This window comes from Pedobacter sp. UC225_61 (assembly GCF_044452285.1).
GTDB lineage: Bacteria > Bacteroidota > Bacteroidia > Sphingobacteriales > Sphingobacteriaceae > Pedobacter.
On sequence record NZ_JBIOAL010000001.1, the window covers coordinates 3,287,275 to 3,344,945 of the forward strand.

Here is a 57,671-nt window from a genome sequence, read left to right on the forward strand (position 1 = left end):
TTGTTTTACTTGCGGCACAAAAGCTGCTACTTGCGGACTTTGTTTATGAAAAAAATCGGTTAAATCTATAAAAGGATAAATGGTTCCAAAAAGAATACCGAAAGCCAAAAACAAACGATTAATTACATAAAATGTTAAACGGCGAAGAATAAGATAATAAGCTGCTGCAAATAAAATGAGCACTAAATTTATCTTAAGCAGAATGATAAAAAAATGTGGCATAACCTTATTTCTTTGGGTTCTCGATTAGATTGATTATTTCTTTCAATTCATCTGCACTTATCTTGTTATCCTTTGCAAAAAAGGCAACTAATTCTTTATAAGAACTTTGGAAATAATTATTTACAAAGCCATTCATGAAACGTTTTTTATACTCTGCTTCTTTAACTTTTGCGCTATAACGATTAGCATTTGCATAACGCTCACTTTTAAGGAAACCTTTACGTTCTAGGTTTTTTACTGTTGATGCTAAAGTTGTATAGGGTGGCTTTGGCTCTGGCATTACATCCATAAAATCTTTGATAAAACCTGCCCCAACTTGCCAAACTGCAAGCATTGCTTCTTCTTCCTGTAGTGTTAACTTCTCCATATTTACGATTATATCGTAAACTTACGACAATGGCGTTAAAAAAGCAAATTTGCAATGATTTAAAGATTAGTTATTATATCGGCTTTCTGCCTCATCTATAGCCTTTTGAACTATATTTTTGATTTGCATTGCAGAATCTAGCAATTGTGGATTACCGTCAAAATCACTGTAAATAAGTATTCTTTTTGATTTTTCTTTATAGATAAATTGCAGATCGTAAACTGGTGATTTTGAGTTCTCTACTTTCTTTCCAATAATTTCTGGCAAACTCCATAATCCCAATTCATTAATTTTATTGTGAATAAAAATTATATCGTTAGCTCGTAATTTAACATGAGACTTAATTAACGAATCTCTATTGTTTACATACTCATAGCTTCCATTTTTTGAAGAATAAGAATTTAATAAACTATCGCCAACACCCCATTTATAGGTAAACGATTCGAAATTAGTAACTGAATAAGGCGCCTTTTTTAAACTGATTACATAATAACCTACCAGAGCAATAATTAAAATTACAGCAAGTGTAGCAATTAGAGATAAGTTTTTTTTAAAGTTAAAAGCCATTTGTATTAATTAGTTATTACTTTTTAGCCCTTTCTTCAGCGTCTATAATACTTTGCTCGATGATTTTTTGCATTTGCACAGCTGCATTTTTCATTCGGATATTACCTTCAAAATCTGACAGATATGTAACCTCTTTTGATTTTTTTTGGTAATTGAATTTCATGAAATAACGTGGTGCCTTTGAATTTTTTATATCATTTTCATTATTGGCTACAATATCTGGCAAATTCCAAAAACCTTGTTCATCAGCATTGCTATCTAAATATTTTTTATCTCTAGCATTAAGTTCCACATGTTTAACAATTAGGGAGTCCTTATCGTTTAAATATTTGTATTCGCCCGTGGCAGAATTATAAGAGTTTTCTAAATTAGTTCCAACTCCCCATTTGTACTCTAACGATACAAACTCCTTCGCCTTAAAAGGTGCATTGCGGATAATTGGTGCATAATACACAATGCAATAAATTAAAAATGGAACTACAATTGATAAAAATAAAAATATCTTTTTCCCTCTACTCGTCATGTATATAACTATATTTTCAAATTAATCTAATGGACCAGTCAATTCACCTTCCCATTTACTTACTACCGCAGTTGCAATACTATTTCCAACAACATTAGTTGCCGATCTACCCATATCCAATAAAGGATCTATTCCAATTAATAAAGCTAAACCTGCCTCTGGAATATTAAATGTGGCAATTGTACCTGCAATTACAACTAATGATGCACGAGGAACACCTGCTATTCCTTTACTAGTCAACATTAAAATAAGTAACATTGTCAACTGTTTATCTAATGGCAAATGTATACCGTAACATTGTGCAATAAATATAGATGCAAATGTCATATATAACATCGAACCATCAAGATTGAATGAATATCCTAATGGTAAAACGAAGCTCACTATTTTGTCTTTACAACCAAAACGCTCTAATTGCAACATTGTTCTAGGATAAGCAGCTTCACTACTTGCAGTACTAAAAGCTAACATTATTGGCTCTTTCATCCTATTCATCAAGTTAAATATTCTCTTTTTCAAGATGAGATAACCGATTAAAATAAGTAATACCCATAAAATGAGCATTCCAGAATAAAATTCTCCAATAAATAAAGCATAAGTAGATAAAACACTAATTCCTTGTTTAGCTACGATGGCCGCCATTGCACCAAATACTGCAAATGGTGCGAAATTCATTACATAACCTGTAACTTTTAAAATAATATGTGCTACTGAATCAAAAAACTCAATTACTACTTTACCTTTTTCGCCAATAGCAGCTGTTGCAACACCAAAAAATAAAGAGAAAATTACAATTTGTAAAATCTCATTTGTAGCCATTGATTCTGCAAAACTTTTAGGCACAATATGAGCAATAAAATCTTTTACAGATAATGCCGTCGCCTTAATACCGGTTTCAGTATGGCTACTTGGCAATGGGAGATTCATGGCTTCGCCTGGTTTCCAAATATTTACCAAAAGCATCCCTAGTAGTAACGACATTAGTGACGCACTTATGAACCATAACATAGTTTTTCCGCCTATGCGGCCAACAGCTTTTATATCACCTACTTTAGCTACACCTACAACCAAAGTTGTAAACACTAAAGGCGCTACAATCATTTTTATCAAACGAAGAAAAATATCACTTAATAAAGTAAATGGCTCCAGTTTTTTCTCTCTTACCGTTTCATTTTCCTTGCGAATTTTAACTTGATCTGCTTTTTGGGCTTTCAATACTGCGTATTGACTTACTGTTGTATCAGTAAGATTACCCATCTGAACTTCAATTTTTTTCACTTGTGCATCTGCACCAACAATTGCATTATTATTTCCACTGAAATTATTTACATTTAAGTAATAACCTACAACCACACCTAATATAAGTGCGATAAAAATAAAGAGCGTAAGTTTGTTTTTATTAGACATTGGTTAGATTTAGCTATTTTTCAAACCGTAAAACTACAATAATAAAATTATTCTCTAAACATTGTTGATAAAGCATTAGTTATTTTACATATTTGAACCGTAACAAAACTATATTCGGAACATCTAACCATAGATTATCAAAAGCAAATAAGTGAGCCAAAAAGACGTATTATTTAAAGAAATTTTCGACAAGAACTCTAAGAAGATTTTTCACTTATGCTATGGTTATACAGGCGATAAAGATTCTGCTAACGACCTTTTACAAGAAACTTTTTTAAAAGTTTGGCAAAATCTTGATAAGTTTAGAAACAAATCACTAATCTCTACTTGGATTTATCGTATAGCCGTTAACACTTGTTTGACCTATTTGCGATCAGAAAAAAGACAAGCTAAGGATGAACTTACCGAGAATATTATAGAGAACAGGGTTGAAGAGTTTTCTGAGAAGAATGAACAAGTCGCCTTACTTTATAAATCAATTTCAAAATTAGAAGAAAATGACCGCTTAATTATTACTATGGTATTGGATGAATTACCATACAATGAGATTGCAGATATTTCTGGGATTAGTGAAGGAAATTTAAGAGTAAAAATTCATCGTATTAAACAAAAATTGACTGAATTATACAATCAGAATGCAAGAATTTGATCATATAGAAGCGCTTTGGGCTAAGCATACGGTTGATGTAACTATATCTGCCGATGAAATGTTAAAGCAGGCTAAAAAAGAAGTAAGCAGTATGCGTACCAAATCGTTATTAAATATAGCGGGTATGATATTTTCTTTTCTAGCAGTTGCTGCACTGTGGTTATTTTTCGATTTCCAATCATGGACAACTCATGCAGGAATTAGCATTATTATTATTGCTGTTGGCGTTTATACCGTAATTTTATACAACAATTATCGCATCATTTCTAAAAGTGATTTTACCGTAAACCCTAATGAATTTATAGCAAAGCTGAAACTTTATCAATTAAATCGCTTTAGTCTTTACAACCGTTTATACTGGTTTTATGCCATTGCACTTTCCTTAGGTATGGTACTTTATTTCTTCGAAATTTTAGGTCACATGGATTTATGGGTGCAAATTTTATTTGTAGTCATCAGTTTTGGCTGGATGATTTTCTGCTCTACTTTGGTGCGAAAAGCTGTAATTAAAAAGGATAAAGAAAGAATTGACTTATTAATTGAAAAATTTGAGCGCATAATCGGACAGTTTCACGAACACGATTAATTTATTGGCACGGCTTTCGTTCTATACAATCAAATGAAGAAAGTTAACGTTACATCCATTTATTTTAAAATCATAACTATTTCAATGGTTTTGTTTTTTAGCAGTTTTAAAACGCTGCAAGATGCAGTGTATCCTGAACAAATTGATTGGGATACTCATTTTAAAGCACAGCCCGATGAACATTCCGCTTTTGCTGCAGAAACTGCCACCACTTGGCATTACAGCTATAACGCAACTGTTAGAGACAACCATCTTCACATCGATTTTAAGTTTTCTGCTGGTGTAGTTCCAGAAAAATCATGGGTAAAACCAGATCGAATTAGCAATCGAAAAGTCAGCAGACAATTATTAAATCATGAGCAAGGTCATGTTTACATTAATTTTTTATTACTAAAAGAAGGCGATATTCAAATTCGAAATCAAAAATATACACCTAGTAATTATAAAAGACTAATTCAGGCTACAGCAAATAAGGTTAGCGATTATTATAATCGTATGCAAAATCGTTATGATGAAGAAACCAAACATGGTTCTGATTTAGAAGCCCAAAGTAGATGGGATGATTTTATTAGATCAGAAATGAATAAATACCAATAAGTAGTTAGCAATTGGCAGTTTTGGATACAAAATGACAACTACTAACTGAAAACTCATTATTTTTCGGGTTTTACCTCACTTGTAGAAAAACCATTTCCTCTTAATTGATATTGAATTGTTTTAATTAGCGTAGTTGTTTTACCGCTATCGATAGTTACAACTGGTACAGAGCGAAATAAATCTCCATTCTTAATAAAGAATTTATCATTTCCTTGGTAACCTTTTTTAAGGTCACTATTTAATCCTGGAAAACTTATTTTATCGAAACTATTACCAGCAAATTCGTAAACATTTAAATCGTTTACATTTTTTCTAGCCACATATTGAATATAAAGTTCTGGATTTCCATCATTGTCTAGATCCATATTCCAGGCATCTGTAATAATTCCTTTTCGTTCAATTGAAATTGATTTATAGTTATTTTTAATAGAATCAGACATTAGTAATAAGTATCCACCTAGTGTATCCACACCCTTACCCCAACTTACAACTTCAAAGTGATAACCAGGCTTAATTTCTATGCTTTTATAAAATGAAAAAGGATTTACAGATTTTGGTGCAACTGCTGTTTTAGCAATGCTTGACGGTTTATCATTATTAGTACAAGCGGTAATGAATAAACTGGCTAATGCAAAAAAACCTAATTTAATAGCTTTCATGAGTTTTATATCATTCTTAATGAGTAATTAATTGTTTGTATTAACATTATGAAATTAAAGGTTTTACTTCTCTAACTTCTTAATGTTAAAATTATTTATTTAGCTTTTACTTCTGGAGCGCCGTTATTGAATGTTGTTTCGGTTACTACGCTTCTTTTTCCGCTTGGTGTAATTACAATTGTTTTAAGCGTTTTCTTCTGACCTTGTGGAACAATTACTTTAAATGAGCCAGTATATTCTTTAGCAGTCTCAGATGGACGATAATTATCTAATGTATAATATATTTTAGCCCCATTTATTGGAGCTTTTAATTCTATAGTAAAATTCTCCCCATTAACTACTTTCTCAGGCTGGCCAATTGGTGTTGGCACCCAATAATTTGTATTTGTTTTATCCAATTTGGCTAAATGAAGAGGCACTCTTTCTTCTGTAAAGTTTTTGATGTCTTTTCTAGCAACAGGACTCCAAGCAATTTCTGAAAGTGAGAAAATTTTAGGAAAAATCATGTATTCAACTTTGGCTGGTGTCTCCATATATTCTGTCCAAACATTTCCCTGAACGCCAATAATATATTTTTGTTGTTCTACGGTAAGTACTTTTGGAATTGGATCGTAATTATAAACTTTTTGAAAGCTAGAAAATCCAGAACCCAACCCACTTATCGTTAACGGTTCATCTGGAGAAGTTGAAGATTTGTGATCAAAATATAAACCAGCAGAACCTGGCGTCATAATTACATTGTGACTTTGTTTTGCAGCTTCAATTCCACCTGCTTCACCTCTCCAAGACATTACTGTAGCATTTGGAGCTAATCCTCCTTCTAAAATCTCATCCCAACCAATAATTGATCTTCCTTTTGCATTCACATGTTTTTCTATTCTCTGAATGAAATAGCTTTGCAAACCATGTTCATCTTTTAAATTATTATCCTTTATAAATTGCTGACAAAATGCTGATTGTTTCCAATATTCTTTCGGACATTCATCTCCACCTATGTGAATGTATTTTGAAGGGAATAAAGCAATTACTTCATCCAAAACGTTTTCTAAAAACTTAAATGTATTATCTGTTGGCACAAAAACATCATCAAATACACCCCAAGTTTGCTGTACTTGTTTTCCTTTTCTATCGCCAGACCAAGGGGCTTTCTCTCCTACCCATGTATCTCGCTCTGGAAAAGCACTCAATTCTGGGTAAGCAGCAATTGCTGCAGACGCATGTCCTGGCATTTCAATTTCAGGAATTACATTAATATATTTAGCGGCTGCATAAGCAATTACTTGCTTTACTTCATCTTGAGTATACACACCACCATGTTCTGTATTATCTGTACCACCTGTTCCTGGATAATTTCCTATGATTGTCCCATTTCTTTTGCCGCCAACAGTTGTTAGCTTTGGGTATTGTTTAATTTCTATTCTCCAACCTTGGTCGTCTGTTAAATGCCAGTGGAAAGTATTCAACTTATACATTGCCAATATATCTATGTACTTTTTTATAAATGATACTGGAAAGAAGTGTCGTGACACGTCTAAATGCATTCCACGATATTTGAAACGTGGATAATCGTTAATTTCCGCAGCTTGAATAGTTATTTTATCATTCTTTTTCTCTGGCATTAATTGCATTAACGATTGGACCGCGTAAAATAAACCGGCACCATTTCCAGTTACTTTGATTTGAGTTGGAGAAATGTTTATTACATACCCTTCCGCCGGTAATTTTTCAGCACCTACTGATGTTAATACAATTGATTTCTGTTCTGCAGTTGCAGACCTTGCTTCTCTTAATGCAAAACCTCCTTTAGTTACAATAAAGGCATTTAGTAAATCTGCAGTTCTAGCATTTGCAGTTTCATTACTAATTAAAGTTACTGTTTTGTCTAATTGAAAAGTTCCTGTGCTTTTCTTAATGGAAACAGGCGCTGGAATAATACCCATGTTTGCGTCGGTTTGCGCAAAACTTTGGATAGCAGTAAGTGTAGCTACTAAAAGTAAAGAAATTCGTTTCATGTTTATTTTATGTGTTTGTGTTGCCTAAGATATAAAATTTAGCGAAAAAGTGATGATGATTTTAGTTTTTAAGATTGAAAATATCACTTCTTTTCATAAAAAAGCCTCCCAATTACTTGGAAAGCTTTTATATCTTTTTATATAATAAAATCTTAAGCTACTATAGTATGTTCTTTAGCTGCTAAATAGCGTTCTGCATCTAATGCAGCCATACAACCAGAACCCGCGGCAGTAATCGCCTGACGGTAATAATGATCTTGCACATCGCCACTGGCAAATACACCTTCTATATTGGTTTTAGAAGTACCAGGAATAGTTTTTAAATAACCTGTATCGTCCATATCTAACCAACCTTTAAAAATATCTGTATTTGGTTTATGTCCAATAGCTACAAAAAATCCTTCAACATCAATAATCTTAGATTCTTTTGTTTTGTGATTAAATACACAAACACCAGTTACGTTTTTACCGTTACCCATAATCTCAGTGGTTTCTGTGTTGTAAATCACTTCAATATTTGGGGTATTTAGCACACGATGAACCATTGCTTTTGATGCACGAAACTCATCTCTACGTACTAACATGTAAACTTTTTTACACAACTTAGCTAAATAAGTAGCTTCTTCTGCAGCGGTATCTCCAGCACCAACTATAGCAACATCTTGACCTTTGAAAAAGAAACCATCGCAAACTGCACAAGCAGAAACACCAAAACCATTATATTTTTGTTCACTTGGTAAGCCTAACCATTTTGCAGTTGCACCAGTAGCAATAATTACAGTATCTGCAGTAATTGTTTTAATCTCATCAACTACTACTTTATGTGGTAATGCAGCAAAATCTACAGAACTTACATAACCAAAACGGATTTGAGTTCCGAAACGCTCTGCTTGTTTCCTAAAATCTTCCATCATTTCTGGACCCATAATCCCATTCGGATAACCTGGAAAATTATCTACATCTGTAGTTTGAGTTAACTGACCACCCATTTCCATTCCAGTGTACATTACGGGTTTCAAATCTGCACGAGCTGCATAAATTGCGGCTGTATATCCTGCTGGACCAGATCCGATAATTAAACACTTTACATGTTCTATTTCTTGTTCTTGAGACATTTTTTTATGTTAATGGTGCAAATTTAAGCTTTAAATTGGAAAGGGCAAAGCTGAATAGCAAGCCGAAAGTAAAAAGAATAAATCTACAGTAGATTGTAATTTATTTGCCTTTGTTGGCTTTAAGAATTCTTAAAAAATTACCGCCTAAAATTCTTGTAACTTCATTTGGTTTATATCCCCTTTTAAGCAAAGCTGAGGTTATTTTCGGATAATCTGCTACTCCATCTATGCCTAAAGGAAATGATTCGGCTCCATCAAAATCTGCGCCCAATCCAACATGATCAACACCGATTAGCTTAACAATGTAATCAATGTGATCAACTAACAGTTCAATAGATGGACGTGTTGCATCGGCATCTGCTTTGTGTAAAGAAATTAAAGTATCAATCGCATTACTGCGTCCATATTTCCCACTTAATTCTTTTAATTCACTATCGTATTTTTTAAAAAATGCTTTCTGTTTTGCATCGAAAGTCGAATCTAAAAATCCACTATAGAAATTAAGTGAAATTACCCCGCCATTTTTACCAACAGCTTTAATTTGTTCATCATTTAAATTTCTAGCAACTGGATTTAAAGCGTAAACACAGCTGTGTGATACCAATACAGGTTTTTTAGATTCTTTAATTGCATCGAAAAAAGTTTTAGTACCAACATGAGAAAGATCTACCAACACTCCTAATTCGTTTAATTTATGCACAACTTTTTTTCCAAAATCACTTAATCCTGCATTTTCTGGTTTCACTTTTCCTGAAGTTTCTTCTGCTGCAGAACTTGCCCAAGATGTACTATTATTCCAAGTAAGGGTTAAATAAATCATTCCTCTTTGAGCTAACTTCTCTAAATTTTCTAAGCTATTTTCAATCATGTGGCCACCTTCTACACCTATCATTGCTACCATTTTTTTAGCAGCAACAGCTTGTTCTAATTCAGTGGCATTTCTAGCTAAAGCAATCTTATCAGGATATCTTTTTACTAAACTTACTAAAGAATCTATTTCTTGATTTGCAACTGCATAACCACCCTTTTCATCACACCAAATAGAAAAAACTTGCACATCAAGTCCACCTTTTTTAGCTCTAACTAAATCAAAATTTCCAGTTTTTTGCAATTTCCCAATATCAATTCCTGATTTTATTTGATTGAACAAGATATCGCCATGTGTATCTACCACAATAGCTTGATTATGAATTGAGATTGAATTTTGTGCAATACTACTTGATCCAAAAAATAACAGGAGTAGAAAGAGATACTGTTTTTTCATTATTATTTATTAGTAGGTCGTTTTTTCTTTTTACTTTTTTCGGTTATCAATACACTTGATTTTAACTCTCCGTTTTCATATACATCTTTTCGAGTGCCATCTAAAGAAATCCATTCCCCATCTTTCTTTCCTCTCACATAATTTCCGCCTTCTTCTACATTTCCAAATTTATCGAATATTTTAAATTCTCCATCCAAATCTCCATTTACATAGTTTTGTGTACTTAAAATGTTGCCATCAGGATAAAAAAGAAGCCATTTTCCTTGTTCAACACCATGTACAAAATTTCCTTGTTGACTTAAAAACCTAGTTTTTCCTTTAATCGTAAAATTAGTTTTATGTGTATCGTTAAAAGTTTGGATGTCCATATAGAAATTAAAATATCCATGTGGTGTACTTAATGTTTCATCTTCGTATGAACCTGTCTGTATAAGATTATCATACAAGTCATATCTTTTAAAAGTCCAAACGTTCTCTGTACTTACCTTTCCATAAATTGCATAAGAATTTGCTTTATTTTTATCTGTAGTAACTTGATTACCGTAAAAATATAATGGCGCAACTTGAGCATTAACAGCTAGTGCGTTAATAAATAACAGTGGGAATAAAAAAATATTCTTTATCATATTTTGCAAAAAATAAGTACTATTTAATTACTTATATACTTGGCTCCAATTAATATACCAACTTTGTAAGCTTCAGCTAAGCCATCTTGATATAACCAAAGACCATCTTTAGAATCATTTTTAAGTTGCCCTGTAATTGAAATCTTTCCATCTATATCAAACAACCTAAATTTGCCATCCATTTTACCGTTGATATAATGTATTATGGTCCTTATTTTGCCATTAGGGTAAAATGTTAACCATTCTCCAACCTTTTTCCCATTATTAAACTCACCTTCTTCAGCAACAAATCGATTTTTATTTTTATGTGGAAAATCTGTATCGTATTTAATATTGAAAATATCTATAAAGGCATAATATGTAAATTTTCCATGCTCAATAGTCAATTGTTCATCTTTGAAATAACCAGTTTCGACAATATTATTCCACAGGTCATATTTCTTCAAAATCCAAAAATCATTCCCATTAACTTTACCTGTTAAACCATAAAAAACAGCCTTAGTCGAATCTGTTATAAGTTTATTTTGTGAACCAAAATAAATTGACTTAACCTGGGCATCTACCTTTAAGAAGGCAAAAAAACAGAATAGCGTTAAAACGTATTTCATTTATATGTTTTTATATGATCACTAAAATACAAAGTGCTAGAAAAAAGAATAGAATATAACGTTTCATCCTATCAATATTTGCTTACCAAATAAGAATTTTATGTGTTGCATTAAAATTAAGAAATTAAAAATTAAGTCTGTATAATACCGACATTAAACGCTTTTTTTATTGGCGATTGATTAGCCGCTTCTATACCCATCGAAATCACTTTTCGGGTTTCTAGTGGATCAATTATACCATCTACCCATAAACGAGAAGCTGCATAATGCGGAGTGGTTTGATTATTGTATCTATCTGTTATTTCCTTTAATAATTCTGCCTCTTTTTCTGGAGTGATAACTTTTCCTTTTGCTTTTAAAGACGCTTCTTGAATTTGTAATAATACTTTTGCAGCTTGCGAGCCACCCATTACTGCAATTTTAGCACTTGGCCAAGCGTAAATCAATCGTGGATCATATGCTTTTCCGCACATGGCATAATTACCAGCGCCATAAGAATTTCCAATAACGATAGTAAATTTTGGCACCACAGAATTAGCAACTGCGTTTACCATTTTAGCTCCATCTTTTATAATTCCACCTTGTTCAGAACGACTTCCCACCATAAAACCGGTTACATCTTGTAAAAAAACCAAAGGAATTTTCTTTTGATTGCAATTCATTATAAATCGACTGGCTTTATCTGCACTATCCGAATAAATTACACCACCAAACTGCATTTCCCCTTTCTTAGATTTTACCACTTTCCGTTGATTAGCCACAATACCAACTGCCCATCCATCAATTCTAGCTAAACCACAAATAATACTTTGTCCAAATAACGCCTTGTATTCTTCCAGTTCAGAATTATCTACCAAACGGTGGATAACATCCCTCATATCATATGGTTTTTCTCTATTTTCAGGTAGAATTCCGTATAATTCTTGCTCATCTAGTTTGGGCAAAGCAGATTTAATTCGATCAAAACCTGCATTTTCTGGAGAGCCTAACATACTCATTATCTTACGAATGCTATCTAAACAAGCTTTATCATTAGGATGTTTATAATCAGTAACGCCAGATATTTCGCAATGCGTTGTTGCACCGCCCAACGTTTCATTATCAATATCTTCGCCTATGGCCGATTTAACCAAATATGAACCTGCTAAAAACACTGAGCCAGTACCTTCAACAATCATCGCCTCATCGCTCATAATAGGCAAATATGCACCACCAGCTACGCAAGAACCCATAATTGCAGAAATTTGAACAATTCCTTCGGCAGACATTAATGCGTTGTTTCTGAACATTCTACCAAAATGTTCCTTATCCGGAAAAATCTCATCTTGCATAGGTAAATAAACACCTGCGCTATCTACCAAATAAATTACAGGCAATCTATTTTCCATTGCAATTTCTTGCGCTCTCAGGTTTTTCTTCGCTGTCATAGGGAACCAAGCCCCTGCTTTTACGGTAGCATCATTAGCAACAATTATGCATTGTCTTCCAGAAACATAACCAATTCCAGTTACCACTCCCGCACTCGGACAACCACCTTCTGCAACATACATTCCATCCGCAGCAAATGCGCCAATCTCTAAAAATTCAGTGCCTTCATCTCTTAAATAATCAATACGCTCTCTGGCTAAAAGTTTACCTTTTTCCTTTTGTTTTGCTGCATTTTTTTCTCCTCCACCAGCATAGATTTTTTTAAGTCTAGTTTTAAGTTCATAAACCAGTTGCTTATTTACATCTTCATTTTTATTGAATTCTATGTTCATGCTAGCAAGTTAAACGATAAATTTTTAAAACTAAAACCTGTAATGGTATTTAGTTTTCCATTCGTAATTAATATGCTAAATTAATTTTTTAAACGTTCTTCCTAACATGCGATATTTAATTCTACTCTTCTCTTTATTTTTTTGGCAAATTAGCGTTGCACAAACTTTCGTTTATCCAAAACTTAATTCGCAAGGAACAGATATTAACACATTAACTCCTAAAAACTGGAAAGTAATCGATACCGCATATGGAGATTTAAATAATGATAAACTAGAGGATTTAGTCCTTGTACTTGAATTTAATAATCCAATTATAGAAAAAAGGGCTTACGGAGATGGAGAAACAGAGTTGATAAAAGAATTTCAAAAACCAAGAATATTAGCTGCTTATTTTAAAGAAGCTCGTTCAAGTAATTATAAATTTGCTATGCAAAACAATAATTTCATTCTTCGTTCACAAGAAGGTGGTGAACTTGGCGAGCCTTTTAAAAATCTGACTATTGAAAACAACAGTTTAAATTTAGCTTTTGAAGGCGGTAGCACTTGGCGGTGGAAATTAAATTATCAGTTTAAATACCAAAATAAAGATTGGGTTTTAACTCAGGCTAATAACATTTATTATAATGTCATATCCGGTGAGATGACAGATAAATTATATGATTTTTCAAATAGAAAAATGAAACTGACCACTGGAAATATATTTGCAAGAAATAATGCGAATGAAGTGAGTGAAGAAACACTTTATTATGCTCAATTAAGAACATTGAATAATTTCAAAAAACCTTGGACTTGGGAAATTACAAAAGATAACTTCTTGTAAAAATCATTTAAAAAATCGCAAAAATTATTTCTCTTTAATTTGATATGTTTGGGTAAACAAATCCCTAGCATGAATTTAAGTATAAACACTCCTGCATTGCTATTCCCCGCAATTAGTTTAATTATGCTCGCTTATACCAATCGCTTTTTAGCTTTAGCTAGTTTGGTTAGAAACTTGCACGAGAAGTATACTACTGAAAATGAGAACAGAGCTTTGCATAATCAAATTAAAAATTTACGTTATAGGTTACGATTGATTAAAAACATGCAAGCTTTTGGCATTTGCAGCTTTATTTCCTGCATATTTTGCATGTTTTTTATTTATTTAGAAAAAGAAGTTGTTGCAGAAATTTTATTTGCGATTAGTTTATTGTTTTTTATCGCATCTTTATTTTTATCCTTAATAGAAATCCAATTAAGTACAAAAGCGTTAGAGTTTGCACTAAGTGATATGGAATTAAAAGATGCATCATTAGTACAATACATCAAAAATAAATTTGATAAGGATGTGAAATGATATGTACAGCAATCAGGTTAAATTTCTATCTCTAAACCAAACTTCATCTGGCGCAGCCGTAAAATTTTGCATTTTATTTACTAATACCGCAGCATCTATTTCATTAAAGACTAAATCTCTATTGGTTTGTTTTAAAAATCTATGTTCAACCATTACATCCATTTGTTTAAAAAGATGGTCGTAGAAACCATTTACATTTAGTACACCAATTGGTTTACCATGTAATCCTAATTGTAGCCAGGTTAACACTTCAAATAATTCTTCTAGTGTACCAAAACCTCCAGGTAAAATCAAAAATCCGTCGGCTAAATCAGCCATTTTTTGCTTACGTTGATGCATGTTTTCAGTAATTACCATTTCGGTCAACCCTTTATGTCCAACTTCTTTATCCATCAAAAATTGAGGAATTACACCAGTTGCTTTACCATTACGTTTTAATATCTCATCAGCAATTATTCCCATTACACCTACGCTACCACCACCAAAAACTAAGGTGATATTTTGTGAAGCCATTGTCTCGGCTAAATCTTCAATAGATTTTCTTAAAACTGGGTCGCCGTTAAAATTGGAGCCACAATAAACACAAAGTGATTTTATTTTCTGCATGTATATTTATTTTGCTCTAAAACTACAAAATAGATTGCTTTGTTCTTATGCTAAATTTTGCCAAAAGAAAGAGCGGTCAAAGACCGCTCTAACTAACCAAATATAACCCAAGACCAGGAGGATTATTTCATTAATAAGCCGCTAAATTAGACGACTTATTTTAAAATGTATAACGCAAGGTAGCTCCATATGTTCTTGGATCTCCAAGTACTCCTGCATATAAGCCTGAATTACCTGCTGCTGCTTGTAATTGCTCATAATAATTTTTATTTGTAATATTTCTACTCCACACGAATGCCGAGAATTTTTCTGATTTAAACCCTATTCTGGCATTTAATAATGAATAACCATCAACATTTAACACTTTTGAAGGTGTTGGATTTGAAGAATAATTTGAACGATAACTTGCATCACCAGCAATAAAATATCTGCCAACTTTGGTAGCTAAACTACCAGGAACACTAAATTCTGCACCTCCAGAAATATTCCATTTAGAAATTCCAGGTAATCTCCCTCCAGACGCATCTTTAAATGCAACTTGTGTAGCAGTTCCGCCAATGACTTCTGTATGTCCTGTTTCTTCTAAGGGTAGAGGAGCGTTAGTGAATTTAACATATTTACCATCAAGATAAGCCACAGCAGCATTTAAAGTTAAAAAACGTTCTAACTGATAACTTCCATCAACTTCCAATCCTTTTACTTTAACTTTTTCAGCATTCGCTAAATAACCTCTATTTACACCTAATTGGGGCGATTGCACATTAGTTTGATAATCTCTAATATCTGTTTTAAACGCTGTTACATTTACTAATAATCCTTTAACAGGCTTTGTTTTAACACCCAATTCGTAGTGTTCTACATATTCTGGTTTTACTACTGCAACAGATAAATCTGCTTGTCCTGCTGTATTTGTAGGTAAACCTCCAACATTAACACCAACCGGTTTATAAGCAGTAGAAAATGTTCCATAAGCATTTAATTTAGCATTTGGTCTATAAGACAAAGTGATATTACCTGATAAATTGTTGTTATCTGTATTTATATTGAATTGCTGGTTACTATATACAGCTGCTTTAAGTGCAAGTAATGCAGCATCTGATGTTTGTAAACCACCATAAGTGACACGATTATAATCCACATCTTTTTTATCATAAGTATATCGCAAACCTGGTAAAATGTGCAAGTGATCTAAAAACTCCCAATCAACCTGTGCAAAAACAGCAGCACTTAATGATTTAATTGTTGAATTGGTTTTAATACCAAATCCATCTAATAAACCTGGCGTTGAGTACAATGCTTGTGAACCCGTTGCACTAGTCTGAACAAATCTCCATTGATCTTTACCTACTTCTTCTGTTTGGTCTAATCCTTGCAAATTTTGGCCAAGGGCGAATAAACCAATTACACCACTTAATCTTTCTGTTATATTTCCAGAATATCTAAACTCTTGTGAATACTGATCGTGGTGAGAGTTACCTTGAGATTTAGTCAATGCTGATAATTCCGAAAAATCTCTGTCGTTTGTAGGATCCCAATTCCAAAATCTCCAAGCACTAGTAGAAGTTAATGTTCCATTACCAATTTTATAATCAATGTTTAAAGAGATACCTCCAATTGATTGATTATGTCGCCAAGGTGTATTGGTATTTATCTCTCTAGAAAATGGATCTACTTTGGGTTGTTGATAACCTAAATCAGAAACTATTTTAGCATATTGACGATACGCACTTCTTTCTGTTGTAGTAACGCCAGCAATAACTAATGGATAACCAGCTGGATGTTGAATACTGACATCGCCACTTAATAAAATTTGTAATTTATCTGATGGAGTAAAATATAGTTGACCTTTAAAACCAAGATTATTTTGTCCACTATATTTACGTTCTTCTCTCGTATTCCAAATTGTACCATCTCTTTGAGTACCAGAAATTGATAGTTTTGCCGCTAGATTTTTTGCGACACCTCCAGAAATCGATGTTTTTGCTTGTATAAAATTATAGTTTCCAACACTTAACTCTGCTTTTGCAGTTGGTATTTGAGTGGGTTTAGTTGTGGTAATGTTAAATGCCCCAGCAGTAGTGTTTTTTCCAAATAATGTTCCTTGAGGTCCACGTATAACTTCTATTTGTTCGATATCCAAAAAATCTGTAGAGGTCGCAGCTGGACGAGCATGATAAACACCATCAACATAAAAACCTACCCCAGGATCAATACCATCATTAGTTAAGCCAAAAGTTGAGCCCAATCCTCTTATATTAAGTGTTGTATTTCTAGCATTCGAAGCATATAACTGTACAGAAGGTACGAGCTCTTTTAAGCGATTCACATTAAAAGCACCTGCATTTTCTGCCGATTGTCCACCAATAACAGTAATTGGAATAGGTACATCCTGTAAAACCTCTGAACGTCTTCTTGAGGTTACCACAATCTGATCTAACAACGCATCTTCAACAAGAGTTAACTCTAAGATGGTGCTATCAACTTTTAAAATCTGAAAATCTTGAGGTTTATAACCAACCGAACTTACTTGAAGGAAAAATGGAAGTTCTTGTTTTGAGTTGATATTAAATGCACCATTTTCATCTGCACTTACGGCGAGATTGGTACCTCTTATTTTAACTGTTGCATGCGGAACTGGAGCTCCATTTGTACGTTTTACCACACCTTTTATTGGGTTTTGGGCATAAATAGTGACTGGGATTGAAAATAAAATAAAAATAAAAAATTGTAGATAATTGAGCTTCATCCTCGTTGTTTTAGCTAAAAAATAAGGTTAATTTAAATAATCTACTAAATCTATAGATTATATCGACAAATGTATTTTAAATATTTTATTTACCAAATTTTATTTGGAATTAATTTTACAAAATTCCTTGAACGGAATTTTATATGGGTTTTATCCCCCTTTTAACTATTAAGAGCAAAGAAATTAAGGTTAGTATTCTACGATTTAGTGTTGCATAGGTTGAAGTTTTTTAAACTCGATTGGCGAAAACACTTTTTGTCATGCTGAGCGAAGTCGAAGCCACAAAAGATTGCAACGAAAAACGGGGCTATCGTATCCGATGCCCCGCTGTAATTGCTTTTCAAACAAAAATTTATCTTGTATAATTTGGTGCTTCTTTAGTAATTGTAATATCGTGAGGATGACTTTCTCTCATACCTGCAGCAGTAATCTGAACAAATTGTGCCTCTTGTAATTTTTCTATAGTACCTGCACCACAGTAACCCATGCTTGCACGTAAACCACCAACATATTGATACATTACTTCTGCTAAAGTTCCTTTAAATGGCACACGACCTACAATTCCTTCGGGAACTAGTTTTTTAATATCGTCTTCTACATCTTGAAAATAACGATCTTTTGAACCTTGTTCCATCGCTTCGATAGAACCCATTCCACGATAAGATTTGAATTTACGTCCTTCGTAAATAATGGTTTCGCCAGGTGATTCTTCTACACCTGCAAATAATGAACCTGCCATTACTGTGCTTGCTCCAGAAGCAATCGCTTTGGCGATATCCCCTGTATGTTTAATTCCCCCATCAGCAATAACAGGAACTCCAGTACCCTTTAATGCTTTAGCACATTCGAAAACAGCATATAATTGAGGTACACCTACTCCGGCAATAATTCTGGTTGTACAAATAGAACCTGGACCGATACCAACTTTAACTGCATCTGCACCAGCTTCAGCTAAAAATTTTGCGGCAGCACCTGTTGCTATATTTCCAACAATTACTTGTAGATCAGGATATTTGGCTTTAACTTCTTTTAATTTATCAACAACTCCTTTAGAATGACCGTGAGCAGTATCAATGGTTATCACATCTACACCAGCTCTCACTAAGGCATCTACACGTTGCATGGTATCTGCTGTAACTCCAACTGCAGCACCTACACGTAACCGTCCTCTATCATCTTTACAAGCAGCCGGATAATTTTTTACTTTTTGAATATCCTTGAAAGTGATTAATCCGCATAAATACCCTTCTGCATTTACAACAGGCAATTTTTCTATTTTATAATTTTGAAGAATTTCTTCAGCTTGAATTAAGTTTGTGCCTTCAGGAGCGGTAATTAAATTTTCTTTTGTCATTACCTCTACAATAGGTTTTGACATATTTTTTTGAAAACGCAAATCGCGATTGGTGATAATTCCTACTAATTTATTGTCAGCACTTACTACAGGAAATCCCTCCTATTTTATGCTCTTTCATAATTTTAAAAGCATCTGCTACAGTAGAATTTTCTAATAAGGTAACAGGATCTTGAATCATACCACTTTCAGAACGTTTTACCTTACGAACTTCTTCAGCCTGTCTTTCAATCGTCATATTTTTATGAAGCATTCCTAAACCTCCATTTTGCGCAATGGCGATTGCTAATTCTGCCTCTGTAACGGTATCCATAGCTGCAGAAACTAAGGGTACATTTAATTTGATTTTTTTAGTCAAAAAAGTGCTTGTATTCACTTCACGGGGCAAAATTTCTGAATATGCAGGCACTAACAATACATCATCGTACGTTAAACCAGTAGCAATAAATTTTTGGGGATCGAGTTGCATAGCAAATAAATTAGGAGTTATTATTTGCCAGGCAAAGATACAACATAATCATCAATATAAAAATTTCATTACGTTTTGTTGCACTTAAAAAGAATTGAGCATCTTTAATGATTAATCAAATTTTATGAAAAAACTAGCTTTCTTCCTTATCGTTTCAATTTTTAGCGTTCATTCTTTTGCACAAAATTTCAAATATGCTTTTGTGAGTGATACTCATATTGGCAGCGCTAATGCGGATGAAGATTTAAGGAGAACTGTTGCAGATATCAATAGTCAGCCAGATTTAGAATTTATCATTATCACGGGAGATATTACCGAAATGGGGACTAATGAAGAATTGAAATTAGCTAAAGAAATTTTATCAGGATTAAAGAAACCGTATTACATTATACCTGGCAATCATGATACTGGTTGGTCGGAGTTTGGTGGAGTTACTTTCATTAAAGAATTTGGTTACGATAAATTTACGTTTGATTACAAAGGCTATCGGTTTATAGGTTGCGCTTCAGGTCCCTATGTACGCATGTCTGATGGTCATATCCCAAGAGATGCCACCGTTTGGTTGGACAACATTTTAAAGAAAACCCCTAAAAATATGCCCATCATTTTCGCTAATCACTACCCTATTGATAACAGTTTAGATAATTGGTACGAGGTTACCGATCGATTAAAAACTAGAAATATTCAATATATTATTTGTGGTCATGGTCATAATAATCATCAATATAACTTTGAGGGTATTCCAGGCACAATGGGGCGCTCAAATTTAAGAGCAAAAGATAGTATTGGTGGGTATAACGTGGTAAACATGACGAAAGACACTGTTTATTTTTCGCTTAAAAAACCAACCCAAGAGTTATTAGCGCCTTGGCGAAAAATCCCTTTAAAAACCTTTGTTCACCAAACTTTAAAAGCATACGAAAGACCAAACTACGATATTAATAAAAAATATAATAGTGTTAAAGAATTGTGGACTTATCATTCAAGCGCAAATGTGGTAAATACACCCGCTTATAACAATAACTTAGTTGTTTTCGGAAATAGTGTAGGTTTAGTTGAAGCTTTAAATAGAACTACAGGAAAAAAAGTATGGACTTTTAATACTAAAGGCGCTATTTATTCATCACCTGTGATTAAAAATCAACTGGTTATTTTAGGTTCTGGAGATGGAAATATATATGCATTAAATCTAACCAATGGTAAACAAGTATGGAAAGTTGAAACTCCAAATTCTGTATTAGGGTCGCCAGTAATTGATGGCGATGTAGTTTTTATAGGAGGAAGTGACCATAGTTTTAGAGCTTTAGACATTAAAACCGGAAAAGTAATTTGGAAATTTGATGGTGTGGAAGGCGCAATTGTTGGCAAACCTTTAATTTATCAAGGCAAAGTTATTTTTGGCTCTTGGGGAAGACATTTGTATGCACTTGATTCAAAAACTGGAGCATTAGGATGGAAATGGAATAATGGTAATGGAAATAGAATGTTTTCGCCAGCTATGGTAACGCCAGTTGCTACCAAAGGCATAGTTTATATCGCTGCACCAGATCGTTTTTTAACTGCAATTAATGTAAAAACAGGCGAAACTTTATGGCGAACTAAAGAAGCAATGGTAAGGGAATCAATCGGTTTATCTGCTGATAGTACAACTATATATGGCAAAACTATGCAAGACGAAATAGTTGCTTATAAAACAAATACATCGACTGCTGAATTAGCTTGGAAATTAAATGCTGGTTTTGGTTATGAACATATTCCATCAGATTTGGTTGAAAAAGATGGAGTTGTTTTTTACGGTACAAAAAATGGTGTAGTTTATACTTTCGATGCAAAAACACATCAGAATTTATGGCAACACAAAATTGATAACTCAATGATTAATAGCGTAAATGTAATTGACGGAAAAAATATTCTGGTAAGCACAATGGATGGAAAGGTAACGATTTTGCAGAGTAAAGAATAACTTACTCTGCTTCACAATGTTGTCTTAACTGCTTTGGACCCTGTGGCCAAATAAAAGCTGTAGTTTGCTTTTTCCAACCCATACTTTTATAAAAAGCATCTGCACCAGGAGCAGCGCTTAAATTCACAAAGTGATAATCAACTAATTGATTATTCAACGTAGTTACTAGATATTTTCCTAGTCCTTGTCCTTGGAAATCTGGATCAACCACAATATCTGCAAGCATTGCATAATAACGTCCATCGCCTACTACCCTACCAAAAGCTATGATTTGATCCTCTTTAAAAATAAAAAGAGTAGTTGTGCTGTTTATAAAAGCATTCTTAATTTCTTCAGCTTTGCGATGTTTCCAGTTAATTTTATAAAATAAAGAAATTACATAATCCCAATCTATTCTAGCTAGATCAGGATTAATTTCATAGGTAAATAGTGGATCTTCAACAGGGATATTCATTAAATTTGCTTTATAATTACTACAACCAGTAAAAACTTAAAAGGTTTTGGCTAATTTTAGTGTTATTTTTTGCCAACAACTACTCTTGTCATTGCATTCCAATCTAGGTAGGAATTTGCAATAGTTTTCAATTCTTCAGCACTAATAGTTTTCACAGTATTAATATATTTACTGTAATAATCGTAATCTAGACCAGCGAAATAAATATTTTTAAACTTATCTGCGTGTGAAAAAGCATTTTCTAAACTGCCCAACATAGAACCTAGCATAAAATTGCGAACTAAATCTAGCTCTTCCTCTTCTACTAATTCTGTTTTTAAGATGTTAATTTCTTTTTCAATTTCTTGCAAGGCATCTGCACAAACAGCCGTTCCAACTTCAGTAGCAATAAAAAAGTAACCGGCATTTTTTAAAGAAGCTATACCAGAACCAATTCCGTAAGTATATCCTTTATCTTCACGAATATTTGCCATTAGACGAGATCCAAAATAACCTCCCAATAAGCAATTTAATATCTGTAATGCAGGAAAATCATCATGCTTACGATTAATGCTCAAATTACCCATTCGAATTGCCGATTGAACAGCATCTGCCTTTTCTATATAAATTTCGCCACCAGCAATTGGTGTATATATAAATTCATTTATAGTTGACGGATTATTATTCTCCCATTCTTCACCAAAAAACTGATTTAGCAAATCAAATTCTTTAGCTTCAAACTTACCAGCGGCGATAATTGTACAATTTGCAGGTTTATAAGCAGCTTTAAAATAAGAAAGTAAATCGTATCTTTTTAGTGCGTCATAATCTGCTAAGGAAATATCTGAACCATAAGCCGTATCTCCAAAAATGGCATTAGCAAATGTTTTACGGGCAATAAAATCATTCTTTTGCAAATTCACTTGCAACTTTTGCTTTTGGTTTTGAATAAAAATATCCAACTCTTGTTGCGGAAAGACACTTTCATTTAAAATGGACCGAACAATTGGCAACACAGCTTTCAAATGTTTATTTAAACTAAAAAGTGTAATTGTAGTTTGATCTGCACCATACTCCGTTTGCAAAAAGGCCCCATAGTAATCTACCTTTTCAGCAATTTCTTTTGCAGATAATGTTTTAGTACCATTATTTATTAAACTATTTACGGTTACCGCCTGTAATGGTTTATTTTGATCGTAGTTTACGTTTTCAAATATAAACTCAATACGAACCAACTCTTGTTGACCGACATTTACTGTAAAAACAGGAATTCCATTTGTAAGTTGCTGTTTTATTGGAGCAATGAAATTAATATCATTCACCTGTTTTGAAGCAGGTGCTAGTGTACGATTAAGCATTGGCTAAATAATATAGAGTAGATGATTTTTCTTTTACAAAAGTTGTGGCTGCAACTTCTTTAATCTGCGCTGCAGTAACTGATAAATATTTATCGATTTCAGTATTTAAAAATGCTGCATCTCCTAAAAGCTCATAATAAGCTAAATTCATTGCTTTATCTAACAAATTCATCTCCGCAAATACCATAATAGATTCTGATTTGTTTTTCACTTTTGTCAACTCATCATCACTCACCAAATCAGTAGTTAATTTTTTTAATTCTTCCCAAATTGCTTTTTCTGCTGCATCTTTATCTATTCCATTAACTAATTTACCTTCTACAACAAATAATCCTTCATCTATACTGCTCGATAAATACGCATTAATTTCGCTGAACAATTGCTGTTCTTTTAACAAGCTGTTGTATAGACGTGATGATTGTCCTTGAGATAAGATATCAGACATTAAATCATAAGTTTGATAGGTTGAATCTGTTCTAGCTGGCATTTTAAATGTGATATAAATTGCATTCAAGGGTACATTTGCAGTAACTGTTAATGATCTTGCCTCATTTTGCGGTAATTCTTTAGGCAAATTCCTAGTATATCTTTCTCCTGCTGGGATTGGCTCAAACCATTTTTCAGCTAATCTTTTAACTTCTTCCGTTTTTACATTTCCACCAACTACTAAAATTGCATTTTGAGGGTTGTAATGCTTTTTAAAAAATGCTTTTACATCTTCCATTTTTGCATTTTCTATTTGCGCTAAATCCTGACCAATTGTAGCCCATTGATATGGATGTGTTTTATAGGCTAATGGACGTAATTTTAACCAAACATCGCCATATGGTTGATTAAGGTAACGTTGTTTAAACTCTTCCATTACCACATTCCGCTGCGTATCTAAACTCTTTTCAGAAAAAGCAAGGCTTAGCATTCTATCACTTTCTAACCAAAAAGCAGTTTCGATATTTGTTGCTGGTAATGTAATGTAATAGTTCGTGATGTCGTTGCTGGTAAAAGCATTATTTTCACCACCAACACGTTGCAAAGGCTCATCGTAACTCGGAATATTTACCGAACCCCCAAACATTAAATGCTCAAATAAATGCGCAAAGCCTGTTTTATTATGTTCTTCATCTCTTGCACCGACATCATATAAAATATTTAGAACTGCCATTGGTGTGGTTGGATCTTCATGTACCAAAACCTTTAAACCATTTGCAAGTGTAAAACGATTAAAATCTACCATATTAATTTTTAGAGTTGTAAAGATATATAAAAGTCCCAATTTGAGCATCCGAAAGTCTGGGGTTTACGTAAAAATATGAACAGAGAATTGATAACTAAAAACTGATACCTATCTTTGATACTATGAATACTGCCGAATTATTACAAAGGGCTTTAAAATTCGACTTTTTAACTAAAGAAGAGGGCGTTTTTTTTATACCATAATGCAGAAACTGCTGAATTAGCTTACGTAGCAAATGAATTACGAAAAATTCAAGTACCAAGCGGTAAAGTAACATGGCAAATAGATCGTAATGTAAATACAACGAATGTTTGTATTGCCAACTGTAAATTCTGTAATTTTTTCAGACGTCCAGGTCACGACGAAAGTTATATTACTGATATTGAAACTTATAAAGTTAAAATTGAAGAAACTTTTCGCTTAGGTGGAGATCAGCTTTTATTACAAGGAGGTCATCACCCCGATTTAGGCTTGTCATTTTATGCTAATCTTTTTAAGGAATTAAAAGAATTGTATCCTGATTTAAAATTACATGCTTTAGGCCCACCAGAAATTGCACACGTTGCTAAACTAGAAGGAATTTCGCACACTGAGGTTTTAAAAGAGTTGAAAGCAAATGGTATGGATAGCTTACCTGGAGCTGGTGCAGAAATTTTAAATGATAGAGTTAGACGTTTAATTTCTAAAGGTAAATGTGGTGGACAAGAGTGGTTAGATGTAATGAGAGCAGCGCATCAATTGGATATCACAACTTCTGCAACTATGATGTTTGGGCATGTTGAAACTATTGAAGAACGTTTTGAGCATTTAGTTTGGATTAGAGAGGTACAAAGTGAAAAACCAACACATGCAAAAGGATTTTTAGCCTTCATCCCTTGGCCTTTTCAAGATGATGGCACTTTATTAAAGCGTTTACGTGGCATTAGCAATAACGTAACTGGAGATGAATATGTAAGAATGTTGGCCTTAAGTAGAATAATGTTACCTAATGTAAAAAATATACAAGCAAGTTGGTTAACAGTAGGTAAAACTGTCGCTCAACTGTGTTTACATGCTGGTGCTAACGATTTTGGTTCTATTATGATAGAAGAAAATGTAGTTTCTGCCGCTGGTGCACCACATCGTTTTACAGCGAATGGAATTCAAACGGCAATTAGAGAAGCTGGCTTTGAGCCACAACTTCGTGGTCAACAATACAATTACCGTGATTTGCCTGCTCACTTAGAAGAACAAGTAATTACCTATTAAATTATAAATTAAACTCTCAGTTATGTTAAAAAAATCTATTTTATTCCTATTTATCGTAGTTTCAAGCATTCAGGTTAATGCTCAAAAAGACTGGTTTAAGCAAAAAATCAATGAGAAAGTAAGTGTAAACTTTCCTGTTGAACCAAAGAAACTTACGCTAAACAATTATGGCGTTAGGGCTGCAGATGATGTTATTTTCTTAGTCTCTAATGTTGATCTTCTGGCAGCAACAGGCTTGTCGTTAGAAGAATTCAATAAAGGTGTTGTTACTCAACAATTTGCAGATGAATTTATGGGTGGCTTAACGCCAAAATTACCAAAGTACACTTTTAAATCTGCTAAAATTGGTACTTTAAAAGGGAATCCTGTGTATTCTGTTTCTGGGAGAGATGATGTTAACAAAAATACAATGTACATGAACATTGTATTTGTAGATGGAACATCATATAGTATTACCAGTATTGTACCTGATGGAAAAGATCTTAAAAACACAAATATATTCTTAAACGAAATTTACATAAACGGTAAATAAACTTTATATATCTGTTAATTTAAAAGAGCACTATAGGTGCTCTTTTTTGTTGGTTACAACTTTACTAAAGTTATCGTAGTATAATAAGAGATATTTTAATTACTAATTAAAGTAGATTTCCTTAAACTGAGTTAGGTTTCTTTTTTACATAGTCAGGTTTCTTTTTTACAGACCCCGGTTTCCTTTTTACAGAGCAAGTTTTCTTTTTTACAGAGCCAGGTTTCCTTTTTACAGAGCCAGGTTTCCTTTTTACAGCGCTAGGTTTCCTTTTTACAGAGCAAGTTTTCTTTTTTTACAGAGCCAGGTTTCCTTTCAACTGAGCTAGGTTTCTTTTTTACAGAGCCAGGTTTCCTTTTTACAGCGCTAGGTTTCCTTTTTTACATAGTCAGGTTTCCTTTTTACAGCGCTAGGTTTCCTTTTTACAGCGCTAGGTTCTCTTTTTACATAGTCAAGTTTCCTTTTTACATAGTCAGATTTCTTTTTTACATCGCTAGGTTTCTTTTTGATGTAGTTTAATATAAATTAAAACCTTGTACTGGTGTTGGCAAGCTTGACATATTTGCCCATGCTTTAAGTTTATTAAACCTGATTGGAGCGAACATGAAGCGTAGCGAAGTAAAGTGGAAAGCAGGGCCAACATTAATAGTATTACAAGCTGGGCTTTTCAAAAAAAAGGGAAGAAAACAAATGCTTCCCTCCCTCTACTTAAACAAAATATAACCTATGATAGTTTCTTTCCTGGTTGAAGGAATAAGTTTGCAATTTCAATAACTGAAGCTTTATCTAACGGTTCATCGAAACATTCGACTGCTACTGCTTTGGTTACGCCAGCATTACCATTAATGCCAACAATATTAACACCTGCTTGTGAGGTAGTGTCTTCGCCTGCGTAAACTTTATCTACTTGTGATACGCCAGAATCATTTGCTTGACCTGCCGAACCGAGAACTCACCCATGGTTTATAGACTGTTGTACCACCAGAAAGTGCAGTACGCATAGCTCTAATATGAGCTGCATGTCGAGCTTCTACAGAGTGGATTTGCAAAGCAGTAGTTAATACTGTATTGCCAACTAACACCCCAGCCTGACCTTTATATGCTCTAACACCTGTATCTTCAAAGCCTTGCGCAACTGCTAAAAATGTACCGTAATCACTAAATACGGTTGGAAAAGTTCCGCCTGCTGTAAAATCGGTATCTGAATATGGTATTGGTGCTCTTGCTGCCGAACCTAATGCGCCTTTTAACAAGTTCACATGGGCTAACTCATGGTCGCGAATAAGTGTAATTGCTGCTAATGGAGCACCTGCTGGTATTGGAGTTGCTGGTGTACCTGCTAATGCATGGTTGTAAAAATTATATTCTAAATATTCTAATGCCAAAGCGAAATTTAACACATCTGTAACTGCTTGTGGCGTAGATTGTCCGTATGCTTTTTGAAATACAGAACCTAATGCTAGTGGCATTGCAGCCAACGTTATTTTTTTGCCCATGTTAAAAAAGTCTTTCATGGCGGCTCTACGTGGATTTAATCTTTCATAGATCTCACCGTCAACTTTTTCAATTTCTTCTAATATATTTACGATATTCATGATTTCTAGTTTTAAGATTAAAGATTAATTACGTTAATTTTTGTTTTGATGTATTTACCTGCCGCTGCAAGAACAGCATCTGGAGTTAAAGCCATGTCTAACCCTGTTGATGCATTTACTTGTGGAGCAGTTGCAAAAGTTCCGTTAGAAATTAAATCGCGGATATAAGCAGCATGGCGTGCTTCTACCGAAACGATTTTGCCAGCTGCTAAAAGATAAGTTGTACTTTTTAAACGTACACCTGCACCGTTGTAAGCACCAACGCCTAAATCTTCAAATGCCATAGCTGCACCTAAAACACTTGTACGATCTGTAAAATTAATACTCGAAAAATCTACTGCTAGGCTGCCAATTGCAGCTGTGCCCAATGCATTTTTAAAAAATTCTCTGTGGGCAATTTCATGAAATTGTATATCTTGAAAGTAAGCTTTTTCTGCTGCGCTAAAACTAGATGGTGGTGCAGAGGCTACTTGTATATAAAACGCAGCTTCTAATTGTTCTAAAGCATAAGCATAATTTAATACTCCAAAATCGTCTTTAAAATCTAATGTAACTCCCGACATTGGAGTAACTCTATCTTTTTTACAGCCTGCAGCTGTTAATGCTACAACTGCTGCTCCGGCTCCTGCATATTGCAAAAAAGAACGGCGTTGTAATTTAGCTTCCAAGAAGTTGCTTTCATCTTGCATTACATCTTGTTCGTTTAAATTTTCCATAAGAATGATTTTTAATTTAAGGTTTGGTTAAAAGGTTTTCTGTGTGTTACTTACGGAACTTAAATAGCTTTGGATTTTAAGCAGAAAGAAATATTTTCTATTGCTTCTATTTTTTGATAAATTGAGCCCTAATAAATGGAACCGCCGTGCTAAATGCAATTATAGTAGATGATGAAGAGTTTGCTCGTTCGTCGCTTTATTTTCTTTTACAGGAAAATTGCGATAATGTAAACATTGTGGGTATTGCAAAATCTGTAAACGAAGCTCGTAATTTACTAGTGCAGCATAAAGTAGAGCTTATTTTTTTAGATATTGCCATGCCTGGTGAAAATGGTTTTGGCTTAATACCCCAGGCACAAAACGCAAATACAACTGTGATATTTACGACTGCTTACGATCAATATGCTTTAAAAGCCATTAAGGCTAATGCGTTGGATTATCTGCTTAAACCTATAGATATTGATGAATTAAAAGAGGCAGTAGCTAAGGCTGATAAATATGTGAAGTTAAATAAAGACGAAAATAATAGGAATGAAAGTCTTAAGAATTTAGCTAATGATTTAACGGATAAAACAGGCATTAAAAAGATAACCTTACCCAGTGGACAAGGATATAGATTAGTAGATATTGATGATATTATTCATATTGCCGCCGACAGTAATTATTCTGTTTTTCATTTACTAAATCTCGAAAAAATTGCTGTTTCTAAAATTTTGAAAGACTATGAAGAGATCTTACCTGAAAATACGTTTGTTCGAATTCATAAATCTAGCATAGTTAATCTTAAATATATTAAAGAATATAACTCTAAAAACGGTCTACAAGTTGTTTTAAATAATGGCGAAACAATTAATGTTTCGCGGAGAAGGGCTAGTGATTTTTTTGAAAAAATTAAAGCATATACCAATTTTCAAGGTGAGAAGTAAATATTTATATCTGCTTTGCTATGTATTAGCATTACTTTTTGTGCCTATAGTAGAAAGTAATGCGCAAACTGCATACCTGCCTCATTACACCACAAAAGATGGTTTACCGAGCAACAATTGTTTTTATACTTTGCAAGATAAAAAAGGTTATATCTGGATTGCTACTGATGCTGGCGTGAGTAGATTTGATGGTACCATGTTCGAGAATTTTTCGGTAGATGATGGTCTACCCGATAATCAAGTTTTGCAATTAAGAGAGGATAGTAAAGGAAGAATTTGGTTTTTAACATTAAATGGTCAATTAAGTTATTTCTATAATGGTAAAATATATAATCCTGATAATGATAAACAACTTAAACAGCTAAACTTTAATGCTGTTATCGTATCGTTTTTTGAGGATAGTAAGGGCAAAATCTGGTTTGGAACCAATAAAAATATCATTGGTGTTTGGGATGGAAAATCATTAATTAAATACATTTCGCCGAATATTGAAAAGCAGTATGGCAATGCTTTTATCCATGAGGATAAACAGGGTAATATTTGGGCTTATAGTACAACTGCGGTTTTTCTTTATATCAAAAATAATTTTGTTTTAGTTGAAGATAAATCTTTGCCATTATCTTATAAAACATTGTTTGATAAACGAGATAATTCTGTTTATTTTTTAGATAAGATTGGTTTAAATAGTAAAACAGGAACATTAAATCGCTTAATATTAAAGATAAATCAGGACTTACTTAACAATAGTCCTGGTTATATTTATGTGGATGATAAATCGCTCTGGTTAAGTAATAATAGTGGTGTTTATGTAATTGATTTTAATGGAAAGACTAAACAGTTACTTAAAAATGTTGATGTAAATCAAATTATAAAGGACAGTAATCAAAACATTTGGTTTACTACAAAAAATGGCATTTATAGGTTACCTGATGCTAGAGAACGTGTATATATATTTAATAAGGAAAATGGATTAACTAGTGATATTGTTAAAAGCATTGCTAAGGATAAAAATGGACGGTTATGGATGGGTATGAATAATGCTAGTATTAATATTTTAGATAAAAAAAGTAAAACAGTACAAAAATTTAATATCCCTGATTTAAGAAGATATAGCACCATTAAACAGCTTACTTTTGATGATAAAAACAAAACGGCTTACTTCGCTTCAGATTATGGATTAGGTTCGTTATCATCTACATATCCAGCAAAAACAAATATTAGGTATTTAAAAGAAAGCAATAATTCTGTTTTTGTAGTTAAAAACTTCAGTTTAGATACTACATCAAAATTAGCTTTAGCGCTATCATCTGGTGTTGTTATTCTTAGTGATCGGAAGAATAAGTTCGAATTTTCTTCCTTAAATTATAAAGAGAATCAAGATTATTTTAAAGACCGTTCCTATCGTGTTTACTACGATGAAAGGCAAGATTTATGGTTCTCTAATGTTAGTGGCTTATCAGAATTTAATTCTAATAAATTAACTAAATATTACGAAATCTATCCCCTATTTTCTAAAAGGATAAACGATATTAAACAGCTCAAAAGCGGATTATTTGCGATGGCTACTGATGGTTATGGTATTGTGATTATGAAGGATGGGAAAATAATTAAGCTAATTAGGCAAAAAGAAGGACTTAATAATAATATTATAAATAAGCTTTTTGTTAAGAATGATTACTTGTGGGCAATTAGCAATACAGGTATAAATCGTATTTCGTTAGCAGATAGTAAATTCACTATCAATTCTTTTGATTATGCTAATGATCTTTTATCAGACGATTTAAACGATTTGTATATTGATATAGATACTGCTTATTTTGCAACAAATAATGGGTTAGTGTATTTTAGTCACAATCAAAAATCACAACAAACTAAAGCCCCAAAGACCTACATTTCCTCTGTTATTATTAACAATGAAGCTTTAGATTTAAGTTCTTCAAATTTTGTGCTTAAACCAGATGAACGTACCGTTACTTTTAATTATAGTGCTATCGATTTTAAAAATCGCAAAATAACGTATCGTTACCGCTTAAAAGAAAATGCCAATTGGTCTGAAACTAAAAATAGAAGATTAGAATTATCCTCTTTAGAGCCAGGTAATTATTGTTTTGAAGTAAGCGCAAAAAGTCAGGATAGTCAATGGAGTACACCAGCTAAAATAAGTTTTGTTTTAGAAAAGCACTTTTGGCAAACGTGGTGGTTTTTAATTATTCTATTAATTATAGGTGCATATCTTTTATACATTATTACTGTAAGGATCACAAGAAGGCAAAAAAATAAAGAACAAGAACAACTTTTAAATAAAAATAAAATATTAATGCTTGAGCAAAGGGCATTACAAGCAATGATGAATCCTCACTTTGTTTTTAATGTGATGAATTCTATCCAACATTACATCAATACTAAAAATACTCCTTCAGCAAATAAAGTATTAACAGGATTTGCCAAATTGATACGGAAGAACTTAGAAATCTGCACTAAAAGCTACATCAACTTAGAAGAAGAAATTGAGTATTTAAATCTTTATTTAAGTTTAGAGAAAAATCGTTTTGGCGATAAATTTATCTATAGTATTACGATAGATGAAAAGATTGATAAAGAAGAAACCTTAATTCCGTCCATGCTTTTACAACCTTATATTGAAAATGCAATTTGGCATGGCATTATGCCTAAAGAAGATGGTGGTGAAGTAAAAATAAATATTGACCAACAGGATGAAGATTACCTATGGATTAAAATAATAGATAATGGCATTGGTATTAAAAATTCATTGTCTACTAAAAATGGCACACATATAAGTAAGGGGATGAATTTAACACAGGAAAGAATAAACTTGTTAAATAAAATTGAACCAAAACCTATACAATTGTATATAGAGCAGAATGGAAATAGTGGAACAACAATCACAATTTTAATTCCTTTAAAATAAATTTTACCGTTTACTCAATTATTACTACCACTTACTAAATATTAATAATTCGTTTCATAATTAGCATTAAACTTGTTCTAAGATATTCAACAAACAGAAGTGTTTGTTATAAAAACGTTCTTATAGGATTGACAAAAGATATTTTTTAACCTAACCTAAAACTATATCTCAATTCAGGTTTCATTTGTGTGTTAAAAGCGTCCCAATTAAATTGAGACGCTTTTTTTTTTGCTTATAAGTACTTACAATCAAGACTAAATTTGTACTTTTTAAGATAACTAGCTGCATTTCAGGACTAGAAAAAAATTAAAAAAACTTTCAAAAAAAATCTTTTTATTTTAATTTTGAGATAAATAAATTTCTAAAAAATAGGTTTCTTTCTATTTAAAAAGATTTTATGTAATTTAGAAGTACCATTAAAACTTTCCTACTATTAATATTTTTTGTGTTATGAAAACGCCAAAAAAACCAACCCAGAAAAACCCTGTAAGCAAGCCGATGTCTAGCAAGAAAGAATCAGACGATGAGGATGATGATGATATCCAAGATAATGAGATCTTAGATGAAGAAGAGGATGACTTTGATGTGCCACTAGACGATCTAGATACATTTGAAAGTTTTGATGATGACGATGATGACGACGACGATAGATACTAATAAGATATAAAACTCTATATTCAAAAGCATCCTATTTAGGGTGCTTTTTATTTTAACCTACCTCTAAAATGAAGATTGTACCTGTTAAGGATAAAGAAAGTCAAAAAGAATTTTTAAATGTTGTAAACACTATTTATCAAGATGACTCTAACTGGATACGTCCATTAGATCAAGATATTGAAAAAATTTTTGACGAAAAAAGTAATCCTTTCTTCAAACATGGACAATGTACACGATGGATTTTAAAGGATAATAACCATAAAACTATTGGTAGAGTTGCTGCATTTATAAACGATAAAAAAGCTCATAATTACGAACAACCAACTGGTGGAATGGGTTTTTTTGAGTGTTTAAACAATAAAGAAGCTGCTTTTTTATTGTTTGATACTGCCAAAAATTGGTTGCAAGAAAGAGGTATGAAAGCAATGGAGGGTCCAATTAATTTTGGGGAAAATGATTCATTCTGGGGCTTACTAGTTGAAGGCTTTACGCCTCCTTCATATGGAATGAACTACCATCTACCCTATTATCATAAGTTCTTTATTGATTATGGTTTTGAAACAGCGTATGAACAGTTAACAAATCATATCAATCTAAAAGTTCCTTTCCCCGCCAGGTTTACAAAAATTGCAAATTGGGTGGCTGCTAAACCCGATTATACTTTCGAACATTTTAAAAAGAGTAATGCTGATAAATACATTAACGATTTAATGGATATTTATAACGATGGTTGGCAAGATTTTGAAAACTTTGTTCCTATTAAAAAGGAAACTTTAAAAGAAAGCTTTAAACAAATGGAAGTTATCATGGATGAAAAACTAATTTGGTTTGCATATGCTAATGGTGATCCTGCTTCCTTTGTTGTAATTATTCCAGATGCTAACCAAATGATTAAAGGATTAAATGGAAAGTTAGGTTTATTGGATAAGTTAAAATTTGCTTATAAACGTTGGGTTGGCGTTACCCGTATGCGTGCAATTGTAATGGGAACTAAAACTAAGTATCAAAAACTTGGTCTAGAATCTGCTTTATTTATTAAACTTGGCGAGCATGTTTTGCCTAAAAATCAATATACAGAACTAGAATTATCTTGGGTTGGTGATTTTAATGAAAAGATGATTGCTATACACCAAGCAACTGGTGCCACTTTTGGCAAACGACACTTAACGATGCGAAAAGTTTTTTGATATAGAAATCGTTCTGATCTCTTCGTAAAGTTCAATTATCTTTTTTTGAAGCTTGGTAATTTCTTGTTCCTTTAAAGCAAGTTTGTCTTTTAGCATACTAATTTCAACAAAATTGCCCAATTCCGACTTATTTTCTCCTTTAGAAATAATTTCTAAACTCGATACTTCAAATAATTTAGAAATTTGATCTAATCTAGAAATATTTATATCAGTAACACCCGTTTCTATTTTTGAAAATGCTGGGATTGAAATTTTTAAGAGCCTTGCTACATCTCCCTGGCTCCATCCATTTTTTTGGCGTAATAGTCTAATGTTTGTACCAATGATATTCATTTGATCATTTTTTGGTGTAACAGTCTGTTTCTTACGTCTAGACATTCAACTCTAGTGCCAATTTAACCAGATCCATACCGCCAAAATTACCTGAACTCATCAGCAGTAGGTTTGTATTTTCAAAATTAAGACTTCTTATATAGCTTTCCAATTGAGCAGCTTCGCTAAAAAAAATAATGTTTTTATCGTTAAAAGATGTTTGAACATCATTCTCACTTACAGGTTCGATTTTTTTATGCTTAAAGGTTTTTTCATCGATGTAAACAATGGCGACATCAGCTTTTTTCATGGTGTCACGATATTGCAGTAAAAACTCTTTTGTTAAGCTGCTAAATGTATGTAGTTCTATACAAGCCACTAGTTTTCTATTGGTAAATTGTGCTTTTACAGCATCTATAGTTGCTTTTAATTTAGATGGAGAATGGGCAAAATCCTTATAAACACTAGTTTCTTTTGTATGGTTTAATAGCTCTAATCTTTTTGCTGCTCCTGTAAAAGAAGAAATAGCTATCTTAAATTCATCTTCATTTATACCTAATTGTTCTACTACCAATCTAGCTGCATTTAGGTTCATTAAATTATGATCACCAAACACTTGTAATGGAGTATTTTGAGGCAAAAGATATGTTACACCATCTATTACTTTATGATCAGGAATAGTATATGGAATTTTATCAATAGTTGCGGTAGAATTAACAACTATTTTGCGTAATTCTAAATCATTTTCACAATAAATTAATTTTCCACCTTCAACTATCGTATCAATAAACTTATTAAACTGGGAAATATAATCCTCAAATGTTGGAAAAACGTTGATATGATCCCATGCTATGCCGCTAATTACACCAATATTTGCTTTATATAAATGGAATTTTGGTCTACGATCTATTGGCGATGCCAAATATTCATCCCCTTCAATTATAATAACAGGAGCCGAATCAGTTATCTTAACCATTGTTTCAAATCCTGCTAATTGAGCCCCTACTAAATAATCAAAATCTCTATTATAATAATTTAGCACATGCAAAATCATAGAAGTAATAGTGGTTTTACCATGGCTACCACCTATTACAACTCTCAATTTATTTTTAGATTGCTCATAAATGTATTCTGGGTATGAATATATTTTCAAACCCATTTCTTGCGCTTTTACTAATTCTGGATTATCTAAACGAGCATGCATTCCTAATATCACCGCATCTAAATCTGCAGTTATATTACTTTCGAACCAACCATTTTCTTTAGGTAAAAGACCATAATTTGCAAGTCTAGTACTTGATGGTTCAAAAATCACATCATCAGAACCTGTAACTTTAAATCCTTTTTTATGTAAAGCAATGGCTAAGTTGTGCATTGCACTTCCACCAATTGCAATAAAATGTATACGCATATTTAATAATTTTGAAGGATAGAATTTTAAAGATTGACATTAATCCATTCAAAATTCTATCCTATTTTTTATCCTTTTATGAATTTAGTAGCAACCCAATCGCCAATTTTCTTATGATCAACATAAGTAAGATTAAAGTCAGCACAATGTGCTTTAATCATATCCAAATCTGGATTTTCATAAAACCCACTAAAGAAGATAGCACCCTTTTCTTTCAAAACAGAAGCATAGCTCGAAATTTGATCAAGCAAGATATTTCTATTGATATTGGCTAAAATTATATCAAAATCAATCGCTGGTATTGTTTCCTTACTTCCACAAAGCGATGTCAAATTCGTGATAACATTTAAAGCTGAGTTTTCTATCGCACTGCGATAACAAACTTCATCATTATCTATCGCTACTATTTCTTTAGCACCTCTTTTTGCAGCTAAAATACCTAATATTCCAGTCCCAGCTCCCATATCTAATACAACTTTATCCTTCATATCATTTTCTAAGATATAAAGCATCATCATGGTAGTGGTTTGATGGTGACCAGTACCAAAAGCCATTTTTGGATCAATTACAATCTCGTATTTGTATTGAGGTTGATGTTCGTGAAAAGTGGCTCTAACGTAACAATCTTCGTTAATAATTAGCGGACTAAAATTCTTTTCCCACTCTTCGTTCCAATTTTGAGGCTCTATATCAGTTACTTCGTATGTATAATTCAGTTCATCTCCAAAACCCATTAAAACATCGTTTAATGCAGTTTTATTAAATTGATTTGCAATAATAAAGGCATCAAAACCATTTGCTTTATCCTCAAAAGTATCAAAGCCAATTTCTGCTAATTCTGCAATTAAAATATCGTGTTGATATTCTTGAATATCACTAAAACTAAAGGCTACTTTTCTATATTCCATTATGAATTGAAGGTTTTAACAATATCTACAAAATCACGAGATTTTAAAGACGCTCCACCAATTAAGCCTCCATCAATATCATGTTGTGCAAATAATTCTGCTGCATTTTTTGGATTACAGCTTCCACCATATAAAATTGATGTATTGTCTGCAACGTTCATTCCGTATTTGGCATCAATCTTTGCTCTAATAAAAGCATGAATATCTTGTGCTTGTTCTGGTGTAGCAGTTAAACCTGTACCAATTGCCCAAACTGGCTCATATGCTAAAACTATTTTAGAAAAATCTTCAGCACTTAAACCGAATACTCCATTTTCTAATTGCGTTTCTAATACATGATAATAACTACCATTATTTCTTTCGTCTAATGTTTCACCTATACAAAATAATGGTGTTAAATTATTTTGAAGGGCGATAATCGTTTTTTCAGCTAATAACGCATCTGATTCTGCAAAATATTGCCTACGTTCTGAGTGACCAATAATTACATATTCGCAACCTGTAGATTTCACCATTTTAGCAGAAATTTCGCCAGTATAAGCGCCATTTTCTTTTTGATGGCAATTTTGTGCACCAATTTTTACTACCCCAGCAGATAATTGCGATAAACTATTTAAATGGATATAAGGTGAGCAAATCACAGCAATTTGATCGCCTTTTTTCTCATCTCTAACCATGTTTACAATTTCCGAGAATAAGGATATGCCTTCGCTATAATCCAAATTCATTTTCCAGTTACCAGCAACTATTTTCTTTCTCATAATCTAAAAGTGTCTATATTTTTTTGTCAGTTCAAAAACATGCGATAAAATTGCTGTTTCTGTTGTATCTAATATTGTATCTCTTCTTTCGTAAACTTTTGTCGCTGTTTCTAGCATTTTATTCAATCCGTACACTTCAAATCCATGCGCACCACCCCAAGCAAAATCTGGTATAAAGTTACGTGGAAATCCTGCGCCAAAAATATTGGCACTTACACCCGCCACAGTTCCAGTATTAAACATAGTATTTATGGCACATTTTGAATGATCGGCCATAATTAATCCACAAAACTGCAATCCCGTTTTACGGAAACTTTCCTTTTCGTAATCCCAAAGACGAACCTCTGCATAATTATTTTTAAGGTTTGAGTTATTGCTATCTGCACCAATATTACACCATTGCCCCATAACTGCATTTCCTAAATAACCTTCATGTCCTTTTGATGAATAACCCCAAATTACAGCGTTATTTATTTCACCTCCTACTCTACTATGTGGACCAATAGTGGTTTGTCCATATATTTTCGCTCCCATTTTAACAGATGAATCTTCGCCTAATGAAAATGAACCTCTAATATGACATCCTTCCCAAACTTCTGAATTTTTACCTAAATAAATTGGTCCTTGTAAGCTATTAAATGTAGAACATTCGGCTTTTGCACCTTCCTCTATAAAAATGTCATCTCCTAAAAAAGTATTCGTAGTGCTTAGAGTTGCCGATGTTCTTCCTTTAGTTAACAAAGCAAAGTCTTTAACTAATTCTGTATGATTATTTCTGAATATATCTTCAGGAAATTGAATTTGAGTAAAAATAGCTGAATAATTTACTGGTTTCAATTTATGTAATGCATCATCAAAGCTTAGTTCTTCCTTATAAGCAACAACTATTTCTCCTTTAATCAAAACTTCATCAGTTTTTAGAGCTAAAATTGCTTCTATTAGCTGTTGATCCGGACAAATCGAACCATTAATAAATAGTTTAGCATTAGTTGAGGGATATTTTACGCTAAGATAATCCTGCGTTATATATCCAAAATCGGCATTTAAATGTTTAGCCCATTTTTCAGCAATGGTCAAAATACCAATCCTTAAATCAGCTACAGGTCTTGTAAATGTTAGCGGTCTGAGCGAAAGCCAAGATTTATCATCAAATAAATTGATTATCATAAGCAACAAAAATAAAAAAAGTCCCGAGCAATGCATCGGGACTTTCAAAATATTTAGTTTATCGCTAAAATTATTTCTTAGCGTAACGAGTTTTAAATTTATCGATACGACCTGCAGTATCAACCAATTTCATTTTACCAGTATAAAAAGGGTGTGAAGTGTGAGAAATCTCCAATTTATATAAAGGATACTCATTACCATCTTCCCATTTAATAGTTTCTTTGGTTTCAACGCAAGATTTAGTCAAGAATTGATATTCGTTAGACATATCTTTAAATACTACAAATCTGTAGTTTGATGGGTGCAAATCTTTTTTCATTTTTATTTTTTTTATGTTTATGAAACTATCGTAAGCATTTTATTGCTTTTTGCGGGTGTTACCCACGGCAGTTTCATGTTTCTTAATTTATTTCGTCTAATTTTAGAGGATGCAAATATCATAATTTTATTTTTTAATTGCAAGTGAACAACTAAAATTAATCTACATAATAAAAATATTGATTAATTATCTGTTCGAATACTTTTTCCATGTCTCAATTTTCGCTTTTTGTCGAGCAATATAGGCCTGAGCAATTACTTCTGCAGAACTTGCATTGACTGTATTTTCTAATAAAACTTTCAATTTATCTTGATCTACATCAGCTTTATATAAAATTTGTACTAGTTTTTGAAAATCCTCGTCAATAAGGTAGGCAAATGCATTCACCATCACCTCTAAAAGTTCGTCTTCTTCCAAATTCTCTGGCAAATCGAAATCTTTATTAATAATTTTTATTAACGATGTAATATCGCTCATGACACTAATTTATTTCTTTTTATACTAAATATTCATCCAACCCAATGAACAAATGAATTAATATTTAAATCCACTTAATCTCCTGACAGATTTCTATCAAAACGCCATTAGTTTCTTTAGGATGTACAAAACAAATCATTTTATTATCTGCTCCTTTTTTTGGCTGATCATTAAGCAACACGAAACCTTCATTCCTTAACCTTTCCATTTCTTCTAAAATATCATCAACAGCAAAGGCAATATGATGAATTCCCTCTCCTTTTTTCTCTATATATTTAGCAATAGCACTATCTGGTGAAGTCGCCGCTAACAATTCTATTTTATTATCACCTGTTTTAAAAAAGGCTGTATTCACTGCTTCCAATTCAACTAATTCCGTTTTATAACAATCGGTATTAAGCAACTTTTGATAAATATCTATTGAATTAGTCAGGTTTTTTACAGCAATGCCAATGTGTTCTATCTTATTCATATCAATTATGGTTATGGGAATGTAAAAATGCATGTTTTAACTATAGCTTCATAGCTATTATTTATAATTGTTCGTAAACTTTTTTTGTATCTTTGTGTATTAATAAGAATAATTAAAAATAATGGAACTTCCGATTTACTTAGATAATAATGCTACCACCCCACTCGATCCTAGAGTGCTTGAGGCAATGTTGCCATATTTTACAACAAAATTTGGTAATGCCGCTAGCCGCAACCATCCATTTGGTTGGGTAGCAGAAGAAGGTGTTGACTATGCTCGTGAGCAAGTAGCAAAATTAATTGGTTGTACAGAAAAAGAAATCATATTTACCTCTGGCGCTACAGAAGCTGATAATTTAGGTATTAAAGGCGTTTTTGAAATGTACTCAGAAAAAGGTAATCATATTATAACGGCAACTACAGAACATAAAGCTGTTTTAGATACCTGTAAACACTTAGAAAAACTAGGCGCTAAAGTAACTTACTTAAAAGTTAAAGAAGATGGCTTAATTGATTTACTAGAGTTAGAAGCAGCAATGACACCAGAAACAATTTTAGTTACGATCATGTATGGTAACAATGAAATTGGTGTAGTGCAACCTATTAAAGAGATATCGGCTATCGCACATAAACACGGTGCTTTATTTATGACTGATGCTACACAAGCTGTAGGTAAAATACCTGTAAATGTAAATGAAGATGGCATCGATTTAATGGCATTTAGTGCTCATAAGATGTATGGACCAAAAGGTGTTGGTGCTTTGTACGTTCGTCGTAAAAACCCAAGAGTTAAGGTTACTTCACAAATGGACGGTGGTGGTCACGAACGTGGTATGCGTTCTGGAACATTAAACGTACCTGGTATTGTTGGTTTAGGTAAAGCTTGCGAATTGTGTCGTTTAGAAATGGATGAAGAAGCAAAACGTTTATCTGCTTTACGTGATAAATTAGAAAGCGCTTTAACTACCATGGAAGAAAGTTATGTAAATGGTAACACAGCACATCGTTTACCGCATGTAGCTAATATTTCTTTCAAATATGTTGAAGGCGAAGGCTTAATGATGGCAATGAAAGATTTAGCAGTTTCTTCTGGTTCTGCTTGTACCTCTGCCTCATTAGAACCGAGTTACGTATTAAAAAGTTTAGGTTTATCTGATGATTTAGCACACTCATCTATCCGTTTCGGATTAGGTCGTTTTACTACTGAAGAAGAGGTTGATTACGCAATAGAAAATACTAAAAAAGCCGTAAACCATTTAAGAGATCTTTCTCCACTTTGGGAAATGTTTAAAGATGGTATTGATTTAAGTAAAATTGAGTGGGCAGAACACTAAATTAATTGACTAAAAATATTAAAAATAATGAGGGTTTTAGAACTACAGAAATCGTAAATCTAAAATCATAAATCCAAAATCAAAATGGCATATTCAGAAAAAGTAATGGAACATTATACCAACCCTCGCAATGTTGGTACTTTAAATAAAGACAGCAAATCTGTTGGAACAGGTTTAGTTGGCGCACCAGAGTGCGGAGACGTAATGCGTTTGCAAATTGAGGTTGACGATAATAACGTAATTACGGATGCTAAATTTAAAACATTTGGCTGTGGTTCTGCAATTGCATCCTCTTCTTTAGCTACAGAATGGTTAAAAGGAAAAACAATTGATGAGGCGTTAACTATCGATAATATGGATATTGTGGAAGAATTAGCTTTACCTCCAGTAAAAATTCACTGTTCTGTTTTGGCAGAAGATGCAATTAAATCTGCAATTAACGATTACCGCGTTAAAAATGGTTTAGAAGCATTTGAATTAGCTAAATCTCATCACTAATTAAAATTTAGAATGACGATTTACAAGTAAGGATTGAAAAATCTAAAATTGTAAATCTAGATCGTAAATTAATATGATTACTATAACCGATAAAGCAAAAAGCAAAATTGATCACTTAATGCAGGATTCTGAATTAGGTTCTGACTACTTTTTACGTGTTTCTGTAAAAGGTGGTGGTTGCTCTGGCTTATCTTATAATTTAGATTTTGATAACGAAGCCAAAACCGGAGATCAATTTTTTGAAGATCGTGGCATTAAAATAGCCTTAGATATGAAATCATTTTTATACCTAGCGGGTACAGAACTTGATTTTACTGATGGCTTAAATGGCAAAGGCTTTGCCTTTAATAACCCTAACGCTAGCCGCTCCTGTGGCTGTGGCGAAAGTTTTTCTGTTTAATATACATTTATTAAATTTCCTAGAGGGCATCGATTTTTCGGTGCCTTTTTTGTTACTCAATGCATAAGCTAGCTTGTATTATTAAAGCTAAAAGTTTATCATTGTTATTCCAAAACAAACCAAAGATTAGCACATGGTATCATTTAATGAATTTTCTACTGTTCCTAGTTTATTACGTAATGTCGTAGAAAATATCCACAAGCCCGAAGAAACCTTTTTAATTCATAAAAAAAATACTACTTGGGAAGAAGTTTCTTTCAAGGATACTTTACTAAGAGCAGATTCAATTTCTGCTTTCTTTTTAGAAAAACGTATTGCCAAAGGAGATAGATTAGGTTTGATGATTGAAAATTCACCTGAATATGTATATTTCGACCAAGGCATTCAACAAATTGGTGTTATTAATGTTTCTATCTACCCTACTTTATCAGAACATGAGGTAGCTTACATTATTAACGATTCGGGTATTAAAGCTTTATTAGTTGGCAATCCATTTTTATTTAAAAAAGTATTAAAAATTGCAGAGAACTGCCAGGAATTAAAATACATTATTCCAGCATTTGCAGGATATGAAAAAGTTGCAATCCCAGAAGGAAATAAAGCTGAAATTATAAGTTTTAGTACGATATTAGAGAAGACGGTAAGCAAAGCTGAACAAGAACAAATAGATGCACGTAGAGCTGAAGTTTTACCAACGGACGTATCTTCATTAATTTATACTTCAGGCACAACTGGTACCCCAAAGGGTGTAATGCTAACCCACAGCAATTTTGTAGAAAACGTAAATGTTTGCCTACAACAAATTCCTGTGATTGATGAAACGGAAACGTTCTTGTCATTTTTACCTCTTTCTCATGTTTTTGAACGTACCGCAACTTATCATGTGTGTTGTGCACAAGGCTGTAAAATTGCTTTTGCTCAGAGTTTAGAATTATTGGCTAAAAACATGGGCGAAGTAAGACCTACTGTAATGGCATGTGTACCTCGTTTATTGGAACGTATTCATGATAAAGCGATTAAATCTGGTACTGCAGCTGGAGGATTAAAAGCAAATATCTTTAATTGGGCCTTAGAAATTGGAAAAAATTATCGCCATGCTAAAGAGGCTGGTAAAAGTGCTGGTTTAATTTTAGGAGCTCAAAAAGCAATCGCCGAAAAATTAGTCTTCAGTAAAATTAAAGAAAAAACTGGTGGTCGATTAAAATTCATGATTTCCGGAGGTGCTGCTTTGCCTAAAAATGTAGGTGAATTTTTTGGAGATTTAGGGATCAAAATTTTAGAAGGATTTGGTCTAACAGAAACATCACCTGTAATGTCTGTAACTGAGTATCATCGTCAAGTTTACGGCACTGTTGGTCGCGTTATTCCAGGTATTGAAATCGGAATTCAAGATGTAGAAACTAAACAAATCATCAATATACAAACTCATAACACTTTTAATGAAGATTTTGAATGTGCTGAAGGCGAAGTAATTGTTCGTGGTCATTGCGTTATGAAAGGCTATTTTAACAAACCTGCAGAAACCGCTGAGGCTATTGATAAAGACAAATGGTTTCACACAGGTGATATTGGTCGTTTTTATAAAGGTAACTTGCAAATTACAGATCGTTTAAAAAACATGATTGTAAATGCGTATGGTAAAAATGTGTATCCAACCCCAGTTGAAAATATCTATTTAAAAAGTCCAAAAATTGATCAGTTATTCTTAATAGGCGATAAACGCGAATTTATTACAGCTATCGTCATCCCCAATAAAGAAACTTTACAAGAAACTTTCAATTTAAAAGAGTCATTCTTCCAAGAAGAAGGTTTATTTATAGAAAATCCAGAAATTAAGGATTGGTTTGAGAAGGATATTAAGAAGATTTCTAATGAGCTAGCTAAATTTGAACGTATTAAAAACTTCAAAATTAAACGTAATCCTTTTAGTATTGACGAGGGTGAAATTACTCCAACTATGAAAGTGAAGCGCAGGGTTGTAGAAAAGAAATATGCCGAAGCAATAAATGAGATGTACCAAGAAGGTGTTGAAGCTGATTAAATCGTCCTTTCCTTATTAATTTACTGTTAGATTTTAAGAGAAATCTCTCTTAATAAGTTATTATTTAATAATATACTGCTTTAAGATTGCTTCGTTCCTTACAATAACGAAGTAATTACTTACTTTTGCAAAAATATACAATACATGAGTACAGGATTATCAGAACAGGAATTATTACGTCGCGATTCGTTAAAACAACTTCGCGAATTGGGTATCAACCCTTATCCTGCAGAGGCTTACGAAATCAATGCTAATGCAGCAGACATTTTAGCTAATTACGAAAAAGATAAAACAGCCTATAAAACAATCAGCCTTGCTGGAAGAATAATGGGTCGTAATATAATGGGAGCTGCGTCATTTGCTGAGTTACAAGATGCAACTGGTCGTATCCAGATCTATTTAAAACGTGATGAGCTTTGCCCTGGAGATGATAAGACGTTGTACAATATTGTATTTAAAAAACTATTAGATATAGGTGATTTCATCGGTATTGAAGGCTATGTTTTCACAACGCAAACTGGAGAAATCTCTATTCATGTTACCAAGTTCACTATTCTTTCTAAATCTTTGCGCCCTTTGCCAATTGTAAAACGTGACGATGATGGAAACGTTTATGACGGTTTTACCAATCCAGAATTGCGTTATAGAATGCGTTATGTAGATTTAACAGTTAATCCAGATTACAAGCAAATCTTTATTAAGCGCAGCAAAGTTATCAACTCTATGCGTAACTACTTTGATGAACAAGGTTGGATGGAAGTAGAAACTCCTATCCTACAACCAATTCATGGTGGTGCTGCTGCTCGTCCATTCGCTACGCATCACAACACCTTAGATATGCCTCTCTATTTGCGTATTGCAAATGAGCTTTATTTAAAACGTTTAATTGTTGCCGGTTTTGATGGGGTTTATGAGTTTGGTAAAATGTTCAGAAATGAAGGAATGGACCGTACACATAACCCAGAATATACTTCAATGGAAATTTATGTAGCTTATAAAGATTATATCTGGATGATGGCTATGGTTGAAGAATGTTTAGAAAAAGTTGCAATAGCTACCAATGGTAGCGCAGTAGTTAGAGTAGGCGAAAACGATATTAACTTCGAAGGACCGTATGAAAAGTTAACCATGTATGAGTCTATCCAAAAATATACAGGAATAGATGTTTCTGGAATGAATGAAGATCAATTATTGGAAACATGTAACCATTTAGGTATTGAAACAGATTCTACAATGGGTCGTGGTAAATTGGTTGATGAAATTTTTAGTGATAAAGTAGAAGCAAACTTAATTCAGCCTACATTTATTACTGATTACCCAATAGAAATGACCCCACTTGCTAAAAAACATCGCACATCTGAAGGCTTAGTTGAGCGTTTTGAGATTTTTGTAAATGGGAAGGAAATTGGAAATGCTTATTCCGAATTGAATGATCCAATTGATCAAAAAGAACGTTTTGAAGACCAACTTACATTGGCTGATCGAGGTGATGAAGATGCAATGGCAATGGATGATGATTTTGTGCGTGCTCTAGAATATGGTATGCCACCAACATCAGGTTTAGGTTTTGGTATTGATAGAATTGTTATGTTAATGACTAATCAGAGTACAATTCAAGAAGTTTTATTCTTTCCGCAGATGCGTCCAGAGAAAAAGAAAATAGAATTAACACCGGAAGAAAAAGAGCTATATACTCTGATTAAAGAAGGAGAAGAAACTTTGTTAATTGATGTTAAAGCAAAACTAACCGATTGGAGCAATAAAAAGTGGGATACAACTTTAAAAGCTTTAACAGGGAAAGGAATTCTTAAAGTTTCAAAAACTGATAATGGTTTATTTCTATCACATAAATAATCAGAAGGTTAACATAAACATAACATAAACTTAAAAGGCTTGCTAACAATTATTAAGCAAGCCTTTTCTATATTTACAGCAATAGAAATAAAAATCATTGCTATATGAATACTTCAAGTTTAGAAATTACAGATAGAGAATACTGCATCAAATTAAGTAAAGAAGCTTTCGATTTATCCTTGGTTCACCAATTAATAAAAAGAATACAAGCAGAAGCTTTTTTCTTTAAAAAAGTTGAAGTAGATGAAGAAGATATCTTAAGTAAAAGAAATCAAAGGGAAGAATTTGAAGGATTTGATTACTTAGACGATAAGTAAACAGCATTTGATTCTCTAAATCTATTTCAACCTATTAAATAATGACATAGATACCTTTGCTAATCAATATCCAAAATTCCTTCTACCGAATCATCCATTGTTTTTCCTGTGATAACCGAAGCAGCCATTTTTAAGAATGCTACTGCAGTTCCATGTTTAGTATCCCAATAATAACCTTCTGAAGGGATAACTTTTATGAGCGTAATATTTGGATCATCCTTTCCACCTTGAAACCACGTTTTAATAAAAGGGCTCCAAAGTTCATCAATTTTCGCTTGATCCCTACTGATTTCTGATATCCCGTAAATATTTACAAATCCTGAGTGAGCACTTGCCTGAAAAAGCAAATGAGTGAACGGATCTGTAGCAATTTCTTCATTTTTATGGCTATCCTTCATACTCATAAACCAAATGTTGCCGTCTTCATCAACCTGTTGGATTGCCATGGGTCGTATCGATAACGGAACTCCAGTTTTAATATTTGTACAAAAAAAACAGCTTTCTGCCTTTTCTGCCAATTCTTTAAGCTTTGCTACTGCTTCAGGTCCACCTAAATCTTTAATGTTATCTTGTTCTTGAGTATTATTAGTACTTCCTTCTTGTGATGTTGCCATACGTATAGATTTTCTATACACTACAATTCAAAATTCAATTTGGTTTTGAAGAACTTGAAAAGCACATTCCAAAAAAGAATAAAATTAAATTCTATAAAAACAAAAAGCCATCTCTTTATTAAGAAATAGCTTTAATTCGTTTTAATAAATCTATTTGTAACGAATTTGCTGTTGCTTGTCCATTAATCCCATCTGATCTTTCATTTGTTTAATTTGATCAGCTAGCAATTTATTTTTATCTGCTTTTTTAGCCTCGGTTAAATACATTTGAGCTTCACGCTTATTTCTTTTTCCCATAGCAATACCAGCTAAACTTAATTTAGCTAGAGCCACATTATGATCCATATGTAAACCTAAACTTATCGCTTGTTTGAAATATTTTTCAGATTTCATCGGTGCTTTTCTTGATTCTATTAATCCAATTAGCAAGTTGTAATAACCGTGCTGAACTCTATTTAATTCTTTTTCGTAATTTTTTATTCTTCTTAAAAACTGCTCAGCTTTTGGCATATTATCTTTACGCAAAAACCATTGAGCAATTAACATGTTTTCATTATAGAAATAAGTGATGAAGATAAAAATGCTTAGAAACACTAAAAGTATTCCCCAGCCCCAATAACCGAAAATCATGAGTGCAATTGCTGCACCTACAAAAGCGAAACCTATAATGAGGCGTATTAAATTTGGCATAGTTTTATAATATTTGTGCAAATATCGTGTTTAAATACCAAAAATTAGATTTAAAATTTATAATTTCAACAAAAAAATATAATATGAAGAACATATTAACAGGCCTAATCGTATTATTTGCCATGAATGTAGGAGCACAAGAATTGAATAAAAAAATTGAGGATCCAAGTAGACATAAACAAGTAATGTTGAATCAATGTACAAGAGAGGCAATTACGAGCTTTGCTGAATTTAAAGAAAGCTACGATCCTAATTATGCTAGTTATAAACCAGATTCTACTTCGTTAGATGGATTAGCTAAACTTTTAAAAGGTAAAAAAGTGACGATTGTTTTAGGAACTTGGTGCGGTGATAGTAAATTTCAAGTTCCACATTTTTTAAAAATTATGGATGCTTTGAAATTTGATGCCGATAAAATTGAGTTTATTGCAGTCGATGGTACAAAACATTGTGAAAACGGCCTTATCGATAATCTTAAAATTACCAATGTACCAACCTTTATCTTTACTGATAAAAAAGGAACTGAAGTTGCTCGCATAACTGAAAGGCCTCAAGAGACTTTAGAAAAAGATATGCTTAAAGTATTAGCTGTTGCTAAAACAAAATAGATATGGCTGCTGCTTTAGAACCTGGATGGCTAAACGTTTTAAGCGATGAGCTTGAAAAACCTTACATGAAAGAATTGAAATCCTTTTTGCTAGAAGAAAAGCAAAAAGGATTTACTGTTTATCCTAAAGGCGCAGATATTTTTAATGCTTTTAATCACACTCCTTTTGATAAGGTTAAAGTTATTATTCTTGGACAAGATCCTTATCATGGGCAAGGCCAAGCACATGGCTTATCATTTTCTGTTCAAAAAGGTGTTCCCGTTCCTCCTTCTTTAAAAAATATGTATAAAGAATTGGTAGATGATATCGAAGATTTCAAAATTCCAAATCACGGTAACTTAACTGCATGGGCTGATCAAGGCATTTTATTACTTAATGCAACATTAACAGTTAGAGCTCACGAAGCAGGTTCTCACCAAAATAAAGGATGGGAAAAATTTACAGATCATGTAATCTCTGTTTTATCTGCAGAAAAACGTGGCTTAGTATTTTTATTATGGGGAAAATATGCTCAACAAAAAGAAAGCCTAATAGATACTCAAAAACATCATGTACTTAAGTCAGCACATCCATCACCATTTTCTGCATACAATGGCTTTTTTGCATCGAAACCTTTCTCAAAAACAAATCAAATCCTTATAAAAGAAGGATTAAAGCCCATAAATTGGCAAATTGAAGGTTAATTTAGTATTCCAAAGGAACAATAGGTTCTTTTTTAGTAGTAGACATAATCATCATCGTTTGAAAAGTTTTTACGACTGAGATTTTACTAATTTTATCCATAATTAAGCGTTCGTATGCTTTAATATCGTTTACATAAACTTTTAATAAAAAATCGGCCTGACCAGTTACGTGATGACACTCTGTAATCTCCTTAATTTGGTTTACTTCATCTAAAAAGATTTGAATGGTATTATTTTTATGAAAATCTAACTGAACCTGAATAAAGGTCTTAATTCCTAATCCTAGTTTTTCTTCGTCAACTAAAGCATGGTAGCTTTTAATATAACCAGCCATTTCAAGTTTACGTACTCTCTCTAGCGTTGGTGCTGGAGATAACCCAATTTCTTGCGATAATAGTAAATTGGTAATCCTTCCGTTTTCCTGTAAAAGTTTAAGAATTTTAAAATCGATTTTATCTAATTCTGTTGCCATAAAATAGTGATTATAGTCAAAGGTAGCATACTAGTATTAATTAGCCAAATTTTATTCTATAAACCCTTGAAAAAATTACTTTTTATTTTACAAAATATTTTTTAGATTTGTCTAAATTAAAAATTAGACTAACAAAAATGCAATCTTTTACTGAAGAAAATTATCTTAAAACAATCTACCATCTTTCGGTAATTAGCAATCCAGTGCAAACAAATGCTATTGCAGAACGTACCCAAACTAAGGCGGCATCAGTAACTGATATGCTTAAAAAGCTTTCAGACAAAGAATTGGTGGATTATGTAAAATATCAAGGTGTTACATTAACAGAAAAAGGAAAACTGATGGCAATTAATATTGTGAGAAAGCATCGTCTTTGGGAAGTTTTTTTAGTTGAAAAATTGAACTTCAAATGGGATGAAGTACATGAAGTAGCTGAAGAATTAGAACATATTAATTCGACTTTGTTAACTGAAAGATTAGATGAGTTTTTGGAATTTCCGAAAGTAGATCCTCATGGAGACCCGATTCCAGATCAGTATGGAAATTTTGCAGATTTATCTTTTATCAAATTGAGTAAACTTAAGGTTAATGATAGAGGAACAATTACTGGTGTAAGTGAACACTCCTCGCCTTTCTTAAAACATTTAGAAAAACTTGGGCTGACTTTAGGTAAAAAAATTGAAGTGTCAGAAATTATAGACTTTGATGGTTCAGTTGAACTATTGATAGATGAAAAAAAAATAAACATTAGTAGAGAAGTTGCGTTACACATTCTAATTAGCAAATAAATATGAGCCAAAAACAATCATTAAGTGAGGTACACCAAAGCGTAGCAACTGATAAACGTAAAGGTTGGAAAAGAATTTTAGCATTCATTGGTCCAGCGTACTTGGTAAGTGTTGGCTATATGGATCCTGGAAACTGGGCTACAGACATTGCCGGCGGAAGCAAATTTGGATATCAATTAATTTGGATATTATTAATGTCTAATCTTATTGCGCTTTTATTGCAATCTTTAAGTGCCCGTTTAGGTATTGTAAGAGGATTGGACTTAGCTCAAGCATCAAGAAATACCTATCCAAAATGGGTAAACCTTCCTCTTTTCATTTTAGCACAAACCGCAATTGTTGCTTGTGATTTAGCTGAAGTAATTGGAATGGCAATTGGTTTAAACTTATTATTTGGATTGCCTTTAATTTGGGGAATTTCAATTACCATATTCGATACCGTTTTATTGTTATTTCTTTTAAACAAAGGAATGCGTAAAATGGAAACCTTTATTGTTTCTATGGTATTCATAGTTGGTATTTCTTTTCTAGTGGAAATGTTTATCGTAGAGCCAAACTTAAAAGACGTAATTAAAGGATTTGAGCCTTCCTTCCTTTCTGGACAAGCTTTATACATCGCTATTGGTATTATTGGCGCAACAGTAATGCCACATAATCTATATCTACACTCATCTTTGGTACAAACTAGAAAGTTTGATCGAGATACCAAAGGGATAAAAGAAGCAATAAAATTCAACTTTATTGATACTGCAATTGCACTAAATCTTGCTTTTTTTGTAAATGCTGCCATTTTAATTTTAGCAGCTGCAGCTTTCTTTACCAACGGATTTCATGAAGTTGCTGAAATACAAGACGCACACAAATTATTGAGTTCATATTTTCGGACCAGTTGCCCCTGCTTTATTCGCTATTGCATTAATTGCTGCTGGACAAAGTTCTACCATAACTGGAACATTAGCTGGGCAAATTATCATGGAAGGGCATTTAAACCTAAGAATTCAGCCTTGGTTACGACGTTTGATTACACGTTTATTAGCAATTATACCCGCATTTTTCACTATTTTATGGTTTGGAAACGACGCTTTAGGCAGCTTACTTATCTTAAGCCAAGTGGTACTGAGTTTACAATTAGGGTTTGCCATTATTCCGCTAATACATCTTACTTCAGATAAAAAAGAAATGAAGGATTTTACCATTAAAACTTGGGTAAAAGTTTTGGCGTGGATGAGTGCTGTAGTAATTGTAAGTTTAAATATTAAATTGGTTATTGAGGAAATTTCGAATTGGATTGCAGAATCAAATGGATGGTATATTTATGCAATTGTGATTCCTGTAGCTGTTGCAATTGGCTTATTACTGATCTACATTTTTATCTATCCATTCATCAATAAAAATCAACGGATAGGTAATGTACCACATGGAAATGCTTTAGCCATTGAAAATATTGATAAGATCAATTACAAAAAGATTGGAATTACAGTAGATTTCTCTAAAAATGACCGTAATACAATTCGACATGCGTTAATTCAAGGTGGTAAAGAAGCACATTATTACCTAATTCATGTTGTTGAAACAGCAGCAGCTCGCTATCTTGGTAAAAATGTTATGGATCATGAAACACAAGCTGATACCGAAAATTTAGAAAAATATAGCCTTAATTTAAAAGATTTAGGCTATGAATCTAGCTCACATATTGGATTTGGGGGAACGGCAAAAGCTATAGCAGAAATTAGCAAGCAAAATGGAATAGAATTATTAGTAATGGGTGCTCATGGACATAAAGGTCTAAAAGATCTAATTTTTGGCACTACTGTAGATTCTGTTCGCCATAAAGTAACTATTCCAGTTTTAATTGTAAGATAAGATGAAGAAAATAATAATATTGTTAATTTTTGCTGCATTTGCACATAGCGGTGCTTTTGGCCAAGTTGCGTCACAAAAAAAGTATACGTTATTTAATCCTGTTCCAAGAGAAAAGATGCGTGATATGTCTACAGATAGACCAGATATAACTGAAAGTCCTAACTCTGTTGATGCTGGTCATTTTCAAATAGAAACAGATATATTTAAAACATCACGCAATAAAACCAATGGAATTATTTCTGTTGAAAACAGTTACAACTTAGCAAATTTAAAGTTAGGCCTAGCTCATAATACAGATTTACAATTAGTGGTTGGAAGTTATGTCAACTCCTATGAAAAAGATGCAGTAGGCAAAAAAACAAATACTAATTCCGGATTTGGAGATTTAACTATTCGTATAAAACATAATTTATGGGGAAACGATGGTGGTACAACAGCTTTCGCTCTAATGCCCTATATTAATTTACCAACTAGCAAAGAGAATAAAAATATTGAAGGCGGAATTGTATTTCCTTTAAGTATAGATTTGGGAAATGATTTTAATCTTGGGACCCAAGTACAAGTTGATATCTTAAAATCTATTCAAAAAAGTGGATATCATGCTGGTCTTTTACAATCTGTCGTGGTTGGAAAAGAGTTAAGTAAAGCTTTAGAAACATTTATTGAAAGCTACTACAATTATGATTTTGAGGATAAAAAGTTCGATTTATCATTTAATGGTGGCTTTGGGTATTCAGTTACAAAAAATTTAAAATTCGATGCAGGTTTTAATCTTGGAATAACCAAAAACACAGATAAAGTTTATTTTATCGGCTTTTCTTTCAGATATTAGCACTTTATTATGAAAAACGATATCCAAATAAAGAATAAAAGAGCCTATTTTGATTACCATGTTTTAGAAAGTTTTATTGCGGGAATAGCTTTATTAGGCACTGAGATTAAAGCAATTAGACAGGGTAAAGCGAACATGACTGACGCTTTTTGTATGTTTATTGGAGATGTACTGTATGTAAGAAATCTCCATATTTCTGAATATAGTCACAGTTCTTTTCATCATCATGATATAAAAAGAGATCGAGTTTTACTCCTCAAAAAGAAAGAACTTAAAAAATTAAAAGTTAAAGGCGAAGAAAAAGGTTATACCATTGTTCCATTGCGGATTTTTACCAACGAAAGGGGTTTTGCTAAGATAGAAATTGCTTTAGCGCAAGGTAAAAAAGAGTTTGATAAACGTGATAGTATTAAAGATCGCGAAAGCAAACGTGAGATGGATAGAGCGATGAAAGTATAATCTATTGGTTCATTAGTTAAAGTCCTTAGCTCAATGAACAAATGAGCTACTTCAACAAGTAAAGTACTTTACCATGCCTGATCGCCTACTAACGGTACAAATCTAAACGTATCTAATTCAATTCTATCAAAATCATTTTCACTTACGCGAATAACGGTAATCATTTTTTGTGATTTCTCATCTCCTACTGGGATTACCAAAATACCGCCAATTTTTAGTTGCTTTAATAAAACTTCTGGTACAAATGGAGCGCCTGCGGTTACAATAATTTTAGCATAGGGAGCATGCTCTTCAATTCCTTTAGAACCATCACCAAGAAAAAAATTAGCTTTATATCCCATTCCTGGCAAAACTTTAATGGTATGAGCATAAATACTTGGTTGACGCTCTATTGTATAAACCTTCGCCCCTAATTCCATCAATATACAGGTTTGATAGCCTGAGCCTGTTCCAATTTCTAATACTTTATCTCCTTTTTGAATATGCAACAATTCAGTTTGATAAGCAACAGTATACGGTTGAGAAATAGTTTGTCCATCCCCAATCGGAAAAGCAATGTCTTTATAAGCTTGATTCCAAAAAGTTTCGTCAAAGAAGAAATGACGTGGAACTTTACCAATTGCTTTTAACACACGTTGATCGGTAATGCCTCTTTCCTTTAATAAAAGGACCAGCTTTTTTCTTGCCCCTTGTTCTCGATAATTATCTATGAATTTATATGCCATCTGGCCTCAAAAATAGTTTTTTGAACTCTAATGTACCTAAAATCTGACAAGTTTAAATGGAATTAATTGCTAACAAACACAAAATCAACCTTAAAAATTTATTCTTATCAGTATGTAAACCAATTGCTTGTTAATGGTAAATAATTTCTATTTTTGAAATCTAATTATTTATCATCATCCCTATGAAAAAATTATTATTTAGTATTTTTTGCTTGTTTATTTCTTGTTCTGCATTCTCACAGTTTGATGGCAACTATAATTATACCATTGGCGTGAGAGGTTACAGTTCCATGCAAATGCCTAAAATATTAAATCAAACTAATTCTCAAAATTACACCGATACTTATTTTAATGGTGCATTAGTTAAGTTTAATGATAATCAAATTAGCATCAGACTAAATGCAAATTATTACAGAAAAGATATTTCATTTTATAATGAATGTGAAAGCTGCGAAATAGCAAAGGGAACGGTAAGCGATTTCTCTTTTAAAGTTGGTTTTGAAAAGAGTTTAAACTATGCTATAGTTCAACCTTATTTTGGTTCAGACATAGGTTATCGTGCAAATCGTTTTACAGGGGAGGTTAAAACGGCAAATCCTAAAAACATGAATATGCCTTATAATGTAGATGCTGAAAAAAATGGATTTATTATTACACCTTTAATTGGAATTAGAGTTAATCCAATAAAACAAGTCTCTTTCTTTGCTGAAACAAGTTTGGATTTCTATTACTCTTATGAAAAACAAGAAAAAATTCAGCAAGATGCTGCTAATACCAACTCTATTGCAAAATACAACAAATGGGAGTTCTTGCTAAATCCGATTTCTATAGGAGTTCAAGTTCATTTAGTAAGTAAAAATTAATACGGATCTACATCAATTTGTGTAATTACACTTTTGAAGTCTTTTTGAGCATTAAAGTCTTTGATTGTTTCTTTTAACACTGCTTTTACTTTTTGTATTGCAGCATTTTTCTCCGTTTTAATGATAATTTGTTTAATGTAGTAATTTCTAATTCTTGCAACTAAGGGCTGTTCTGGACCAAGTATTCTATTTCCTAATTGCACTTTTAAAGCGCTGGCTAATGTTTGCGCTGCAATGTTTAAAACGTTTGGATCTTTATGTTTTACGTTGATAAATATTAACCGAGTAAATGGTGGATAGTTGAATTGCTTGCGTTCTGCCATTTCATCTGCATACATTTCATGGTAATTGTTTTCAATTACTTGCTTAATAATACGATGTGAATCATCATAAGCTTGTATACAAACTTTACCTTGTTTATCTCTACGCCCCGCCCTACCTGCTACTTGTGCTAATAATTGATAACTTCTTTCAAATGCTCTAAAATCTGGATAATTTAATAGAGTATCTGCATTAATCACACCAATTAAACTTACATTATCAAAATCTAAACCTTTGGCAACCATTTGCGTACCAATTAAAATCTGGGTTTTCTTATCCTGAAAATCAGAAATAATCTGTTGCATTCCATTCTTTGTTCGAGTGCTGTCTAAATCAAGCCTAGCTATTTTAACATCTGGAAAAATAAGACTTAATTCTTCTTCTATTCGCTCTGTTCCGAAACCTTTTTGCTCAATATGTACAGAACCACAGGCTGGACAAATATTTATACTACTCTGATGGTAACCACAATAATGACAATGTAGTTTACCACTGGTTTTATGAAATGTTAAGCTAACATCACAATTAACGCACTTAGGCGCATAGCCACAGGTTGCACAAATTAAAATAGTTGCGTAACCTCTACGGTTTTGAAATAGAATAATTTGTTCTTTATTTTCCAATGCCGTTGTCATATCATCTACCAATACACTTGTAAAATATGATGTCATTTTTTTACGCTTGGTCTCTTCAGCTATGCTGATAACTTCTTGTAATGGCAATTGCACACCGCCAAATCTTTCATTTAGTGTTACTAAACCATATTTTTCGGTTTTTGCATTGTAATAACTTTCTATAGATGGTGTTGCAGAGCCTAAAATCACCTTTGCCTGATGCAAATGTCCAAGAAAAACGGCCGCATCTCTTGCCTGGTAGCGAGGAGCAGGTTCATGCTGTTTATAAGACGATTCATGCTCTTCATCTATCACTATTAGATTCAATTCTTTAAATGGCAAGAAAACCGCAGAACGAGCACCAAGCACAACTTTATATGAACCATTTAGCACTTTATTCCAAATTTCTACGCGTTCATTATCGTTAAATTTAGAATGATATACACCTATTTTATCTCCAAAATAGCGTTTAATTCGCTCTACAATTTGTGTGGTTAAGGCAATTTCAGGTAAAAGGAAAAGAACTTGACCGCCTTTTTCAATAGCTTTTTCGATTAGTTTTAAATAGAGTTGAGTTTTACCAGAAGCCGTAATTCCATGTAATAACACTACATCTTTATTGGCGAATTGTAATTCAATTTCTTCGAAAGCTTTTTGTTGTGCACTGCTCAATTCAAAATTAACTTCAAATTCATCATTCGAGTCATTTAAACGACTTACAGCTTTTTTTTCTACACTAAATATTTCTTTATCTATTAATGATTTTAATGCAGCTTGTCCACTTCCGCTTTCTTCAAGCAATACTTGTTTCGGAATTGATATTTCGCTTTTAGAAAGCTTTAAATAAACCAACAATGCATCTAATTGTTTAGGTGCACGTTCTAAAACTGCAAATAACTGTTTAAGATTTTCTTCCTCGTTATAAAATGGATTAAGTTTTATGAAAGATTTTAATAATGGTTTATACTTTTCCACCACCTCTTCAGCAACATAAATGGCTTCTTTTGCTAGTAAGGAATTTACAATGGGATAAACTGTTTTTTGTCCTAATAACTCAATTACATCATCAATACTGATACGTTGTTGCTTTTGAAGAACGTTAACAATTAAGTTTTCCTTTTCGGTTAAAACTATTTCGTTAGGTAATTCATCTTTAAGTACTAAGATAGTTTCACTTGCTAATTTTAGTCCAGTAGGTAAAGCAGCAGCCATTACTTCGCCTTCATTACATAGATAATAAGATGTAATCCAATCCCAAAACTGAAATTGTTTTTCAGTAATTACTGGATATTCATCTACTACATCTATAATGTATTTGGCTTGATAAAATTCTGGTGGTTGTTGGCCAATACTTTTAACTAGTGCTGTATAAATTTTGTGTTTTCCGAATTGAACAACAACTCGCTTACCAATCGCAACTTTGTCATTTAATTCAAAAGGAACGCGATAAGTATAATTTATTGCTAGCGATAATGGTAATATCACTTCTACAAAAAGAGTTTCTCTTTCAGAAAAATCAAGTGTATCTGCAAATTGCATTATTTATCTTTTAGTGCTGCTAAAAACAGACAAACCCACCCTAAAATAAAGCATAAACCCCCTATTGGAGTTATTGGACCAACAA

At 32.8% G+C, this 57,671-nt stretch carries 56 protein-coding genes and 3 pseudogenes (2 of these 59 only partly in view); 25 read left to right on the forward strand and 34 right to left on the reverse strand.

Annotation, left to right across the window (positions count from 1 at the left end; genetic code table 11):
• From ACHMWN_RS14925 to ACHMWN_RS14945, 5 genes are all read right to left on the reverse strand, one after another.
• A protein-coding gene (locus ACHMWN_RS14925; RefSeq protein WP_397302658.1) for a M56 family metallopeptidase crosses the window boundary here: on the reverse strand, positions 1-222 show its start. It extends 1,254 nt beyond the left edge of the window; only the first 222 of its 1,476 coding nucleotides appear in the window; its start codon is at positions 220-222; its stop codon lies beyond the left edge, outside the window.
• Positions 223-226: 4 nt separating this feature from the next.
• Complete coding sequence (locus tag ACHMWN_RS14930) at positions 227-589, reverse strand: BlaI/MecI/CopY family transcriptional regulator (protein ID WP_397302661.1); 363 nt, start codon at positions 587-589, stop codon at positions 227-229.
• A 66-nt stretch (positions 590-655) separates the two neighbouring features.
• Positions 656-1,156 (reverse strand): hypothetical protein, encoded by a 501-nt coding sequence (locus tag ACHMWN_RS14935; RefSeq protein ID WP_397302662.1) that lies wholly within the window; start codon positions 1,154-1,156, stop codon positions 656-658.
• A 16-nt stretch (positions 1,157-1,172) separates the two neighbouring features.
• Positions 1,173-1,679, reverse strand: coding sequence for a hypothetical protein (locus tag ACHMWN_RS14940; protein WP_397302664.1), 507 nt, complete (start codon positions 1,677-1,679; stop codon positions 1,173-1,175).
• A gap of 21 nt (positions 1,680-1,700) precedes the next feature.
• The gene (locus tag ACHMWN_RS14945; RefSeq protein ID WP_397302667.1) at positions 1,701-3,086 is read right to left on the reverse strand and encodes a dicarboxylate/amino acid:cation symporter; all 1,386 of its coding nucleotides are present in this window, start codon (positions 3,084-3,086) and stop codon (positions 1,701-1,703) included.
• Positions 3,087-3,237: 151 nt separating this feature from the next.
• Between ACHMWN_RS14945 and ACHMWN_RS14950 the strand changes: the two genes are divergently transcribed.
• From ACHMWN_RS14950 to ACHMWN_RS14960, 3 genes are read left to right on the forward strand one after another with little or no spacing between them, the layout of a single operon-like run.
• Positions 3,238-3,735, forward strand: a complete 498-nt coding sequence (locus ACHMWN_RS14950; protein ID WP_372820036.1) for an RNA polymerase sigma factor — start codon at positions 3,238-3,240, stop codon at positions 3,733-3,735.
• Positions 3,722-4,321: a hypothetical protein gene (locus ACHMWN_RS14955; protein WP_397302670.1), complete on the forward strand. Its 600-nt coding sequence runs from the start codon at positions 3,722-3,724 to the stop codon at positions 4,319-4,321. Before ACHMWN_RS14950 ends, ACHMWN_RS14955 begins: the two co-directional genes overlap by 14 nt.
• A 33-nt stretch (positions 4,322-4,354) precedes the next feature.
• Positions 4,355-4,918, forward strand: coding sequence for a DUF922 domain-containing protein (locus tag ACHMWN_RS14960; RefSeq protein WP_397302672.1), 564 nt, complete (start codon positions 4,355-4,357; stop codon positions 4,916-4,918).
• A 56-nt stretch (positions 4,919-4,974) separates the two neighbouring features.
• Here ACHMWN_RS14960 and ACHMWN_RS14965 read toward each other — a convergent pair whose 3' ends face one another.
• The 7 genes from ACHMWN_RS14965 to ACHMWN_RS14995 all read right to left on the reverse strand — a co-directional run bounded on the left by ACHMWN_RS14965 (position 4,975) and on the right by ACHMWN_RS14995 (position 12,962).
• Positions 4,975-5,577, reverse strand: coding sequence for a hypothetical protein (locus ACHMWN_RS14965; protein WP_397302675.1), 603 nt, complete (start codon positions 5,575-5,577; stop codon positions 4,975-4,977).
• Positions 5,578-5,672: 95 nt separating this feature from the next.
• Positions 5,673-7,589 (reverse strand): beta-N-acetylhexosaminidase, encoded by a 1,917-nt coding sequence (locus ACHMWN_RS14970; RefSeq protein WP_397302677.1) that lies wholly within the window; start codon positions 7,587-7,589, stop codon positions 5,673-5,675.
• 152 nt (positions 7,590-7,741) lie between these two features.
• The gene (trxB, locus tag ACHMWN_RS14975) at positions 7,742-8,704 is read right to left on the reverse strand and encodes a thioredoxin-disulfide reductase (RefSeq protein ID WP_397302680.1); all 963 of its coding nucleotides are present in this window, start codon (positions 8,702-8,704) and stop codon (positions 7,742-7,744) included.
• Positions 8,705-8,804: 100 nt separating this feature from the next.
• The gene (locus ACHMWN_RS14980; protein WP_397302683.1) at positions 8,805-9,968 is read right to left on the reverse strand and encodes a dipeptidase; all 1,164 of its coding nucleotides are present in this window, start codon (positions 9,966-9,968) and stop codon (positions 8,805-8,807) included.
• Between the two features lie 2 nt (positions 9,969-9,970).
• On the reverse strand, positions 9,971-10,594 hold the full coding sequence (locus ACHMWN_RS14985; protein WP_397302684.1) for a toxin-antitoxin system YwqK family antitoxin: 624 nt from the start codon (positions 10,592-10,594) through the stop codon (positions 9,971-9,973).
• A gap of 23 nt (positions 10,595-10,617) precedes the next feature.
• Complete coding sequence (locus ACHMWN_RS14990) at positions 10,618-11,202, reverse strand: toxin-antitoxin system YwqK family antitoxin (RefSeq protein ID WP_397302687.1); 585 nt, start codon at positions 11,200-11,202, stop codon at positions 10,618-10,620.
• Positions 11,203-11,333: 131 nt separating this feature from the next.
• A complete protein-coding gene (locus ACHMWN_RS14995) occupies positions 11,334-12,962 on the reverse strand; it encodes an acyl-CoA carboxylase subunit beta (protein WP_397302689.1) in 1,629 nt (542 codons plus the stop codon).
• A 106-nt stretch (positions 12,963-13,068) separates the two neighbouring features.
• Between ACHMWN_RS14995 and ACHMWN_RS15000 the strand changes: the two genes are divergently transcribed.
• Together ACHMWN_RS15000 and ACHMWN_RS15005 are read left to right on the forward strand one after the other, a co-directional pair.
• A complete protein-coding gene (locus ACHMWN_RS15000) occupies positions 13,069-13,782 on the forward strand; it encodes a hypothetical protein (RefSeq protein WP_397302691.1) in 714 nt (237 codons plus the stop codon).
• Positions 13,783-13,851: 69 nt separating this feature from the next.
• Complete coding sequence (locus ACHMWN_RS15005) at positions 13,852-14,298, forward strand: DUF2721 domain-containing protein (protein ID WP_397302694.1); 447 nt, start codon at positions 13,852-13,854, stop codon at positions 14,296-14,298.
• Positions 14,299-14,310: 12 nt separating this feature from the next.
• On the opposite strand, the gene ACHMWN_RS15010 is transcribed toward ACHMWN_RS15005, so the two are convergent.
• The 3 genes and pseudogenes from ACHMWN_RS15010 to guaB form a co-directional block, all read right to left on the reverse strand.
• Positions 14,311-14,904, reverse strand: coding sequence for a TIGR00730 family Rossman fold protein (locus tag ACHMWN_RS15010; RefSeq protein ID WP_397302696.1), 594 nt, complete (start codon positions 14,902-14,904; stop codon positions 14,311-14,313).
• Between the two features lie 160 nt (positions 14,905-15,064).
• Entirely contained in the window at positions 15,065-17,650 is a 2,586-nt protein-coding gene (locus ACHMWN_RS15015) for a TonB-dependent receptor (RefSeq protein ID WP_397302699.1), read from the reverse strand.
• Positions 17,651-18,002: 352 nt separating this feature from the next.
• A pseudogene (gene guaB, locus ACHMWN_RS15020) lies at positions 18,003-19,473 on the reverse strand (IMP dehydrogenase).
• A gap of 124 nt (positions 19,474-19,597) precedes the next feature.
• Here guaB and ACHMWN_RS15025 point away from each other — a divergent pair.
• Complete coding sequence (locus ACHMWN_RS15025; protein ID WP_397302702.1) at positions 19,598-21,436, forward strand: PQQ-binding-like beta-propeller repeat protein; 1,839 nt, start codon at positions 19,598-19,600, stop codon at positions 21,434-21,436.
• A 1-nt stretch (position 21,437) separates the two neighbouring features.
• Here the strand turns inward: ACHMWN_RS15025 and ACHMWN_RS15030 are convergent, their stop codons facing one another.
• From ACHMWN_RS15030 to ACHMWN_RS15040, 3 genes are all read right to left on the reverse strand, one after another.
• On the reverse strand, positions 21,438-21,890 hold the full coding sequence (locus tag ACHMWN_RS15030; RefSeq protein WP_397302705.1) for a GNAT family N-acetyltransferase: 453 nt from the start codon (positions 21,888-21,890) through the stop codon (positions 21,438-21,440).
• A 62-nt stretch (positions 21,891-21,952) separates the two neighbouring features.
• A complete protein-coding gene (locus ACHMWN_RS15035; protein WP_397302708.1) occupies positions 21,953-23,227 on the reverse strand; it encodes a M16 family metallopeptidase in 1,275 nt (424 codons plus the stop codon).
• Positions 23,220-24,458 carry a M16 family metallopeptidase gene (locus ACHMWN_RS15040; protein WP_397302710.1) on the reverse strand — a complete coding sequence of 413 codons (1,239 nt, stop codon included), beginning with the start codon at positions 24,456-24,458 and terminating at the stop codon, positions 23,220-23,222. The genes ACHMWN_RS15035 and ACHMWN_RS15040 overlap by 8 nt, the downstream gene beginning before the upstream one ends.
• Positions 24,459-24,580: 122 nt before the next feature.
• Between ACHMWN_RS15040 and ACHMWN_RS15045 the strand changes: the two are divergent.
• Together ACHMWN_RS15045 and ACHMWN_RS15050 are read left to right on the forward strand one after the other, a co-directional pair.
• Positions 24,581-25,706 (forward strand): annotated as a pseudogene (locus ACHMWN_RS15045) (CofH family radical SAM protein).
• Positions 25,707-25,728: 22 nt separating this feature from the next.
• Positions 25,729-26,238: a hypothetical protein gene (locus tag ACHMWN_RS15050; RefSeq protein ID WP_397302713.1), complete on the forward strand. Its 510-nt coding sequence runs from the start codon at positions 25,729-25,731 to the stop codon at positions 26,236-26,238.
• A gap of 920 nt (positions 26,239-27,158) precedes the next feature.
• Here the strand turns inward: ACHMWN_RS15050 and ACHMWN_RS15055 are convergent.
• Positions 27,159-27,830: a ferritin-like domain-containing protein gene (locus ACHMWN_RS15055; protein WP_397302715.1), complete on the reverse strand. Its 672-nt coding sequence runs from the start codon at positions 27,828-27,830 to the stop codon at positions 27,159-27,161.
• A gap of 17 nt (positions 27,831-27,847) precedes the next feature.
• Positions 27,848-28,546, reverse strand: coding sequence for a ferritin-like domain-containing protein (locus ACHMWN_RS15060; RefSeq protein ID WP_397302717.1), 699 nt, complete (start codon positions 28,544-28,546; stop codon positions 27,848-27,850).
• 146 nt (positions 28,547-28,692) lie between these two features.
• Between ACHMWN_RS15060 and ACHMWN_RS15065 the strand changes: the two genes are divergently transcribed.
• From ACHMWN_RS15065 to ACHMWN_RS15080, 4 genes are all read left to right on the forward strand, one after another.
• Entirely contained in the window at positions 28,693-29,472 is a 780-nt protein-coding gene (locus ACHMWN_RS15065; RefSeq protein ID WP_397302719.1) for a LytR/AlgR family response regulator transcription factor, read from the forward strand.
• The gene (locus ACHMWN_RS15070; RefSeq protein WP_397302721.1) at positions 29,462-32,401 is read left to right on the forward strand and encodes a two-component regulator propeller domain-containing protein; all 2,940 of its coding nucleotides are present in this window, start codon (positions 29,462-29,464) and stop codon (positions 32,399-32,401) included. Before ACHMWN_RS15065 ends, ACHMWN_RS15070 begins: the two co-directional genes overlap by 11 nt.
• A gap of 450 nt (positions 32,402-32,851) precedes the next feature.
• Complete coding sequence (locus tag ACHMWN_RS15075; RefSeq protein WP_397302723.1) at positions 32,852-33,058, forward strand: hypothetical protein; 207 nt, start codon at positions 32,852-32,854, stop codon at positions 33,056-33,058.
• Positions 33,059-33,126: 68 nt separating this feature from the next.
• Entirely contained in the window at positions 33,127-34,245 is a 1,119-nt protein-coding gene (locus tag ACHMWN_RS15080; protein ID WP_397302725.1) for a GNAT family N-acetyltransferase, read from the forward strand.
• Here the strand turns inward: ACHMWN_RS15080 and ACHMWN_RS15085 are convergent.
• The 8 genes from ACHMWN_RS15085 to mce form a co-directional block, all read right to left on the reverse strand.
• The gene (locus ACHMWN_RS15085; RefSeq protein WP_397302728.1) at positions 34,222-34,578 is read right to left on the reverse strand and encodes a helix-turn-helix domain-containing protein; all 357 of its coding nucleotides are present in this window, start codon (positions 34,576-34,578) and stop codon (positions 34,222-34,224) included. The genes ACHMWN_RS15080 and ACHMWN_RS15085 overlap by 24 nt on opposite strands.
• Positions 34,579-34,615: 37 nt before the next feature.
• Complete coding sequence (gene murC / locus ACHMWN_RS15090) at positions 34,616-35,968, reverse strand: UDP-N-acetylmuramate--L-alanine ligase (RefSeq protein ID WP_397302729.1); 1,353 nt, start codon at positions 35,966-35,968, stop codon at positions 34,616-34,618.
• A gap of 68 nt (positions 35,969-36,036) precedes the next feature.
• A complete protein-coding gene (gene prmA / locus ACHMWN_RS15095) occupies positions 36,037-36,876 on the reverse strand; it encodes a 50S ribosomal protein L11 methyltransferase (RefSeq protein ID WP_397302732.1) in 840 nt (279 codons plus the stop codon).
• Positions 36,876-37,637: a triose-phosphate isomerase gene (tpiA, locus tag ACHMWN_RS15100; protein WP_397302734.1), complete on the reverse strand. Its 762-nt coding sequence runs from the start codon at positions 37,635-37,637 to the stop codon at positions 36,876-36,878. Before tpiA ends, prmA begins: the two co-directional genes overlap by 1 nt.
• 3 nt (positions 37,638-37,640) lie before the next feature.
• On the reverse strand, positions 37,641-38,804 hold the full coding sequence (locus ACHMWN_RS15105) for a putative sugar nucleotidyl transferase (RefSeq protein WP_397302736.1): 1,164 nt from the start codon (positions 38,802-38,804) through the stop codon (positions 37,641-37,643).
• Between the two features lie 70 nt (positions 38,805-38,874).
• On the reverse strand, positions 38,875-39,123 hold the full coding sequence (locus ACHMWN_RS15110) for a type B 50S ribosomal protein L31 (RefSeq protein ID WP_055133715.1): 249 nt from the start codon (positions 39,121-39,123) through the stop codon (positions 38,875-38,877).
• 186 nt (positions 39,124-39,309) lie between these two features.
• Positions 39,310-39,600, reverse strand: a complete 291-nt coding sequence (locus ACHMWN_RS15115) for a hypothetical protein (protein ID WP_397302740.1) — start codon at positions 39,598-39,600, stop codon at positions 39,310-39,312.
• Positions 39,601-39,664: 64 nt separating this feature from the next.
• Positions 39,665-40,072, reverse strand: a complete 408-nt coding sequence (mce, locus tag ACHMWN_RS15120; protein ID WP_397302743.1) for a methylmalonyl-CoA epimerase — start codon at positions 40,070-40,072, stop codon at positions 39,665-39,667.
• A 121-nt stretch (positions 40,073-40,193) separates the two neighbouring features.
• Between mce and ACHMWN_RS15125 the strand changes: the two genes are divergently transcribed.
• The 6 genes from ACHMWN_RS15125 (at position 40,194) to ACHMWN_RS15150 (ending at position 46,515) form a co-directional block, all read left to right on the forward strand.
• On the forward strand, positions 40,194-41,405 hold the full coding sequence (locus tag ACHMWN_RS15125) for an IscS subfamily cysteine desulfurase (protein ID WP_397302745.1): 1,212 nt from the start codon (positions 40,194-40,196) through the stop codon (positions 41,403-41,405).
• An 84-nt stretch (positions 41,406-41,489) separates the two neighbouring features.
• Complete coding sequence (gene iscU, locus ACHMWN_RS15130; protein WP_090992274.1) at positions 41,490-41,903, forward strand: Fe-S cluster assembly scaffold IscU; 414 nt, start codon at positions 41,490-41,492, stop codon at positions 41,901-41,903.
• Positions 41,904-41,976: 73 nt separating this feature from the next.
• Positions 41,977-42,303, forward strand: coding sequence for an iron-sulfur cluster assembly accessory protein (locus ACHMWN_RS15135; protein WP_173269669.1), 327 nt, complete (start codon positions 41,977-41,979; stop codon positions 42,301-42,303).
• A gap of 133 nt (positions 42,304-42,436) precedes the next feature.
• Positions 42,437-44,344 carry an AMP-dependent synthetase/ligase gene (locus ACHMWN_RS15140; protein WP_397302749.1) on the forward strand — a complete coding sequence of 636 codons (1,908 nt, stop codon included), beginning with the start codon at positions 42,437-42,439 and terminating at the stop codon, positions 44,342-44,344.
• A 144-nt stretch (positions 44,345-44,488) separates the two neighbouring features.
• Positions 44,489-46,198 carry a lysine--tRNA ligase gene (lysS, locus tag ACHMWN_RS15145; protein WP_397302750.1) on the forward strand — a complete coding sequence of 570 codons (1,710 nt, stop codon included), beginning with the start codon at positions 44,489-44,491 and terminating at the stop codon, positions 46,196-46,198.
• A gap of 104 nt (positions 46,199-46,302) precedes the next feature.
• Positions 46,303-46,515: a hypothetical protein gene (locus ACHMWN_RS15150; protein ID WP_397302753.1), complete on the forward strand. Its 213-nt coding sequence runs from the start codon at positions 46,303-46,305 to the stop codon at positions 46,513-46,515.
• A 59-nt stretch (positions 46,516-46,574) separates the two neighbouring features.
• Here the strand turns inward: ACHMWN_RS15150 and ACHMWN_RS15155 are convergent, their stop codons facing one another.
• The gene (locus ACHMWN_RS15155; protein WP_397302755.1) at positions 46,575-47,129 is read right to left on the reverse strand and encodes a pyridoxamine 5'-phosphate oxidase family protein; all 555 of its coding nucleotides are present in this window, start codon (positions 47,127-47,129) and stop codon (positions 46,575-46,577) included.
• A gap of 150 nt (positions 47,130-47,279) precedes the next feature.
• Entirely contained in the window at positions 47,280-47,819 is a 540-nt protein-coding gene (locus ACHMWN_RS15160) for a DUF2892 domain-containing protein (RefSeq protein WP_397302758.1), read from the reverse strand.
• A gap of 83 nt (positions 47,820-47,902) precedes the next feature.
• On the opposite strand from ACHMWN_RS15160, the gene ACHMWN_RS15165 reads away from it, so the two are divergent.
• Entirely contained in the window at positions 47,903-48,427 is a 525-nt protein-coding gene (locus tag ACHMWN_RS15165; RefSeq protein ID WP_372819590.1) for a TlpA family protein disulfide reductase, read from the forward strand.
• A gap of 2 nt (positions 48,428-48,429) precedes the next feature.
• Positions 48,430-49,110 carry a uracil-DNA glycosylase gene (gene ung, locus ACHMWN_RS15170; RefSeq protein WP_397302760.1) on the forward strand — a complete coding sequence of 227 codons (681 nt, stop codon included), beginning with the start codon at positions 48,430-48,432 and terminating at the stop codon, positions 49,108-49,110.
• A 1-nt stretch (position 49,111) separates the two neighbouring features.
• Here the strand turns inward: ung and ACHMWN_RS15175 are convergent, their stop codons facing one another.
• Positions 49,112-49,582 (reverse strand): Lrp/AsnC family transcriptional regulator, encoded by a 471-nt coding sequence (locus ACHMWN_RS15175; protein ID WP_182921898.1) that lies wholly within the window; start codon positions 49,580-49,582, stop codon positions 49,112-49,114.
• Between the two features lie 137 nt (positions 49,583-49,719).
• Here ACHMWN_RS15175 and ACHMWN_RS15180 point away from each other — a divergent pair, with 137 nt between their 5' ends.
• From ACHMWN_RS15180 to smpB, 4 genes and pseudogenes are all read left to right on the forward strand, one after another.
• The gene (locus tag ACHMWN_RS15180; protein ID WP_397302762.1) at positions 49,720-50,370 is read left to right on the forward strand and encodes a metal-dependent transcriptional regulator; all 651 of its coding nucleotides are present in this window, start codon (positions 49,720-49,722) and stop codon (positions 50,368-50,370) included.
• Positions 50,371-50,372: 2 nt separating this feature from the next.
• Positions 50,373-52,233: pseudogene (locus tag ACHMWN_RS15185) on the forward strand (Nramp family divalent metal transporter).
• A 1-nt stretch (position 52,234) separates the two neighbouring features.
• Positions 52,235-53,065 carry a transporter gene (locus tag ACHMWN_RS15190; protein ID WP_397302765.1) on the forward strand — a complete coding sequence of 277 codons (831 nt, stop codon included), beginning with the start codon at positions 52,235-52,237 and terminating at the stop codon, positions 53,063-53,065.
• Between the two features lie 9 nt (positions 53,066-53,074).
• On the forward strand, positions 53,075-53,524 hold the full coding sequence (smpB, locus tag ACHMWN_RS15195) for an SsrA-binding protein SmpB (protein ID WP_173269703.1): 450 nt from the start codon (positions 53,075-53,077) through the stop codon (positions 53,522-53,524).
• Positions 53,525-53,592: 68 nt separating this feature from the next.
• On the opposite strand, the gene ACHMWN_RS15200 is transcribed toward smpB, so the two are convergent.
• Positions 53,593-54,249: a protein-L-isoaspartate(D-aspartate) O-methyltransferase gene (locus ACHMWN_RS15200; RefSeq protein ID WP_397302768.1), complete on the reverse strand. Its 657-nt coding sequence runs from the start codon at positions 54,247-54,249 to the stop codon at positions 53,593-53,595.
• Positions 54,250-54,431: 182 nt separating this feature from the next.
• Between ACHMWN_RS15200 and ACHMWN_RS15205 the strand changes: the two genes are divergently transcribed.
• Positions 54,432-55,112 carry a hypothetical protein gene (locus tag ACHMWN_RS15205; RefSeq protein WP_397302771.1) on the forward strand — a complete coding sequence of 227 codons (681 nt, stop codon included), beginning with the start codon at positions 54,432-54,434 and terminating at the stop codon, positions 55,110-55,112.
• Here the strand turns inward: ACHMWN_RS15205 and priA are convergent.
• Both priA and ACHMWN_RS15215 read right to left on the reverse strand, forming a co-directional pair.
• Positions 55,109-57,586: a primosomal protein N' gene (priA, locus tag ACHMWN_RS15210; RefSeq protein WP_397302773.1), complete on the reverse strand. Its 2,478-nt coding sequence runs from the start codon at positions 57,584-57,586 to the stop codon at positions 55,109-55,111. The two genes, ACHMWN_RS15205 and priA, sit on opposite strands and share 4 nt — an antisense overlap.
• A protein-coding gene (locus ACHMWN_RS15215) for a DUF423 domain-containing protein (protein WP_397302775.1) crosses the window boundary here: on the reverse strand, positions 57,586-57,671 show its end. The gene runs 301 nt beyond the window's last position; the window shows 86 of its 387 coding nt (coding positions 302-387); its start codon lies beyond the right edge, outside the window — the gene reads right to left on this strand; it ends in the stop codon at positions 57,586-57,588. Before ACHMWN_RS15215 ends, priA begins: the two co-directional genes overlap by 1 nt.

Bases quoted from the DNA above. Each gene is read 5' to 3' on its own strand.
- ACHMWN_RS15165 (WP_372819590.1), top strand. From the start codon at position 47,903: ATGAAGAACATATTAACAGGCCTAATCGTATTATTTGCCATGAATGTA.
- ACHMWN_RS14980 (WP_397302683.1), bottom strand. From the start codon at position 9,968: ATGAAAAAACAGTATCTCTTTCTACTCCTGTTATTTTTTGGATCAAGT.
- prmA (WP_397302732.1), bottom strand. From the start codon at position 36,876: ATGGAATATAGAAAAGTAGCCTTTAGTTTTAGTGATATTCAAGAATAT.
- ACHMWN_RS14945 (WP_397302667.1), bottom strand. From the start codon at position 3,086: ATGTCTAATAAAAACAAACTTACGCTCTTTATTTTTATCGCACTTATA.
- ACHMWN_RS15030 (WP_397302705.1), bottom strand. From the start codon at position 21,890: ATGAATATCCCTGTTGAAGATCCACTATTTACCTATGAAATTAATCCT.
- ACHMWN_RS15125 (WP_397302745.1), top strand. From the start codon at position 40,194: ATGGAACTTCCGATTTACTTAGATAATAATGCTACCACCCCACTCGAT.
- ACHMWN_RS15140 (WP_397302749.1), top strand. From the start codon at position 42,437: ATGGTATCATTTAATGAATTTTCTACTGTTCCTAGTTTATTACGTAAT.
- ACHMWN_RS14990 (WP_397302687.1), bottom strand. From the start codon at position 11,202: ATGAAATACGTTTTAACGCTATTCTGTTTTTTTGCCTTCTTAAAGGTA.
- ACHMWN_RS15175 (WP_182921898.1), bottom strand. From the start codon at position 49,582: ATGGCAACAGAATTAGATAAAATCGATTTTAAAATTCTTAAACTTTTA.
- ACHMWN_RS14955 (WP_397302670.1), top strand. From the start codon at position 3,722: ATGCAAGAATTTGATCATATAGAAGCGCTTTGGGCTAAGCATACGGTT.
- lysS (WP_397302750.1), top strand. From the start codon at position 44,489: ATGAGTACAGGATTATCAGAACAGGAATTATTACGTCGCGATTCGTTA.
- ACHMWN_RS14965 (WP_397302675.1), bottom strand. From the start codon at position 5,577: ATGAAAGCTATTAAATTAGGTTTTTTTGCATTAGCCAGTTTATTCATT.
- ACHMWN_RS14970 (WP_397302677.1), bottom strand. From the start codon at position 7,589: ATGAAACGAATTTCTTTACTTTTAGTAGCTACACTTACTGCTATCCAA.
- ACHMWN_RS15110 (WP_055133715.1), bottom strand. From the start codon at position 39,123: ATGAAAAAAGATTTGCACCCATCAAACTACAGATTTGTAGTATTTAAA.
- ACHMWN_RS15025 (WP_397302702.1), top strand. From the start codon at position 19,598: ATGAAAAAACTAGCTTTCTTCCTTATCGTTTCAATTTTTAGCGTTCAT.
- iscU (WP_090992274.1), top strand. From the start codon at position 41,490: ATGGCATATTCAGAAAAAGTAATGGAACATTATACCAACCCTCGCAAT.
- ACHMWN_RS15160 (WP_397302758.1), bottom strand. From the start codon at position 47,819: ATGCCAAATTTAATACGCCTCATTATAGGTTTCGCTTTTGTAGGTGCA.
- ung (WP_397302760.1), top strand. From the start codon at position 48,430: ATGGCTGCTGCTTTAGAACCTGGATGGCTAAACGTTTTAAGCGATGAG.
- ACHMWN_RS15155 (WP_397302755.1), bottom strand. From the start codon at position 47,129: ATGGCAACATCACAAGAAGGAAGTACTAATAATACTCAAGAACAAGAT.
- ACHMWN_RS15190 (WP_397302765.1), top strand. From the start codon at position 52,235: ATGAAGAAAATAATAATATTGTTAATTTTTGCTGCATTTGCACATAGC.
- trxB (WP_397302680.1), bottom strand. From the start codon at position 8,704: ATGTCTCAAGAACAAGAAATAGAACATGTAAAGTGTTTAATTATCGGA.
- ACHMWN_RS15015 (WP_397302699.1), bottom strand. From the start codon at position 17,650: ATGAAGCTCAATTATCTACAATTTTTTATTTTTATTTTATTTTCAATC.
- ACHMWN_RS14935 (WP_397302662.1), bottom strand. From the start codon at position 1,156: ATGGCTTTTAACTTTAAAAAAAACTTATCTCTAATTGCTACACTTGCT.
- smpB (WP_173269703.1), top strand. From the start codon at position 53,075: ATGAAAAACGATATCCAAATAAAGAATAAAAGAGCCTATTTTGATTAC.
- ACHMWN_RS15150 (WP_397302753.1), top strand. From the start codon at position 46,303: ATGAATACTTCAAGTTTAGAAATTACAGATAGAGAATACTGCATCAAA.
- ACHMWN_RS15055 (WP_397302715.1), bottom strand. From the start codon at position 27,830: ATGAATATCGTAAATATATTAGAAGAAATTGAAAAAGTTGACGGTGAG.
- ACHMWN_RS15180 (WP_397302762.1), top strand. From the start codon at position 49,720: ATGCAATCTTTTACTGAAGAAAATTATCTTAAAACAATCTACCATCTT.
- ACHMWN_RS14985 (WP_397302684.1), bottom strand. From the start codon at position 10,594: ATGATAAAGAATATTTTTTTATTCCCACTGTTATTTATTAACGCACTA.
- murC (WP_397302729.1), bottom strand. From the start codon at position 35,968: ATGCGTATACATTTTATTGCAATTGGTGGAAGTGCAATGCACAACTTA.
- ACHMWN_RS15005 (WP_397302694.1), top strand. From the start codon at position 13,852: ATGAATTTAAGTATAAACACTCCTGCATTGCTATTCCCCGCAATTAGT.
- ACHMWN_RS15080 (WP_397302725.1), top strand. From the start codon at position 33,127: ATGAAGATTGTACCTGTTAAGGATAAAGAAAGTCAAAAAGAATTTTTA.
- ACHMWN_RS14995 (WP_397302689.1), bottom strand. From the start codon at position 12,962: ATGAACATAGAATTCAATAAAAATGAAGATGTAAATAAGCAACTGGTT.
- ACHMWN_RS15115 (WP_397302740.1), bottom strand. From the start codon at position 39,600: ATGAGCGATATTACATCGTTAATAAAAATTATTAATAAAGATTTCGAT.
- ACHMWN_RS15085 (WP_397302728.1), bottom strand. From the start codon at position 34,578: ATGAATATCATTGGTACAAACATTAGACTATTACGCCAAAAAAATGGA.
- ACHMWN_RS14960 (WP_397302672.1), top strand. From the start codon at position 4,355: ATGAAGAAAGTTAACGTTACATCCATTTATTTTAAAATCATAACTATT.
- ACHMWN_RS15075 (WP_397302723.1), top strand. From the start codon at position 32,852: ATGAAAACGCCAAAAAAACCAACCCAGAAAAACCCTGTAAGCAAGCCG.
- ACHMWN_RS15000 (WP_397302691.1), top strand. From the start codon at position 13,069: ATGCGATATTTAATTCTACTCTTCTCTTTATTTTTTTGGCAAATTAGC.
- ACHMWN_RS14940 (WP_397302664.1), bottom strand. From the start codon at position 1,679: ATGACGAGTAGAGGGAAAAAGATATTTTTATTTTTATCAATTGTAGTT.
- mce (WP_397302743.1), bottom strand. From the start codon at position 40,072: ATGAATAAGATAGAACACATTGGCATTGCTGTAAAAAACCTGACTAAT.
- priA (WP_397302773.1), bottom strand. From the start codon at position 57,586: ATGCAATTTGCAGATACACTTGATTTTTCTGAAAGAGAAACTCTTTTT.
- ACHMWN_RS14930 (WP_397302661.1), bottom strand. From the start codon at position 589: ATGGAGAAGTTAACACTACAGGAAGAAGAAGCAATGCTTGCAGTTTGG.
- ACHMWN_RS15010 (WP_397302696.1), bottom strand. From the start codon at position 14,904: ATGCAGAAAATAAAATCACTTTGTGTTTATTGTGGCTCCAATTTTAAC.
- ACHMWN_RS15035 (WP_397302708.1), bottom strand. From the start codon at position 23,227: ATGCTTAATCGTACACTAGCACCTGCTTCAAAACAGGTGAATGATATT.
- tpiA (WP_397302734.1), bottom strand. From the start codon at position 37,637: ATGAGAAAGAAAATAGTTGCTGGTAACTGGAAAATGAATTTGGATTAT.
- ACHMWN_RS15060 (WP_397302717.1), bottom strand. From the start codon at position 28,546: ATGGAAAATTTAAACGAACAAGATGTAATGCAAGATGAAAGCAACTTC.
- ACHMWN_RS15050 (WP_397302713.1), top strand. From the start codon at position 25,729: ATGTTAAAAAAATCTATTTTATTCCTATTTATCGTAGTTTCAAGCATT.
- ACHMWN_RS15205 (WP_397302771.1), top strand. From the start codon at position 54,432: ATGAAAAAATTATTATTTAGTATTTTTTGCTTGTTTATTTCTTGTTCT.
- ACHMWN_RS15135 (WP_173269669.1), top strand. From the start codon at position 41,977: ATGATTACTATAACCGATAAAGCAAAAAGCAAAATTGATCACTTAATG.
- ACHMWN_RS15105 (WP_397302736.1), bottom strand. From the start codon at position 38,804: ATGATAATCAATTTATTTGATGATAAATCTTGGCTTTCGCTCAGACCG.
- ACHMWN_RS15040 (WP_397302710.1), bottom strand. From the start codon at position 24,458: ATGGTAGATTTTAATCGTTTTACACTTGCAAATGGTTTAAAGGTTTTG.
- ACHMWN_RS15200 (WP_397302768.1), bottom strand. From the start codon at position 54,249: ATGGCATATAAATTCATAGATAATTATCGAGAACAAGGGGCAAGAAAA.